Origin of the sequence: Promicromonospora sp. NPDC060204 (assembly GCF_042728455.1) — a bacterium.
Lineage (GTDB): Bacteria > Actinomycetota > Actinomycetes > Actinomycetales > Cellulomonadaceae > Promicromonospora.
Window position 1 is genome coordinate 1 of the sequence record NZ_JBHWZO010000012.1, and the last position, 46654, is coordinate 46654.

Annotated in this window: 40 protein-coding genes and 1 pseudogene; 18 read left to right on the forward strand and 23 right to left on the reverse strand. The window is 73.2% G+C overall.

Annotation, left to right across the window (positions count from 1 at the left end; genetic code table 11):
• Positions 1–25: 25 nt before the first annotated feature.
• Together ACFWEJ_RS03060 and ACFWEJ_RS03065 are read right to left on the reverse strand one after the other, a co-directional pair.
• The gene (locus tag ACFWEJ_RS03060) at positions 26–745 is read right to left on the reverse strand and encodes an ABC transporter permease (protein WP_377227733.1); all 720 of its coding nucleotides are present in this window, start codon (positions 743–745) and stop codon (positions 26–28) included.
• 41 nt (positions 746–786) lie between these two features.
• On the reverse strand, positions 787–1683 hold the full coding sequence (locus ACFWEJ_RS03065; RefSeq protein WP_377227734.1) for an ABC transporter ATP-binding protein: 897 nt from the start codon (positions 1681–1683) through the stop codon (positions 787–789).
• 163 nt (positions 1684–1846) lie between these two features.
• On the opposite strand from ACFWEJ_RS03065, the gene ACFWEJ_RS03070 reads away from it, so the two are divergent.
• Positions 1847–3031, forward strand: coding sequence for a sensor histidine kinase (locus ACFWEJ_RS03070; protein WP_377227735.1), 1185 nt, complete (start codon positions 1847–1849; stop codon positions 3029–3031).
• Here the strand turns inward: ACFWEJ_RS03070 and ACFWEJ_RS03075 are convergent.
• From ACFWEJ_RS03075 to ACFWEJ_RS03110, 8 genes are all read right to left on the reverse strand, one after another.
• Entirely contained in the window at positions 3015–4187 is a 1173-nt protein-coding gene (locus ACFWEJ_RS03075; protein WP_377227736.1) for a GDSL-type esterase/lipase family protein, read from the reverse strand. The genes ACFWEJ_RS03070 and ACFWEJ_RS03075 overlap by 17 nt on opposite strands.
• 14 nt (positions 4188–4201) lie before the next feature.
• On the reverse strand, positions 4202–4771 hold the full coding sequence (locus ACFWEJ_RS03080; RefSeq protein WP_377227737.1) for a TetR/AcrR family transcriptional regulator: 570 nt from the start codon (positions 4769–4771) through the stop codon (positions 4202–4204).
• Between the two features lie 30 nt (positions 4772–4801).
• The gene (locus ACFWEJ_RS03085; RefSeq protein ID WP_377227738.1) at positions 4802–5848 is read right to left on the reverse strand and encodes a DUF418 domain-containing protein; all 1047 of its coding nucleotides are present in this window, start codon (positions 5846–5848) and stop codon (positions 4802–4804) included.
• Positions 5849–6051: 203 nt separating this feature from the next.
• Entirely contained in the window at positions 6052–7200 is a 1149-nt protein-coding gene (locus tag ACFWEJ_RS03090) for an HAD family hydrolase (RefSeq protein WP_377227739.1), read from the reverse strand.
• A gap of 62 nt (positions 7201–7262) precedes the next feature.
• Positions 7263–8114, reverse strand: coding sequence for a helix-turn-helix domain-containing protein (locus tag ACFWEJ_RS03095; RefSeq protein ID WP_377227740.1), 852 nt, complete (start codon positions 8112–8114; stop codon positions 7263–7265).
• Complete coding sequence (locus tag ACFWEJ_RS03100) at positions 8093–8620, reverse strand: DUF6879 family protein (RefSeq protein ID WP_377227741.1); 528 nt, start codon at positions 8618–8620, stop codon at positions 8093–8095. The genes ACFWEJ_RS03095 and ACFWEJ_RS03100 overlap by 22 nt, the downstream gene beginning before the upstream one ends.
• Positions 8601–8912 (reverse strand): hypothetical protein, encoded by a 312-nt coding sequence (locus tag ACFWEJ_RS03105; protein ID WP_377227742.1) that lies wholly within the window; start codon positions 8910–8912, stop codon positions 8601–8603. Before ACFWEJ_RS03105 ends, ACFWEJ_RS03100 begins: the two co-directional genes overlap by 20 nt.
• Before the next feature lie 24 nt (positions 8913–8936).
• A complete protein-coding gene (locus ACFWEJ_RS03110; RefSeq protein ID WP_377227743.1) occupies positions 8937–9407 on the reverse strand; it encodes a macro domain-containing protein in 471 nt (156 codons plus the stop codon).
• A gap of 240 nt (positions 9408–9647) precedes the next feature.
• On the opposite strand from ACFWEJ_RS03110, the gene ACFWEJ_RS03115 reads away from it, so the two are divergent.
• Positions 9648–10856 carry a TerC family protein gene (locus ACFWEJ_RS03115; protein ID WP_377227744.1) on the forward strand — a complete coding sequence of 403 codons (1209 nt, stop codon included), beginning with the start codon at positions 9648–9650 and terminating at the stop codon, positions 10854–10856.
• On the opposite strand, the gene ACFWEJ_RS03120 is transcribed toward ACFWEJ_RS03115, so the two are convergent.
• Complete coding sequence (locus tag ACFWEJ_RS03120; RefSeq protein ID WP_377227772.1) at positions 10853–11665, reverse strand: formate/nitrite transporter family protein; 813 nt, start codon at positions 11663–11665, stop codon at positions 10853–10855. The genes ACFWEJ_RS03115 and ACFWEJ_RS03120 overlap by 4 nt on opposite strands.
• Positions 11666–11691: 26 nt before the next feature.
• Positions 11692–12144 carry a cyanase gene (gene cynS / locus ACFWEJ_RS03125; protein ID WP_377227745.1) on the reverse strand — a complete coding sequence of 151 codons (453 nt, stop codon included), beginning with the start codon at positions 12142–12144 and terminating at the stop codon, positions 11692–11694.
• Positions 12145–12468: 324 nt separating this feature from the next.
• Here cynS and ACFWEJ_RS03130 point away from each other — a divergent pair, with 324 nt between their 5' ends.
• Complete coding sequence (locus ACFWEJ_RS03130) at positions 12469–13137, forward strand: helix-turn-helix domain-containing protein (RefSeq protein WP_377227746.1); 669 nt, start codon at positions 12469–12471, stop codon at positions 13135–13137.
• On the opposite strand, the gene ACFWEJ_RS03135 is transcribed toward ACFWEJ_RS03130, so the two are convergent.
• The 8 genes from ACFWEJ_RS03135 to ACFWEJ_RS03170 are packed head-to-tail and all read right to left on the reverse strand — an operon-like array spanning position 13134 to position 24583.
• Positions 13134–15185, reverse strand: a complete 2052-nt coding sequence (locus tag ACFWEJ_RS03135) for an FAD/NAD(P)-binding protein (RefSeq protein WP_377227747.1) — start codon at positions 15183–15185, stop codon at positions 13134–13136. The two genes, ACFWEJ_RS03130 and ACFWEJ_RS03135, sit on opposite strands and share 4 nt — an antisense overlap.
• On the reverse strand, positions 15182–17173 hold the full coding sequence (locus ACFWEJ_RS03140) for a hydantoinase B/oxoprolinase family protein (RefSeq protein WP_377227748.1): 1992 nt from the start codon (positions 17171–17173) through the stop codon (positions 15182–15184). Before ACFWEJ_RS03140 ends, ACFWEJ_RS03135 begins: the two co-directional genes overlap by 4 nt.
• A gap of 3 nt (positions 17174–17176) precedes the next feature.
• Positions 17177–19318 (reverse strand): hydantoinase/oxoprolinase family protein, encoded by a 2142-nt coding sequence (locus tag ACFWEJ_RS03145; RefSeq protein ID WP_377227749.1) that lies wholly within the window; start codon positions 19316–19318, stop codon positions 17177–17179.
• A gap of 3 nt (positions 19319–19321) precedes the next feature.
• Complete coding sequence (locus tag ACFWEJ_RS03150; protein ID WP_377227750.1) at positions 19322–20146, reverse strand: ABC transporter permease; 825 nt, start codon at positions 20144–20146, stop codon at positions 19322–19324.
• A complete protein-coding gene (locus ACFWEJ_RS03155) occupies positions 20139–21014 on the reverse strand; it encodes an ABC transporter permease (protein WP_377227751.1) in 876 nt (291 codons plus the stop codon). Before ACFWEJ_RS03155 ends, ACFWEJ_RS03150 begins: the two co-directional genes overlap by 8 nt.
• A 1-nt stretch (position 21015) precedes the next feature.
• Positions 21016–22050 carry an ABC transporter ATP-binding protein gene (locus tag ACFWEJ_RS03160; protein ID WP_377227752.1) on the reverse strand — a complete coding sequence of 345 codons (1035 nt, stop codon included), beginning with the start codon at positions 22048–22050 and terminating at the stop codon, positions 21016–21018.
• Positions 22050–23174, reverse strand: coding sequence for a PotD/PotF family extracellular solute-binding protein (locus ACFWEJ_RS03165; RefSeq protein WP_377227753.1), 1125 nt, complete (start codon positions 23172–23174; stop codon positions 22050–22052). Before ACFWEJ_RS03165 ends, ACFWEJ_RS03160 begins: the two co-directional genes overlap by 1 nt.
• Complete coding sequence (locus ACFWEJ_RS03170; protein ID WP_377227754.1) at positions 23171–24583, reverse strand: amidase; 1413 nt, start codon at positions 24581–24583, stop codon at positions 23171–23173. The genes ACFWEJ_RS03165 and ACFWEJ_RS03170 overlap by 4 nt, the downstream gene beginning before the upstream one ends.
• A gap of 191 nt (positions 24584–24774) precedes the next feature.
• Here ACFWEJ_RS03170 and ACFWEJ_RS03175 point away from each other — a divergent pair, with 191 nt between their 5' ends.
• The 9 genes from ACFWEJ_RS03175 to ACFWEJ_RS03215 all read left to right on the forward strand — a co-directional run bounded on the left by ACFWEJ_RS03175 (position 24775) and on the right by ACFWEJ_RS03215 (position 35179).
• Positions 24775–26169, forward strand: coding sequence for an aminotransferase class I/II-fold pyridoxal phosphate-dependent enzyme (locus ACFWEJ_RS03175; protein WP_377227755.1), 1395 nt, complete (start codon positions 24775–24777; stop codon positions 26167–26169).
• Positions 26170–26246: 77 nt separating this feature from the next.
• Positions 26247–27047 carry a DeoR/GlpR family DNA-binding transcription regulator gene (locus ACFWEJ_RS03180; protein ID WP_377227756.1) on the forward strand — a complete coding sequence of 267 codons (801 nt, stop codon included), beginning with the start codon at positions 26247–26249 and terminating at the stop codon, positions 27045–27047.
• 295 nt (positions 27048–27342) lie between these two features.
• Positions 27343–28716 carry an ABC transporter substrate-binding protein gene (locus ACFWEJ_RS03185; protein ID WP_377227757.1) on the forward strand — a complete coding sequence of 458 codons (1374 nt, stop codon included), beginning with the start codon at positions 27343–27345 and terminating at the stop codon, positions 28714–28716.
• Between the two features lie 10 nt (positions 28717–28726).
• Complete coding sequence (locus ACFWEJ_RS03190; protein ID WP_377227758.1) at positions 28727–29671, forward strand: carbohydrate ABC transporter permease; 945 nt, start codon at positions 28727–28729, stop codon at positions 29669–29671.
• On the forward strand, positions 29668–30486 hold the full coding sequence (locus ACFWEJ_RS03195; protein WP_377227759.1) for a carbohydrate ABC transporter permease: 819 nt from the start codon (positions 29668–29670) through the stop codon (positions 30484–30486). Before ACFWEJ_RS03190 ends, ACFWEJ_RS03195 begins: the two co-directional genes overlap by 4 nt.
• Positions 30483–31991: a mannitol dehydrogenase family protein gene (locus tag ACFWEJ_RS03200; RefSeq protein WP_377227760.1), complete on the forward strand. Its 1509-nt coding sequence runs from the start codon at positions 30483–30485 to the stop codon at positions 31989–31991. Before ACFWEJ_RS03195 ends, ACFWEJ_RS03200 begins: the two co-directional genes overlap by 4 nt.
• 40 nt (positions 31992–32031) lie before the next feature.
• Positions 32032–33489, forward strand: a complete 1458-nt coding sequence (locus ACFWEJ_RS03205; RefSeq protein WP_377227761.1) for a serine hydrolase domain-containing protein — start codon at positions 32032–32034, stop codon at positions 33487–33489.
• Positions 33486–34526, forward strand: coding sequence for a sensor histidine kinase (locus tag ACFWEJ_RS03210; protein ID WP_377227762.1), 1041 nt, complete (start codon positions 33486–33488; stop codon positions 34524–34526). Before ACFWEJ_RS03205 ends, ACFWEJ_RS03210 begins: the two co-directional genes overlap by 4 nt.
• On the forward strand, positions 34523–35179 hold the full coding sequence (locus ACFWEJ_RS03215) for a response regulator (protein WP_377227763.1): 657 nt from the start codon (positions 34523–34525) through the stop codon (positions 35177–35179). The genes ACFWEJ_RS03210 and ACFWEJ_RS03215 overlap by 4 nt, the downstream gene beginning before the upstream one ends.
• A 25-nt stretch (positions 35180–35204) precedes the next feature.
• Here the strand turns inward: ACFWEJ_RS03215 and ACFWEJ_RS03220 are convergent, their stop codons facing one another.
• A complete protein-coding gene (locus ACFWEJ_RS03220; RefSeq protein WP_377227764.1) occupies positions 35205–35384 on the reverse strand; it encodes a CsbD family protein in 180 nt (59 codons plus the stop codon).
• 185 nt (positions 35385–35569) lie between these two features.
• Here ACFWEJ_RS03220 and ACFWEJ_RS03225 point away from each other — a divergent pair, with 185 nt between their 5' ends.
• Together ACFWEJ_RS03225 and ACFWEJ_RS03230 are read left to right on the forward strand one after the other, a co-directional pair.
• Complete coding sequence (locus tag ACFWEJ_RS03225; protein ID WP_377227765.1) at positions 35570–35989, forward strand: DUF4383 domain-containing protein; 420 nt, start codon at positions 35570–35572, stop codon at positions 35987–35989.
• A 106-nt stretch (positions 35990–36095) separates the two neighbouring features.
• Positions 36096–36650: a DUF2127 domain-containing protein gene (locus ACFWEJ_RS03230; protein ID WP_377227766.1), complete on the forward strand. Its 555-nt coding sequence runs from the start codon at positions 36096–36098 to the stop codon at positions 36648–36650.
• A gap of 3 nt (positions 36651–36653) precedes the next feature.
• Here the strand turns inward: ACFWEJ_RS03230 and ACFWEJ_RS03235 are convergent, their stop codons facing one another.
• A complete protein-coding gene (locus tag ACFWEJ_RS03235) occupies positions 36654–37238 on the reverse strand; it encodes a TetR/AcrR family transcriptional regulator (protein WP_377227767.1) in 585 nt (194 codons plus the stop codon).
• Positions 37239–37364: 126 nt separating this feature from the next.
• Between ACFWEJ_RS03235 and ACFWEJ_RS03240 the strand changes: the two genes are divergently transcribed.
• From ACFWEJ_RS03240 to ACFWEJ_RS03250, 3 genes are all read left to right on the forward strand, one after another.
• Positions 37365–39212, forward strand: coding sequence for a flavin-containing monooxygenase (locus tag ACFWEJ_RS03240; protein ID WP_377227768.1), 1848 nt, complete (start codon positions 37365–37367; stop codon positions 39210–39212).
• Positions 39213–39254: 42 nt separating this feature from the next.
• Complete coding sequence (locus ACFWEJ_RS03245; RefSeq protein WP_377227769.1) at positions 39255–42125, forward strand: hypothetical protein; 2871 nt, start codon at positions 39255–39257, stop codon at positions 42123–42125.
• Between the two features lie 63 nt (positions 42126–42188).
• Positions 42189–45035 carry a cation-translocating P-type ATPase gene (locus ACFWEJ_RS03250; protein ID WP_377227770.1) on the forward strand — a complete coding sequence of 949 codons (2847 nt, stop codon included), beginning with the start codon at positions 42189–42191 and terminating at the stop codon, positions 45033–45035.
• Positions 45036–45077: 42 nt separating this feature from the next.
• Here the strand turns inward: ACFWEJ_RS03250 and ACFWEJ_RS03255 are convergent, their stop codons facing one another.
• Complete coding sequence (locus ACFWEJ_RS03255) at positions 45078–45404, reverse strand: hypothetical protein (protein WP_377227771.1); 327 nt, start codon at positions 45402–45404, stop codon at positions 45078–45080.
• 572 nt (positions 45405–45976) lie between these two features.
• Between ACFWEJ_RS03255 and ACFWEJ_RS03260 the strand changes: the two are divergent.
• Positions 45977–46654 (forward strand): annotated as a pseudogene (locus ACFWEJ_RS03260) (hypothetical protein); the annotation flags it as partial.

A 46654-nucleotide genomic window follows, 5' to 3' on the forward strand; every position in this document is an offset into this window, starting at 1 on the left:
GCGCCGTCGTGCGCGGGACCGCGGCTCAGCGCCGCGGCTCCCAGCGGAACATGCGCAGGGCGAGCGTGACCGCCACGACCACCCAGGCGAGCGTGGGCGCGAGCAGCAGCAGCGAGTCGCCGAGCGGCACGCCGCCGTTCCAGGCGTTGACGATCAGCTCCGTGGCCGCGCCGCCGGGCAGCAGCCGCTTGAGCAGCGTGAGGTCCTCCGTGCCGGTGATCCCCACCCAGCTCGTCACGGCCACGACCCCGAGGCTCAGGGGCAGCGAGGTGACCTGGGCGTGCTCGGGGGAGTTCGTGATCCCCGCGGTGGCCAGCCCCAGGGCGAGCATCATGACGAACGTCGCGACGACGGCCAGCACCAGGAGCGGCACGTCGGCGGGCCCGCCGCTCAGCCCGGCGAACACCGCGAGGATCACGCCCACCTGGACGGCGGACAGGACGCTGATCGGCAGCACCAGGCCGGTCAGGATGGAGCCGTCGCTCGCGGCGGTGGACCGCAGGCGCTTGAGGAAGAGGTCCTGACGACGGGCGGCCAGGGTGGTCACCGTGGTGGCGTAGAGGCTGAACGCGGCGATGGTGAAGACGATCACGGCGCCGATGTAGCCGAGGCTGCCGATCTGCTCGAACGTCTCCCGGAACCGGATGAAGAAGACGCTGGCCGCAACGGGCATGATCAGGCTGGTGATCAGCACGGCCCGGTTGCGGAGGATCTGGGTCAGCTCGCTGCGCGCGATGGAGAGCATGGTCGTTTCCGTTTCTCGGATCTCGAAGTCGGGGCTCGGGGTCAGGCGGGGACGGGGGTGGCCTCGATGGCGCGGAACACGTCGTCGAGCCGGGTCGGCGCGGCGGACAGGCCGACCAGCTCGACGGAGTGTGCGTGGGCCCAGTCGAGGAGCAGCTTGAGGTCCTGCTGCAGGTCGAACGTCTCGATCTGGTAGGACCCGTCGGCCAGTGGCGCGGCCTGCAGCAGGGGCGCGGGCGCACCCGGCGGCAGCGAGAACTGGATGGCCGCCGGCAGGGTGCGGGTCAGCTCGGCCACGGTGCCCTGGTGGCGGAACGCGCCGTCGTGCATCAGGCCGATGCGGTCGGCGCGCTGCTGCGCCTCCTCCAGGTAGTGGGTCGTGAGCACCACGGTGGACCCGTCCTCGCGGAGCTGCTCGACGGCGTCCCACAGCGCGTCGCGCGACTGGATGTCCAGCCCGGTCGTGGGCTCGTCCAGGAAGACCAGCTCGGGCCGCCCGTACACCGCGGTGGCGAAGTCGAGCCGCCGCTTCTCGCCGCCGGAGAGCTGCGAGACCCGGGTGTCGGCCTTGCGGGTCATGTCGACGACGCCCAGCACCCGCTCCGCCGAGTCGGTCCGGCCGCTCAGCTTCCCGATGAGGCGGACCGTCTCGGCGACGGTGAGGTCGGGGGAGAACCCGCTCTCCTGGAGCATGATCCCCATCCGGGGCCGCACCGCGCGGCGGTCGGCGGGGTCCTTGCCGAGCACGCGCACCGTGCCCGACGTCGCCCGGCGGTGCCCCTCGACGACCTCCAGGGTCGAGGTCTTGCCCGCGCCGTTGGTGCCCAGCAGCGCGTACAGCTCGCCCTGCTCCACCTGGAACGAGAGGTCCTTGACCGCGTGGAAGTCCCCGTAGGTGACGTTCAGTCGGTCGATGTCGATGGCGGGGGTTGTCGTCATGCCCTCCAGCACACCCGCTGCGGGCGTCCCGGACCAGTGTGCTGACGTCAGGTCCGCGCCATGACATCCCGGGGCGGAACGTATGACGCAGCGTCACTGCTGCGCCCGCGCGCGGCGACCATACTGGGAGGGGTCCCCTGCCGATCGACGAGAAGACCCACCCATGAACGCCGGATCTGCTCGCCCGGGGCGCGGCCCGTTCCCCGCGGCCCCCTGGTCGCCCTCCGCCACCCGGCTCTCGCGGCGGCGGTTCCGCACGCTCAACCTGTCGATGATGTTGCCGCTACTCGTGGCCGTCGGCGTGTTCATGCTGGTGCGCCAGGCGCAGACCCTCCTGGACGTCGTCGTCCTGGGGCTCGGCATCGTCGCGGTGGTGGTGGCCTTCGAGCGCTGGACGGTCGGCGAGATCACCCGGGTCGCGCTGCCGTGCCTCCTGGTGGCCGCCGCCGTCTGGCCCTACGGGGTGCTGGCGATGGACGGCGACCCGCAGGCGGCGTACTACTCGCTCGCCGTCATCGGCGGCATGAGCGTCGCCCAGCTCCCGCGCCACCGCGCCGCGGCGGCGGTCGGGATCGCCGCCTACGTGGCGGCGGTCGGCGCGCTGGGTCTGGCCCGCGCCGCCGACCCCGGGGTGGACGAGCTGCTCGGGAACGTCGTCATCCCGACCGGGATCACCGTGGTGCTGATCGGCCTGATGTTCCCCAACAAGGGGTTCTACGACGTCATGGCGGAGCTGGAGGAGGCGCGCGAGCGCGACGCGGAGCTCGCGGTGGTGCGCGAGCGGATGCGGTTCGCGAGCGACCTGCACGACATCCAGGGGCACACCCTGCACGTGGTCAAGCTGAAGATCGCGCTGGCCCAGAAGCTGCTGCACAGCGACACCGCGCGCGTGGAGCAGGAGCTGGCCGAGATGTACACCCTGGTGGGCGACACGATCGCGCAGACCAAGGAGCTGGCCTACGGGCAGCGCAAGCTCAACCTGTCCGCGGAGCTCGAGAACGCCCGCAACCTCCTGGAGGCGGCGGGCATGCGTGTGCGCGTGGACCGCCGGGCAGAGGCCGGCGCCGGGGCGACCGACCTCCTGGCGCAGGTGCTCCGGGAGACGACGACGAACATCCTGCGGCACTCGCGGGCCACGCTGGTCCGCATCGAGCTCACCGGGCACGGCCTCACCGTGGTCAACGACGGCGTCGCCGACGACACGCTCCCCGAGCTGCGCGGGCTCGCCACCCTCAGGCGCCGCGTGGCGGACGACGGCGGCGAGCTCACCGTGCGGATCGAGGACGGCCGGTTCGTGACGGCGGCTGTCTTCCCGGCGCCGGCGCCGGCCGCTACGCCCGCGCCGTGACGCCGGCGGGCCGCCCGAACGGGCCCGCCTGAGCGAACACGTGGTCGGCGAACCGCTCGCCGATCAGCCGGTGCGTGGCGGTGTCGGGGTGCAGCGCGTCCGGCAGGGGGTGCACGACGGCGTCGTCCGCCCCGTACAGCGCGGTGCCGTCGAGGTAGTGCAGGTTCGGGTCGTCCGCGCGGCGCTCGACGACCGAGGCCAGCGCGTCGCGGATGACGCGGAGGGTGAGCTTGCCCTGCTGCGCCTCCTCGGGGCGGCCCGTGGCGAGGAAGCGCACCTGGTCGGTGCCGAGGGTGGCCGGGTCGACGGCGCCCGGGCCGGGGGTGTCCTCGTGGATGCCGCAGAAGATGGGCGAGGCCAGCAGGAGCGGCGTGGTCGGGTGCCCGTCCCGGATCGTGTCGAGGAACCCATGGACGGCCGGGACGAAGGTGCGCAGCCGCATCCCGTCGAGGTTGACGACGTTGATGCCGAGCTTGACGCTGATCAGGTCGGCGGGCGCGTCCCGGATCGTGCGCGCGACGAACGGGTCCACGAGTGCGTTGCCCCCGAACCCGAGGTTGCGCAGCTCGACGTCCCCGCGGAGCGCCGCGACGGCGGGCCAGATCTGGGTGGGCGTGCTCGCGTTGGAACCGTGGCTGATGGAGCTGCCGTGGTGCAGCCACACCCGGCGGTCCGGCTCCACCGGGATGACGGGCTCGTCGGTGCGCAGGCCGACCAGCTCGACCGACTCGTTGTGCGGCAGCCAGAGCTCGACGAGCTTGTTGCCAGCGGGCAGGCCGTCGAACATCGTGGTGTGCGAGGGGCCGGGCCGGAACTCGGTGGCACCGGTCTGCAGGTCGGACTCGATCACGTCGCCGTCGGCGAGCGGGCTGCTCGCCACGACGGCGCCGTCGACCACGAGGTCGACGCTGCCGCGCGGGCGGTCCGCGCCACGGTAGGCGAGCCGCGAGGGGTGGGTCTCCAGGGCGACGGTGCGCGCCGTCGTCGTGAAGACCACGCGGACGCCGGAGGGCTGGGCCTCCATCATCAGCAGGTGCGGGTCGGGGAACTGCGTGCGGGCCCACTGCGGGAGCCGGTGCGGACGCAGGCCGCGGGTCGTGGTCTCGACCTCGGCCGCGCCGTGGACGAGGGAGGGGGTCAGGGGTGTGCTGAGCATGGGATGTTCCTTGTTCACTCGGCGGGCCAGGCCCGCAGGAGGGTGTCGAGCGCGACGATGGTCCGGCGCCACGACACCTCGGGGTCGGGCGCGCTGTGGTCGAAGCTGCCGATGCGCTCCAGGGCGAGGTAGCCGTTGATCGTGCTGCCGAGCAGCCGCGTCACGTGCACGCGCTCGCCGGCCGGGATGTCGTAGCCGCGCAGGACGGCGTCGGTGAGGGCGACGATCGACCGGGCGGCGTCGGAGGCGACCACCGGGGGCCCCGCCCGGCGCTGGAGCGCCTGCCACCGGCCCGGCGACTGCCGGGCGAACGCGCGATGTGCCTCGGCCAGGCCCTCCAGCGCGGGGAGCCCGGAACGGCCCGCGACCGCCTCGGCGACCCGGGCGGACAGGTCCGCCAGGGCGACGGCGCTGACGCCGTCGAGGAGCGCCGCATGGTCCCGGACGTGCGAGTACAGGCTGGGCGTGCGGACGCCGAGGCGGCGGGCGACCGCCGAGAGCGTGACTGCCTCCAACCCGCTCTCGTCGGCCAGCGCCGCCGCCTCGGCGATCACCGAGGCGGACGTCAGGGGTGTGCGGGTCATGGACCCAGCCTACACCCTTTAGGTATTTGCCTACTGACCTTCGGTCGCGGCGACCCGACGCCGCATGCTCGCGGGCCGGAGCCAGGTCGCGGTGCGCCACAGCCATTCGACGGGCCCGTAGACGAAGTGCCGGAGCCAGAGCCGGCTGAGCAGGGACTGCGCCACGATCAGCACCAGGGCCAGGACCACCACGGGCGCCGCGCTGGTCATGTGGCCGAAGTCCACGACCAGCGCGGTCAGCGCCACCACGATCGCCGCGCCCACGTAGTTGGTCAGCGCCATCCGGCCCAGCGGCTCGAAGAACGCGGCGATGGCCCGGCGCGCCGGGGTGCGCCAGAGCAGCGCCAGGCCGGTGGTGTACAGCACGGCCATGACCAGGCCGGCCACGGAGCCCGCCGTCGAGAAGCGGGGGTCGCCGCCGGGCGTGCTGAGCTGCCAGTACAGAGCCGGTCCGGTCAGCACGGCGGCCGCGGCGAACACGATCGCGACCACGCGGCCGGACGACTCCAGCGCCTTGGGCAGGCCGTAGGCGGCGGCGCCCGCGCCGAGCAGGATGACTCCCGGGACGGAGGCCAGCCCGCCGCCGAACATCGCGTAGGCCACGGCCGTGAGCGCTGCGCCGCCGGCCAGGGTGACCCAGCGCGGGGCGAACGCCACGACGGGCAGCACCAGCAGTCCGACGACGCCGTACTCGATCAGCACGTTGCCCGGGTAGGCGATCATCAGCAGCCCGCCGATGACCGACAGCGCCAGGAGCCGGCGCACCAGCACGAGCACCGGCCGCTCGGCACGCGCCCGCGCGCCGTCGAGCACGATCCACAGGCTCATGCCGAACAGGAACATGAAGATCGGCACGAACCGGGTCTGCACCGTGAGGTAGAGCGCGTCGAGCACCGGGTCCTGGACCGGGGCGCCGCCCTCCATCACACGGGCCATGCCGAGCCGGGTGATGTCCACGGCGTTGACCAGCAGGATCCCGAGCACGGCGAAGCCGCGCAGCGAGTCGATGAACCGCCAGCGGGGGCGGGCGGTGCCGGTCGGGGTCGGGGCCGCGAGGGCCGTGTCGGGTGCGCTCATGACGGCCATCCAAACAAGTGCAGGGTGGCGGCGTCGTCCGACCCCGAGACGATCTTCTGCGTGGGGGACTCGGGGTGAACCCTGGGTGCCGGCGGCGCTCTGACCAGGGTGGTCGGGCGATCTATCTGCCAGGTGGTCACCGCACGGGAGCCGGTGCGGCGTCGGCTATCGACCGCAACGCTTCTCTGATCGAGCGGAGCGGGTCAGGCGTAGGTCAGTGGGAGTTCGAACTGGGCCGGTCTGGCCCCGGGCCTGAGTGCGGTCGTGCGCCAGTGGGCACGTCGCCGTCCCTCCTCGCCGCGCGGGTAGGTGAGGCCGGCTTCGCGAGCGGCGCGTTCGACGTCGCGCATGGTAGAGGCTCTGCCGGCTGGAATCGGCGCGTGCCGAACCCATCGACCCGCCCGGAGCGTGTGGACCTCACACCCAGCGAGGTCGGGACTGGACCCGTGCCAGACCCGGACCACGACGGGGCCCGGCGCACGTTCGGCGGCGGTGTGGGCGGCTGCGGCGAGCTGTGCCCCTAACTGTGACAAGCCAGGCCGGCGTGCGGGGACTGGGACCAGTGACAGGAGGATCGGGAGTGCCCCGTTGTCTGCGATCGTCCCTGTGGTCTCGTCGGCTGCCTCACGCACAGCGTCAGGTGCGTGCCCCATGGCGACGCCACGTGCCGCCCAGCCCAACATGTTGATGTCGTTGAGGCCGTCCCCGACCGCAACGGTGTGCTCAGGTGCGACTCCGAGCAGACGACGGATCTGTTCCAGTGCTGTGGCCTTGCTTGTTCTGGGCGCCGTGACGTCGAGCCAGCTGTGGCCCGCTGGCGTCACGGTGATTTCGAGGTGACGGAGCGCATCCGCGTGGTCGGCGACCTGGTTGGCGTGGAGCGCAACTCGCGAAGCCTGTCCTGCCACGAGATCTTCGAGCGGCGTCAGTTTCTGCGGTCCGTTGAGCAGCCCAGGTCCGAACTCGTGGTTCACGCGCCAGCCCCAGCCAACGTCCTCGACTGCGACATCTATGCCAGGCGACAGCCGGTTCGCCTGGTGGATTACCAGGCCCGGGCTGAAGGTGCGAGCCTCCTCCACCACGTATCCCGAAGGCGTGTCCCGGTCGAGACGTACTGTCAGAGCTCCGTTGGAACAGACCGCCGATCCCTCGGCGAGGCCCAGCCTCCGGGCGGCAGCGAGCAGCCCGACAAGTGACCTTCCGGTTGCCAGCACGACGTGATGTCCACTGGCGCGCACCAGCTCCAAGGCTTGGACCGTCTCGGGCGGCACCCTGTCGTCCCGGCCGATCAGCGTGCCGTCGATGTCGAGCGCGATCAGATGCGTTGCCGTTCCCGCCGGTGGCTTTTTCATTGTCGGACCTCCCCAGGTGCGCTTGCTCTGGGAATGATCCTGAGGCCGTTCTCGGGTCGGTACTAGTCGCTTTCCCGTTGCCGCACAAGGTCGTCTCGAACGCCTTCGAGGAAGGGCTTCAATGCCTCGCCAGAGATGCCTTGTTCGGCGAAACCGTCGAACTTGTCGAGGTAGAGGGCGACGTCCCGAGGGTCGGTCACCACGACCTTCGCGTGCACCGTCTCCACGCTCACGGAGCGGTCATCGCGGACCACGAAAGCGTGGTTAGGAATGTCCCGCTGAGCGCCGGCCAGCGGCACGACCCGCAGGTCGATGTTCGGCAGCCGAGTCAGAGAAATCAGTCGGTCCAGCTGCCCGGCCATGACCGCCGTCGGTACGATCAGCCACCGCAGGACCGGTTCGGTGATGACGAAGCGCAGGGTCTTGTTCTCGTCGTAGAGGACTTCCTGGCGCTCGAGCCGTGCGCTCATGGTGCGTCGCACCGTCTCCTGGGTGAGGTCGTCGTGCCGAGACAGGATCGCCCGCATGTATTCCGGCGTCTGCAGCAGACCCGGCACGAGTGCGGGCTGGAACACCCGAAGCAGATCCATGTCGGCCTCGACGGCTTGCAGCTGCTTCTGTGCCTTGTGCAGACCGGCGCGTTGGATCAGGCGCCAGGCCGTGGCCTCGGTTGCCACCGCACGAGCGGCCTCCATGTACTCCGCCTTGACCGCGTCGGACACACCGATGGAGCTCAGGATTCGGTCGACGTCGTCGGCACTGGGGGAGAGCTTGCCTGTCTCGATCTTGCTCAGCTTGCTCGCGGACATGACAGAGCTGCGGGCCACGAACTTTGCCTCCGTGCCAGAGGCCTGCCGTAGGGCCCGCAGCGCTGCGCCCAGCTCGGAACGATTCACTTGCCGTACGTCGCCCACCAGTCTGCGAACGGCACCGCGTGCGCCAAGGCTGTCTCCCGGTAGGCGACGTACTCCGGGCCGTGGTCGTCCGGCAGCACATCGGCACCGACGAACTTGCCGTCGCTGTAGTTGAACCGGGCCGGCGTGGTCGAATCGAAGAGCCAGAAGTCGCCGACATGTTCAGGCAGCGGCGTCGGCTGGTCAGTGACGTCGAGGATGAAGAACTCTTCGCCTGCCGCGGCATTGGTGACGTAGCCCCAGCCGAGCTCGAAGCGCAGGTAAGGCGTCAGCGGCCGGCGAAGAACATGCACGCGGTACATGCGCCGTCCCGCGTCGGCGTGGGTGCGCACCTCGTCGAGCCAGTCCAGGTTGTAGTCGGCGGGCTTGTCCTGGCCGTCGAGGAACAACCGGTAGGCGTCGACATTGCCGGACCGGCTGTAGTCGTCGAGAGTCTCCAGCCGGAAGGCTTCGCGCTGAAACTGATCGAACAGGTCTCCCAGGGTCTTAGGCGCCAAACCGGTCACCAAATGCCTTCCGGATCAGGTCCAAAGGGATCTCCACCAGGGTCTCGTGCGCCGGAATCGTCAGACCATGGTCAGCCGGCGTCTCACCCTGCACCAGGATCGTGCCCCGGTCGGTCTCGTAGATCGTCGGGCAGTCGTTCTTGTCGCACGTGCTTGCGAGCGTCGTCACCTTCATGGCGGTTCCCCCTTGGCCGGCCTGCTGTCGCGTTCGATTGTTGGGTGCCTGTGCCGACCGGGCAAGAGGGTTGAGTTTCCACAACGGGAAAGCGTCGTACCAGGGTCGGTAGGTCACGACTCGGGCGTAGCGCGAATGGCCTCACGACGCCTCCGCCGGGCGTACCTCCGGGACGTAGAGGCGCACCTCGACGTCCGTCAGCCCGCCGAGGGCCGTCTCGATCCGGGGACGGACCTCGGTCCAGTCCAGCCCACCGTGGCCCGCACCCAGAGGCGGGACCGCGATAGACCGGATCTCGAGCTCCTGGATCACGCGGACGAGATCGACGAGGCCGTCCTCGATGTACGAGAGCTGGGAACCCGATCGCCAGTGCTTCTTCGTCGGGAAGTTCACGACGTACCTGGGACCGATCGGCGCACCCGTCGGCCAGACGTGCATCTGTCCGACGGCGACCTCGCCGGCCTTGCACGCCAGGGCGTAGGCGTCGTACATCTCGGGGTAGGTGCGGCGGAACTGCAGCGCGATGCCCTTGCCCATCACACCCACGGTGTTCACGGCGTTCACCAGGGCGTCGACGTCCGCTTCGAGCAGGTCGCCGTGTACTTCGGTCATCGGTGTCTGCGTCACGCCCCAGGAGTACCACCCGTGTCTGACACGGACGTCGGCTCCGGTGATCGGGCGCCGCGTTGTCGTCGCTCGGCCCGACGTCGAAAAGATCCATGCGTTCGACGAGAACCGACCCGCCCCGACTAGTAACCTCTAAGACCTCGCCTCGTCCGGACACCCGCCACCTCGTTGCCCGAACCGTCGCGGGCAGCGAGCGGCTCTGTCCCTCGACCGAAAGCAGGCCGCATGGATGTCTCGCCGCTCGTCTGGACGCTCACGGTCGCAGGGATCGTGCTGCTGCTCCTCTTCGACTACTTCTTCCACGTGCGCAAGGCGCACGTCCCCGGGCTGAGAGAGGCCGCGATCTGGTCCTCGATCTACGTGGGGATCGCGCTGCTCTTCGGGGTGGGCGTGCTGGTGCTGGGCGGGGTCGCCGCGGGGTCGGAGTACTTCTCCGGCTACATCACGGAGAAGGCGCTGTCGGTCGACAACCTGTTCGTCTTCCTCATCGTCATGACGAGCTTCCGCGTGCCGCGGGAGGACCAGCAGAAGGTGCTGCTGTTCGGCATCACGTTCTCGCTGGCCGCACGCACCGGGTTCATCTTCCTCGGCGCGGCCCTGATCAACTCGTTCGCGTGGGTGTTCTACATCTTCGGCCTCATCCTGCTGGTCACCGCCGGCAACATGCTCAAGCCGGAGAGCTCGGAGTCGCGGCACGAGGAGAACATCGCGGTGCGGGTGGCCCGCAGGCTGTTCCACACGAGCCCGGACTACGACGGCGACAAGCTGTTCACGATCCACGACGGCAAGCGGGCGCTGACCCCGATGCTGCTGGTCATGGTGGCGATCGGCGGCACCGACCTGCTGTTCGCGCTCGACTCGATCCCCGCGATCTTCGGCCTGACGCAGGACGTGTACATCGTGTTCACCGCCACCGCGTTCTCGCTGCTGGGCCTGCGCCAGCTCTACTTCCTGCTGGACGGCCTGCTCGACCGGCTGATCTACCTCTCGTACGGGCTGGCCATCATCCTCGCCTTCATCGGGGTCAAGCTTGTGCTCCACGCGCTGCACGAGAACAACGTGCCGTTCATCAACGGCGGCGAGCCGGTACCGGTCTTCGAGATCAGCACTGGCCTGTCCCTCGCGGTGATCCTCGGAGTGATCACGGTGACCGTGGTGGCGTCGCTGTGGAGCAAGGCCGGGCGGGCGCAGACGGCGATCGCCAACGCCCGCCGGCACGCGACGGAATACCTGGACCTCGGCTACACGGCCGACCACGCCGAGCGCATCCGGGTCTACGCGGCGCTCTGCGAGGAGGAGACGACGATCAAGAACCTCGGCGAGAAGTACCGGCAGAAGGCCCGCGACGAGAGCGAGCTGATGGACCTCCTGCACCGGGCGCACGCCGAGCACGACGAGTCGGTCCGCCGGGCCGTCCGGGACGGGACGGCCTAGCGCAACGCTCTTTCCGGGGCCGTCCTGAGGTGCGTGCGATAGATCACGACCCCGACGAACATCAGTCCTCCGACGAGATTTCCGAGCACTGTCGGCAGCTCGTTCCAGATCAGGTAGTCGGCGATCGTGAAATTGCCGCCGAGCATGAGCCCGATCGGGAAGAGGAACATATTGACGACGGAATGCTCGAAACCCATGTAGAAGAACACCATGATCGGCATCCACATCGCGATGACCTTGCCCGCGAGGCTGTCGGACATCATGGCGCCGACGACGCCGGTCGAGACCATCCAGTTGCAGAGGATTCCGCGCACGAAAAGGGTGAGCATGCCGGCCGCTCCGTGCTCCGCATACCCCACGGTCCGGCCCTCACCGATCACACCGATCGCCTGGCCGACCTCGCTCGGCGGGCTGGAGAAGCCATAGGTGAAGACGATGGCCATGAGCAGGGCGGTCGTCAGCGCCCCGGCGAAGTTCCCCAGGAAGACGAGCCCCCAGTTGCGGAGCACCGCCGCGCCCGTCACGCCGGGGCGCTTGTCCAGCCACGCGAGCGGGACGAGCGTGAACACCCCGGTCAGCAGGTCGTAGCCGAGCAGGTACAGCATGCAGAAGCCGACCGGGAAGAGGACGGCCCCCACGAGCGGCTGGCCGGTCTGCACGCTGACGGTGACGGCGAAGGCGGCGGCCAGGGCGAGGATCGCGCCCGCCATGTAGCTGCGGATGAGGGTGTCGCGGGTGGACATCAACGCCTTGGCCTGGCCGGCGTCGACCATCCGGATCGCGAAGTCCTTGGGGGCAACGTAAGACATGAGGGGGCTCCGTATCGAGGGCTCGGTCACCACTGGTACTTCAGGAACTTGCCGTCGATGATGACGCGCACGCGGTCGCCGTCCGGGTCCTCCCGGCGGGAGATCTCGACGTTGCAGTTGATCGCGCTCATGATCCCGTCGCCGAACTCCTCGTGGATGGCTTCCTTGAGGGCCGGGCCGTAGACGTCCAGCAGCTCGTAGAAGCGGTAGATCGTCGGGTCCGCGCGGAGGCTGTCGCCGTTCAGGCGGTACGGCTGCTCCTGGAGGGCGGCGACGGTGTCCTCGTCAAGGCCGAGCAGCCGGCCGACCGCCTCGGCGACGTCGGCGGGGACAGGGTGTGAACCCAGGAGCGCGGCGATGGTCCACAGCAGGGGGCGGTCGATCTCTTCGGCGACCTGTGCCCAGGTCGTTCCCGACCGGCGCAGGGAGGTGCGGACGTCCTGCGTCGCGGCCTCACGCGTGCTGTTCCATGTCGTCATCTGATCTCCGGTCGGAAAGAGGCGGTCGGGTACCGCCCGTGTGCCTTCATCTCACCGAACCGGCATCCGCACTCCCAGGCCGTTTGCGAACGGTTATGCGCAGAAAGCGCAGCCGCAACGTCCTTTTACGAGCGTGAAACGTCTGCGCAACGGCTGCGGGATCGCCCCGCGCGTACCGTCCCCGGGAGAACGGAGGAACCGATGGCCGCACTGGCGCAATACCCGACGAGACCCACCGCGGAGCATGCCGCGGAATGGCTGCTGCTCGCGGATGTGGTCAGTGAGGCTCCCGTTCCGTTATGGGTCATCGGACCCGAAGGATCCGTGGTCGTCGCGAACAGGGCAGCGGTCTCTTTCCTCGGCTACCGGAACGAGCTCGATCTCGTGGGCGGTCCCAGTCATGAGCTGCTCCACCGCAACCGGCTCGACGGGACCGCTTATCCACCCGACGAGTGTCCGATCATCTGCGCGCAGGGACTGGAGCACCAGGGCCAGGAATGGTTCGTGACGCGTGCGGGGGACCCACGCCCGGTGCACTGGTCGACGAGAAGGCTCCACGACACGGGCGCGACGGTCCTGAGCTTCACGCCCACCGCTCCCGACGCCGTGCGGCACAGGGCTGAGGAGCGGCTGCGTGACTCGGCGCCGGCCTCCGCCCGCCCCCGGTCGCGGGCAGTGCTGCGCGACGGGTTGTACGCGATCATCCACGAACGGTTCGCGGACCCCATGTTCTCCGTGACCGACCTGGCCGCCGAGGCGCACGTCTCGGTGCGATCGCTGCAGGCCCTGTTCGCCGACGTCGGGCGATCACCCGCGTCCGAGGTGCGGCGGATCCGTCTCGAGTTCGCGCACGGCATGCTGGAACGGGGGCACGGCGTGCAGACGGCGTGCCAGCGCTCCGGGTTCCTCGACCCGGGGTCCTTCGGACGGGCCTTCCGTCGACGCTTCGGCTACGCCCCGAGCCAGGTGCGTCCGACGGCGGCGAGCGGCTAGAGCTGGTCCGACGGGCCGGCCTCGGGCACGACGACGCCGAGGATCCGCGCCGCCGCGACGTCCGCCCCCGCGAGCAGCGGGGACGGCACGCCCGGGCTCGCGCCGATCGCGGAGCCGCGTTGCACGGCCTCGGCGGGGATACCGAGCACGACGACCCGGTCGTCGGCGGCGCCCGCGGCGTCCACGAGCGCGCAGCCGTCCCGGGTCACGTCGAGGCTCTCCGACGGGACGGTCCCGCCCGCGGCCGTCGGCAGGGGGTGCCGGCGCGCCCGGCCGGAGTCGAGCAGGGCGCGCAGCAGCGGGTCGTCGGTCGGGCTCACGGCGCCCCGGTGCATCCGGGTCTCGATCAGCGCCCGGGTGCGGACGGCGTCGCGCACCCGGCTGCGGGCGACGAACGCGTCGTCCTCGACCTCGATGCGGGTGTCCTCGCCGAGCAGCTCCACGACGCCGGCCCGGACGAGCGCGAGGAGCTGGGCCGTCCTCCGTGGGGGAGGGCCCGAGGCGAGCGCCAGGCCGAGCGGGATCAGCACGCCCTCGCCGAATGCCTCCAGGGACGCGCCGTCGAAGACGCCCGCCCGCGTGAGCCGGGCGACCTCGCCGCGCAGCGTCTCCATGGCCTGGTTGACGCGGGCGCGCGGGGAGGTGAGCGGGGACGACACCGACTCCTGCTCGTTGCGGACCCAGCCCTCGACCCACGCGTGCCACGCCGACGGGTCGACGAGCGGCGGCCGGTCCGCGCGCGCCGGGTCGACGGCGTCCGCGGGGTCGACGACGACGGCGGCTGCTGCGCGCACCGGGTCGGCGGACTGCTCCAGGAGTTCCGCGAGGCCGCCCGGCGTCAGGCTCGGGCGCAGGGCGGACGGGCGGTGCTCGGCCAGCGCCGTCAGGTGGGCGAGCACCAGCTCGGCGGACAGCAGCGGCCAGACGTCGCGCGCCAGGTCGAGCACGGGCCGCCCGCCCGCGCGGGCCGCCAGGGCGGCGAAGCGCTCGCGCGTCGCGATCCGCGCCACGTAGGGCGTGGGCAGCCCGTCGGCGAGCGCGCCCTTGCCCCGGTACGGCAGTCCGCGCCGCGATCCCGCGAGCAGGTGCGGCTCGTTGCCGCTCGGCACGTAGCGCAGGGCGTCGCCGGCGTGGGGACCGTCGGCGCCGCCGTCGTCGCACGGCCTGCCGGAGGCATCGGTCGGCGCACCGGTACCGGCGTCGACGAACCGGCCGCCGCGTCCCACGGTCAGCAGCGCGAGCACGTCGAAGAAGTTCGCGCCGAGCCCCGCGACCAGCACGTCCTCGCCGGCGGGCACGGCGGCCCAGTCGCGCTCGGCGGGCATGCCGGGTTCGACGTAGACCAGGCCATGCGCGCGGGCGGCGTCGGCGAACCGCTCGGTGCGAGCGGAGCGCCGGGCCTGGATCATGCCCTGCGCGAGCACGACGACGGGGGTGGTCAGGATCGTCGGTTCGACGACGGCGCTCGCGGCGGCCGGGCGAGCGGAGGCGCTCGCGGCGGCCGGTTCCGCGAGCACCACCTCCCGCAGGCCGGACCCGGCCGCGCGCACGTCCACGACCGTGCCGTGCACCGGTACCACCTCGATGCTCCCGCGCCGCGCGGCCTCGTCGAGCTGGCCCAGGTAGTAGACGCCCTGGAGCCGCCGGGTCGGGTACGAACCGGGGCCGAGCCCGCGCGCCTCGTCCCAGGCCCAGGTGTCCGGACGGGATTCGGTGTCCGACGCCGCAGCGCGCGCCCAGTCGACGAGGTCTGGCCCGGCGACGACGGGCCCGGTCATCGGCGTCGAGGCGTCGGCGTGCACCGTGGTGCGCGCCGCCCACGTGTTGTTCAGCAGCAGCGGCGACTGGTCGGTACGCCAGGTCGCCCCGGCGCCGACCTCCACCCGGTCGACGACGGCGATCCGCAGCACGGGCAGCGTCCCGTCGGGCGCCGCGCCCCAGGGCGCGTCCGGCCGACGCCGGGCGGCGAGCCGGGCGACGACGGCGACGGCCCGCGGTCCGCCGCCGACGATCACGGCGTCGAACGGCACCGCGTGTGCATCGCTCACGCTGCGCCGGTCACGTCCGCCACGGCATCCGCGAACTGACGCTCCGCGGCGACGAGCGCCTCCTCGGACGCGGCCACGCCGGGGAAGCGCTCGGGCAGCCCGGCCAGCATGCCCCCGAGGATCTCCCGGCGCCGCGCCGCGCGCGTGGTCGTCGGCAGCGTGCGCAGGTAGACGTCGAGGCGGTCGGCGAGCGCGGACGGGAAGACCCGTTCCCAGCGCTCGCGCTCGGGACCGAGGGAGTGCGCCGCACCGGCCGCCGAAACGGAACGCCCCGTCCGTTCCGCCGCGGTCGCGGCCGCGTCCAGCACGCCGTCGCGCACCACGACCCCGTACGCCTCCAGCGCAGCACCAGGACTGACGAGCCCCGCCGCCACATCGGCAAGCACGGCCGCCTCGTCCCGCTCCAGCGGGTCGCCGTAGCCGCCGGCGCCGGAGGTGCGCAGCACCACGCGGTCGCCGGCGCGCAGCGGGTGCACGTCGACGACCGACAGCCGCCGCTCGTCGGCGCGGCCCTCGTTGACCACGAGCTCGGTCAGCGCGCCCGGCCGGCCGCCCGCGAAGCCCCAGGGCCGGAAGCGCAGCCGCTCCAGCCCGCGAGCCAGCAGCCCGCCGTCGGTCAGCGCCTCGAACTCCAGCTCCAGTCCGGAGCCGCCGCGCCACCGTCCGGCGCCGCCGGAGTCGGCGCGCAGGGCGTAGCGCAGCACGCGCACGCTCACGTTTGCCTCGACGGTCTCGACCGGGTTGTTGGACAGGTTGGAGATGCCGGAGTCGCGCCCGTCCGCGCCGTCGGCGCCGTGCCGCGCCCCGGTGCCGCCGACCATCGGCTCGACGACGTCCACGCGGGACCCGTCGGCCGCCGCGAAGACGACGGGTACGACCAGCCCGCTGGACGCCGCGGGCAGCACCTCGGGGGCGGCCTGGACCAGCGCTCCGGACACGACGTCGTTCACGCGCGACGTCGTAGCGTGCCGCACGCCGGTCGCCGCGGTGCCGGTCGCGTTGAGCAGCGTGCCCTCCGGCGCGGTGAAGCCGATGACGTCCATCAGCCCGCCGTTGAGCGGCACGGCCGGGTCGAGCGTGCCGACGATCGCGAACAGCCGCGTGACCACCCACGAGTGCGCGCGCCCGAACGTCACCATGTTCAGCGCGGCCTCGACCTGCGGGTCGGTGCCGGTCAGGTCGAGGTGCACGGCGCCGTCGTCGACCGTGGCGGTGACCACGACGCGCAGCGGCACGCCGCTGACGCCGTCGTTGTCGAGGTAGTCCTCGAAACGGTAGGTGCCGTCGGCGAGCGCGCGCAGCGCGCTGCGGGCGCGGGCCGCGCTCTGCTCGCGGGCGAAGGCGCCGACGTCGGCGAACCCGGCCGGGCCGAGGTCGGCGGTGAGCTCGCCGACCCGCCGCCGTCCGGTGTCCAGCGCGGCGAGCATCGCGTGCAGGTCGCCCCGGTTGGCCTCGGGCGTGCGGGAGTTGGCCGCCAGGATCGCCTCGACCTCGGGCACCACGGTCCCGGCGCGCACGTACCGCAGGGGCGGGATCCGCAGCCCCTCGGCGAACACGGAGTCGTTGAGCACGCTCACGGAGGAGGGCACGCGCCCGCCGACGTCGGACACGTGCACGAACGCCCAGCCGTACCCGACCAGCTCGTCGCCGTCGAAGAGCGGCGCGATCGCGTGCACGTCGGGCAGGTGCGTCGAGAGGCCGCCGGAGAGGTACGGGTCGTTGGTCAGCACCACGTCGCCGGGCGCCAGCGGCCCGCTCGCGGTCGCGGCCTCGATCGCGGGGGTCAGGTCGAGCCCCACGAAGCCGGAGACGCCGACGTCCTGCGGGTAGGCGACGAACCGGCCCGACAGGTCGGCCACGGCGCACGCGAAGTCGGCGGCGTCGCGCACGTACAGGCTGCGGCTCGCGCGTCGCAGGGTCAGGCACATCTCCTCGACCGCGGCCTGCAGCCGCGTGTGGGCGACGTCCTTCTCGACCGTCGTCAGCACGGCTCAGCCCTCCTCGTTCTTGATACCGGTCTCGGCACTGGAGCCGGCAAAGTCCCGCACCAGGTGCAGGTTCCCGCCGTCGTCGCTCGTCGCGGTCCACCCGGCGGGCACGAGCACCGTCGTGTCCGCCTTCTCGATCACAGCGGGGCCGGTCACCGACGCCTCGCCGTCCGACCCGAGCGTGTGCACGCTCGCCGGACGCGGCGTTCCGTTGTACCGCACGTCCCGCGCGCCGGTCTTCACGAACGCCGCGCCCCCGTGCCCGGACCGCACCTCGCCGAGGCGCACGCTGACGCTCGCCCGCAGCGTCTCGGCGCGCACCGTCGCGGTCGGGTCCGCGAACCCGTGGACCCGCTCGTGCTGCTCGGCGAAGCGGCGCAGCATCGGCCCGATCTCCAGGCGCAGCGGCTCCGTCGCGCCCGCCTCGGTGGGCCGCTCCGCGAGCACCACCTCCAGCGTGGTCGGCTGGCCCGCGTACCGCAGGTCGGCGCTCAGCGTCACGGTCCCCGCCGCGGCGACGTCCTGCGTGCGCAGCCAGTCCAGCACCTCGCGCTCCAGCCCGGCCGACGCCGCCGTCAGCGCGTCGAGGTTCTCCGGCACGACGGCGGTGCGCACCGTGCGCGCGACGTCGCGCCGGATCGGGGCGATCGCCGCGCCCAGCGCGCAGAAGGTCCCGGCCGCGGCCGGGACGAGCACGCGGCGGACGCCGACTTCGTCGGCCAGCAGCGCGGCATGCGTGCCGCCGGCCCCGCCGAAGGCGACGAACGTGTACCGCTCGGGCACCTCGCCGTGCGCGGCCAGCACGGTCCGCAGGCGTGCGGCCATGCCGACCGACGCGACACGCAGCGCGGCGTCGGTGACGCCGTCGGCACCGGCATCCTCCGCAAGCTCGTCCGCGACCCGCGCCAGCGCCGCCGTCGCGAGGTCCGCGCGCAGTGGGAACGTGCCGCCCAGGAACGTAGCCGGGTCGATGACGCCGGCGTGCACGTAGGCGTCGGTCAGCGCGGGCTGGGTGCCGCCCGCGCCGTACGCGGCAGGGCCGGGCACGGCGCCGACGCTCGCCGGGCCGACGCGCAGCACCGCCCGGGCGCCCGACCGGTCGGCGCTGATCACGGACCCGCCGCCCGCGCCGATCGCGGACACCTCGACCACGGGCGTCATCAGGGGGTGCGGTCCGACGGTGGCGGTCGTGGTGAGCACGGGGCGGCCGCCGCGCAGCACGCCGATGTCGCTGCTGGTGCCGCCCATGTCCACGGTGACCATGTCCGTGCCGGGCCACGCGGTCGCCGCGGCGGACACTCCGCCGGCCGGCCCCGAGAGCACCGTCTGCACGGGACGCCGGATCGCGTCCTCGATGGAGACCGAGCCGCCGTTCGACGTGGTGATGTAGACCCGGGCGTCGACCTGCAGGCGGCGCAGGCGCTCGCGCAGCGCGGTGAAGTAGCCGGTCATCAGCGGCGTGATCTGGACGTCCAGGAGCGCGAGCGTGGTGCGCTCGTACTCGCCGGCCTCGGGCCACACCGCGGCAGCCGACGTCACCGGGACGTCCAGGGCGGCGGCCAGCCGGTCGGCCAGGAGCTGCTCGGCCTCGCGGGCCGCGTACCCGCCCACCAGGCTCACGGCCACGACCTCGGGCGCGACGGCGGTCAGCCGCTCCACGAGCCGGTCCAGCTCGGCGTCGTCCACCCCGGTGCCGACGGCGGCGCCGTCCGCGGCGAACCGGTGCGCCACCTCCAGGACGTGCTCGCGCGGCACGACTGGGCGCGCGGGGGTCGCGTGCAGGTCGAACGAGCGCGGCATCCGCGCGCGGGCGATCTGCAGCACGTCCCGGTGCCCCGCGCTTGTCACGAGCGCCGCCCGGGCCACGCGGCCCTGCAGGATCGCGTTCAGGCCGATCGTGGTGCCGTGGGCCACCGCCGCGACGTCGTCGACGGCGATCCCGCGCGCCAGGAGCTGGGCCAGCCCCGTCTCGACGCCCTCGGAGGGGTCGTGCGGGGTGCTCGGCACCTTGTGCGTGATCGCGTCGGCGAGCGACCACGAGGCGCCGTCGCCGGGGACGGCGACCAGGTCGGTGAACGTGCCGCCGACGTCGATACCGATGCGCCAGCGACGGCGTCCTGCGGGGACAGCCACGGGGGATGACATGGGCTAGAGGAACCTCGATACGTGGACGGTGCGGTCGAGCACGGCGATGGTCGCCACGCTGACCAGCAGCAGGAGCGTGGAGACGGCCGCGACGGTGGGTTCGAGCTGGACCTGCACCGCGGAGTAGATGCGCACGGGCACGGTGGCCTCGCCGGCGCCCGCCACCAGCACGGACACCGCGACCTCGCCGAGCGAGATGACGGCGCCGAGGAACGCCCCGGCGACGATCCCCGGCCGCATGAGCGGCACGGTCACGGTCAGGAAGGTGCGCAGCGGCGACGCCCCGAGCGACCGCGCGGCGCGGGGCAGCGCGGGGTCCAGCGCCGCGGCGCTGACCGCGACGACCCGCACGCAGAACGGGAAGGTCACCACCAGGTGCGCGAGCCACAGGCCCTGCGCCGAGCCGACCATGCCGGTGCGCTGGAGCTGGTAGAGGAGCGCCAGGCCGACCATCACGCCGGGCACCGCCATGGGGGACAGGAACAGCAGGCCGAGCGCGCGCCGGCCGGGGAAGTTCCCGGCGCCGACGGCGTACCCGCCGAGGGTGCCCAGCACCACGACGACCGGCACGACGAGCAGCACGAGCAGCAACGAGTAGCCGAGCGAGTCGAGCCACTGCGCGGAGCCGAACACCTCGGCGTACCAGCGCAGGCTCAGGCCGGACGGCGGGAACCGGAAGTTGTTCCCGGCGTTGAACGAGCTCAGCGCGACGACGGCGAGCGGGAGCAGCAGGAAGGCGCAGACGAGCACCACGGGCACGAGCGTCAGCGCGCGGCGGGCGCGGGCCCGGCCGGCGCCGGTGACGCGAACGACACGACGGTCAGGCACGACGCCCCCTCTCGGCGAACCGGCCCAGCAGGCCGATCAGGCCGCAGACCGCGAGCGTGACGGCCAGGAGCACGAAGCTCAGGGCGGCGGCGCGCGGCTGGTCGAAGGCGACCATGGCCTCGGTCTGGATCCGGAGCCCGGCCAGGGACTGGTTGGCCCCGCCCACGAGCAGCGGCGTCACGTACACGCCCATGCTCAGGGAGAAGACGATGACCGTCGCCGCCACGACGCCCGGGGTGGCCAGCGGCAGCACCACGGAGCGGAACGTGCGCAGCGCGGACGCGCCCAGGTCGGCCGACGCCTGCAGCAGCCGGTTGTCGATCGCGCCGAGCGAGGCGGACAGGGCCAGCACCGCGAACGGCAGGAGCACGTGCACGACGGCGAGGAACACCGTCCACGGCGAGCGCAGCAGCGGCAGGGACTCGTCGATCAGCCCGAGGGCCTGGAGCGTGACGTTGACGGGGCCCTCGCCGGACATGACCACGCGCCAGCCGAAGGACCGCACGACCTCGCTGGTCAGCAGCGGGGACAGCGTGATGACGAAGACCAGGGACTTGCCCACGCCCGACGTCGACCGCGCGAGGTACCAGGCGAGCGGGAACGCCAGGACGAGGCACGTGACGCTGACCCGGACGGCGAGCCAGAGGCTCTCGACCACCGAACCCCACAGGTAGGGCGTGCCGAAGACCTCGGCGTACTGCGCGCCGGTGAACCCGGGCAGCACGTTGTTCATCTGGTCGGTGGGCCGCAGGCTCAGCAGGAGCAGCCCGACCAGCGGCAGCAGGAACGCGACCACGACGAACGCCGTGGGCACGATCGCGGCGACGTGACCGCGCAGGTCGCGGGAGCGGGAGCGGGTGGCCGGCACGTCAGGCCGCCCCGAGCGGCAGGAGGGCGTCGTCGGACCACGTGAGCCCGACGCTCTCGTCCTCGGCGAAGCGGCGTCCGCCGTCCGCGGGGCTCGCGAGCAGCTCGGTGCCGTCCGTGGTGCGCACGCGGTACTCGTACCGCTCGCCGGCGAAGCCCACCGAGAGCACGGTCGCCGCGGCGGCGTCCCCGCCCGGCTCGACGACCCGCACGTGCTCGGGCCGCAGCGCGACGGTCGCGCCCGCGGAGCCGAGCCGGACCGGCCGTCCCAGCACCGTGGGCCCGCCGTCGCCGTCCGCCACCGGCAGGAGGTTCGCGGCGCCGACGAAGTCCGCGGCGAACCGGGTGCGCGGGGTGCGGTACAGCTCCTCGGGGGTGCCGAGCTGCTCCAGGTCGCCGTGCGCGAGCAGCGCGACCCGGTCGGACAGCGCGAGCGCCTCCGCCTGGTCGTGCGTGACGAACACGGTGGTGGTGCCGACCTCGCGCTGCAGCTCGCGCAGCTCGTGGCGCATCTGGCGGCGCAGCTTGGCGTCGAGGTTGGACAGCGGCTCGTCGAGCAGCAGCACCCGCGGCCGCGTGACCAGCGCGCGGGCGATGGCGACGCGCTGCTGCTGGCCGCCGGAGAGCTGCTGCGGGTAACGGTCCGCGTAGTCGACCAGGTCGACCAGCCGCAGGGCGTCGCGCACGCGCTCGGCCCGCTCGTCGCGGGGCACGCGCCGCGTGCGCAGCCCGTACTCCAGGTTGCGCCGCACCGTCATGTGCGGGAACAGGGCGTAGCTCTGGAACACCAGCCCCGTCTCGCGGCGGTTGGGCGCCACGTGCGTGACGTCCTGCCCGTCGATCGCGACGGTCCCGCTGGTCGGCGCGACGAACCCCGCGAGCACGGACAGGAGCGTCGACTTGCCGCAGCCCGACGGGCCGAGGACCGAGAGGAACTCGCCCGCCTCGATCGTCAGCTCGTCGAGCTCCAGCACGGGCGGCCCGCCGTAGCCGACGCTGAGCCCGCGGATCTCCACGCGGCCCTGGGTCGCAGTCATCAGCCGAAGATCTCCTGCCAGCGCGCCTGCAGGTCCGGGAGCTGCGGGGTGATGGCCTCGTAGTCGACCCAGACGAAGTCGTCGTACGCGCCCTTGCCGCTGGTGATCTGCTCGTCGAACTGCGCGGGGTACTCGTTCTGGTCGTTGGAGGCGGCGTACCAGGTGCCCTCCGAGAAGACGGGCTGGTACTCGCTGGAGGCCACGTAGTTCAGGAACGTGTACGCGAGCTCCTCCTCCTGCGTGCCCTGCGTGACGAACAGGGAGGTCAGGGCGCCCACGGAGCCCGAGGCGGGGTAGGCGAAGCCGATGGGCTCGCCCGCGTTCTGCTGCACGAACGCGCGGCCGTCCCAGTGCGCCGCGACCCAGGCGTCGCCGTTCGAGAGCGCGGTCTCGACGCTCGTGCCGTCGGCGGGGAAGGTGGAGGCGCAGTCCTTGAGGGTCTCGAGCTGCTCGAACGCGGCGTCGACGTCGTCGGGGTTCGTGATGCTGCCCCCGGCCTCGTTGATCAGGCCCGCGACGAACTCGACGCCCGTGTTGAACGTCAGCGGCGAGACGGCCACGTGCCCGCAGTAGGCCGGGTCGAGCAGGTCGGACCAGTCCGTCGGCGGCTCGTCGACCTTGTCGGTGCGGTAGGCGATGCCGGTGGAGCCCACGGTCAGCGGGACGCCGTACTGGGTGCCGCCCACGTTGCTCTGCTCGGCGAGCACGGTGTTGAGCTGGTCGAACTGCTCGATCCGGGCGGTGTCGAGCTCGGCGACGACGCCCGCCGACACCGCGCTCGGGATGACGTTGGGCGTGAACGCGACGACGTCGTACGCGGGCGTGCCGCCCTTGGTGGAGCGCAGCGCGGTGAGCCAGTCGGCGGGGCCGCCGGGGACGAGCTCGACGGTCGCGCCGGTCTCCTCCTCGAACGGCTCGACGAACGCCTTGGCGAACGACTCGCCCCAGGACCCGGCGTACACCGCGACCTTGAGGGTGCGGCCCGACAGGTCGCCGTCCGCGGCGTCGCCGCCCGCGTCGTCCGCGGAGCAGGCGGCCAGCGAGCCGGTCAGGGCCAGGGCCGTGGTCACGGCGAGGGTGCGGGTCAGGGGCCGGGCGGTCCGGCGCGTGGAGCGGGAGGTCATCGTGTTCTCGTTCCTTCGTGGTGGTGGGGCGGCAGGCGGCGGTCCCAGGCGTAGTGCCCTTCCAGGACGGCGCCGAGCCGGAGCAGGAGGGCCTCGCCGCCCTGCGGTGCGACGAGCTGCGTGCCGAGCGGCAGGCCGTCGTCGTCCAGGTGGGTGGGGAGGGTGAGGGCGGGGGTGCCGAGCACGCTCGGCACGGTGGTGAACGCGAGCGTGCGCTCGTAGACGACGGAGTCGCGCGACGGCGCCTGCCGGGTCAGCTCGTCCAGGACGACGCCGGTCTCGGGCACGCGGGTCGCGGTCGTGGGGGTGAGGATGACGTCGGCGGCGCCGAACAGGGCCTCGGTGACCGTGCGGGCCAGGGCGCGCATCCGGACGGCGCCGCGCACGTAGTCGGCCGCGCCGAGGGTGTCGGCCCGGTCCATCACGCGGTGGATGTACGGCTGGAGCCGCTCGGGGTGGTCCAGCGGCGTCTGCCGCAGCCAGGCCGGGATGACGACGCCCGGGTACAGGTCCATGAGCTCGGCGCCCTCTTCCGGGGCGTCGAGCGCGACGACCGTGTGCCCGTGGCTGCGGAGCACGGCGGCGACGTCCTCGACCGCGGCGACGCACGCGGCGTCGACCTGGATGCGCGGGTCGAACGAGCGGGTGAGCAGGCCGACCCGCAGCGGGCCGGGCGCGTGGTCGAGCAGGGCGAGGTAGTCCGGGGCGGCGGGGCCGCGCGACCACGCCAACGGGTCGGGCGCGGCCAGGTGCGTGACGACGGCGGCGGTGTCGGCCACGGTGCGCGTGACGACGCCCTCGGTGGCGCCGCCCTCCCAGCCCTGGACGCGCTGGGGGAGCAGGCCGCGGCCGGGCTTGAGGCCGACCAGGCCGCAGAACGCGGCCGGGACCCGCAGGGAGCCGCCGCCGTCGCTCGCGAGCGCGACGGGCACGATGCCGGCGGCCACGGCCGCCGCGGAACCGCCGCTGGACCCGCCCGGCGAGCGGGTCAGGTCCCACGGGTTGTGCGTGACGCCGGAGCGCGGGCTCTCGCAGGAGGTGGTCATGGCGAGCTCCGGCGTGGCCGCGCGCCCGAGCTGGACGAAGCCGGCCGCGAACGCCGCGGCGGGCAGCAGGTCGGTCGACGGCGCGGGCGTCTCGTCGATCGCGAGGGAGCCGCGGGTCCACGGCTGGCCCTCGACCGCGAACGTGTCCTTGACCGTGATCGGCACGCCGGCGAAGGGCGGCAGGTCCGCGCCGGCGGCCCGCGCGCGGTCGACGGCGTCCGCGTCCGCGAGCGTCGCGGCGTCGTCGCGCCACACGAGGGACCGCACGGCCGGGTCGACGGCGTCCGCCCGCGCGAGGGCATGCTCCGCGACGGAGCGCGCGCTCTCGCGACCGGAGCGGATCCGGTCGGCCGTGTCCACCACACCCATATGTGATGGAAGATTCATGATCACGGGTAGACGTTAACCACGGCGGGCCGATCGCTCCAAGCCGATCCCCGTGCCGTCCGCCTGGTGAGACAATGGCTGCGCGCGGATGGAAGGTGGTCGCGCGACCCTGCGCTCGCCTGATATACATCTGGATGATAAGTTCCGGAACAGACTGACGAGGGGCGATGACGACCACAGGACCCGACGCCGCGAGTGCCACCCCGGGCACGCCGTCCGACCTGATCGCCTCGGTGCGCGGGCTGTCCGGCCCGGCGCTCGCCGAGCAGCTCACCGCGTGGATCGAGCAGGGCGTGCTCGCACCGGGCACCCGGCTGCCCACGATCGAGGAGGTCGCCACGGCCTCCGGCCTCGGCCGCTCGACCATCGCGGGCACCTGGTCGCTCCTGGTCGACCGCGGCCTGGTCACCACCCGGCGCCGCGGCGGCACCATCGTGGCCGGCCCCGCCAGCGCGCCCCTGTGGCCCCGCGCGGGGGAGCCGCCCGTGTTCGACGGCTGGTCCTCGGTGGACCTCTCGTCCGCGCACCCCACGACCGACCGGCTGCCCGACCTGCTGGAGGCCTTCGCGCACAGCCTGCGCGAACCCCAGACCAACTCGCTGCGCCGTGAGGCGATCACGCCCGCGCTGCTCGACGCCGTGCGCCAGGACTGGCCGTTCGACGCCGCCGAGTGGGTGACCGTCAGCGGAGCCGGCGAGGCCACGCTGCTCACCGCCGAAGCGGCCACCGCGCCGGGCGGGCTGATCGCCGTCCAGGAGCCCGCGGTCTCCGGCACCATCGGCAACCTGCGCTCCGTCGGCTTCGACGTCGTCGGCGTCGCCTCCGACGCCTCCGGCCCGCTCCCCGACGCGCTGGAGCGCGCCCTGGCCGCCGGCGCGCGCACCTTCGTCTACCAGCCGGGCGGGGAGTTCACGCTGGAGGGCGCCGTCACCGCGCCGCGGCTCGCCGAGCTCGCCGACGTGCTCACGCAGCACGCCCCGGACGCCTGGGTCCTGGAGGAGGACGTGCTCGGCCCGCTGGCCCCGGTGCGGCCGCTCAGCCTCGGCGAGCTGCTGCCCGGTCGGGTCGTGCGGATCACGTCCTTCTGCCGCGCCTTCGGGCTCGACCTGCGCACCACCGTCGTCGGCGGGGCGCGCGACGTGGTGCTCGGCGTGCGCCGCCTGCGCAGCCACGGCATCCTCGCCCAGAGCCGCATCCTGCAGAACGCGCTCGCGTACCTCCTGGCCAACCCCGGCGTCGGCAGCCTCGTGACGGACTCCGGCCGCTGGTACGCGGACCGGGGCCGGGACCTGACCCGGGCGCTCGCCGCGCGCGACGTGCGCACCGCGACACCCCCGGGCGGCCTCGTCGTGTGGCTGCGCGCCGAGAACGAGGACGAGGCCCTGGTCGAGCTCGGGGCGCGCGGGATGGTGCTCACGCCGTCGTCGCGCACGTTCGCCACGCCGCCCCGCCCCGCCTGGCTCCGCGTCGCCACGCCCCAGATCCCGGCCGACCCGCAGCGGGTCGAGGAGCTGGCCGAGGCGCTCGCGGGCGCCGCGCGGGGTGCGCTGCTGGCGGGCTGACCTGCGACCGGGGGTTCCGAGATGTCGCGGCAAGCGGCAGAATCGGGGGCCCAGGAGCCCGACGACGGGAGCAGGCGATGGCGCTCGACGCGTCCGGTGCGGTGCCGGCGAGCGCCGTCCGGCAGGCCGCGCGGTCCGCGGAGCTGCTCGCCCTGGTGCGGCGGCGCGGCCGCATCGAGGTGAGCGAGTCGGCCCGGATGCTGTCCGTCTCGCAGGAGACCGTGCGCCGTGAGCTGCGCAAGCTGGAGGCGCAGGGCCTGGTGCGGCGCAGCTACGGGCTCGCCTTCCCGGTCGAGACCAGCTCGTTCGAGACGGCGCTGTCCCAGCGCCGGGAGAGCTTCCCGGAGGAGAAGGCGCGGATCGCCGCCGAGGTGGCGCGGCGCCTGGGGGAGGCGCGGACGATCTTCGTCGACGAGGGGTTCCAGCCGCTGCTCGCGGCGCGCGCCCTGCCGACCGACCGTGAGCTCACGCTGGTCACGGCGTCCCTGCCGGTCGCGACGGAGCTGTCGGCCCGGCCCAACGTGCAGGTGATCATCATCGGCGGGCGGGTGCGGGGCAAGACCCTGGGCGTGGTCGACGGCGCCGCCGTGGACATGCTGCGCACCTTCCGCCTCGACCTCGGGCTGATCGGCGCGAACGGGGTGACCGTCGAGGACGGCCTGACGACGCCCGACCCGGCGGTCGCGAGCGTCAAGGCCGCCGCGATCGAGGTGAGCCGGCGCCGGATCTTCATCGGGGCGCACCACAAGTTCGGCGTGACCAGCTTCGTGCGGTTCGCCGGCCTGGACGACTTCGAGGCGATGATCACCGGCACGCAGCTCGGCGCGGCGCGGGCGCGCGCGTTCCACGCGGCCGGGGCGGAGATCGTCCAGGTCTGAGCGGGTGACCGGTCGACCCCTCGGGACCAGCAGTTCGTGCCCGGTGCGGGATGCGTTTTCCCCGGCGACGGCGCGGTGTAGAACCGGGCAGAACGGACCCCGGCGTCGGCCCTGGCGCCCCGCGTGAGCCGCGCCCGCCCCCGCCGTCGGGCCCCCGGACCCCACCGCGCTGTGCGATACCACAGTCTCGCTGACCGTTTGGGTTTCACCCTCGTTGACCCGGTATGCGGCCCGGCCCACGATGTGCGGCACCACGACACCTCACGACGACGTGACCAGAAGGGTCGAAGCAATGATGCTCACGAGAACTGCGCGCCGCCAGGCCGCGCCCGCCGGCCTCGCGACCGCGGCGCTCGCGCTGGCGCTGACCGCCTGCGCCGGTGCGGGAGGCGGCGGGAACGGCGACGCCGCCGGACAGGACGGCGGTCCGGTCGAGCTCACGCTCGCGACCGTCAACAACCCGCAGATGAAGGACATGGAGGAGCTGAAGTCCGCCTTCGAGGAGGAGCACCCGGACATCACGGTGAACTTCATCCAGATGGAGGAGAACGACCTACGCGACGCCGTCACCAAGGACGTCGCGACCGACGGCGGGCAGTACGACATCGTCACCGTCGGCTCCTACGAGGTGCCGATCTGGGCGCAGAACGGCTGGCTCACCGACCTCACGGGCGACCTCGAGTCCGACGCGGACTACGACGTCGACGACCTGTTCGAGCCGGTCAAGGACGCGCTCACCGTCGACGACTCCCTGTACGCCGTCCCGTTCTACGGCGAGTCCTCGATGCTCATGTACAACAAGGAGCTGCTCGACGCGGCGGGCGTGACGATGCCCGAGCACCCGACGTGGCAGGAGGTCGCGGACATCGCCCGCGAGGTCGACTCCGACGACGTCGACGGCATCTGCCTGCGCGGCAAGCCCGGCTGGGGCGAGGTCTTCGCGCCGCTGACGACGGTGGTGAACACGTTCGGCGGGAGCTGGTTCGACGCCGACTGGAACGCGCAGGTGGACCAGCCCGAGTTCGCCGAAGCCGTCCAGTTCTACGTGGACCTCGTCGAGGACGCGGGGGAGGCCGACCCCGTCTCCACCGGGTTCACCGAGTGCCTGAACAACGTGAGCCAGGGCCGGTCCGCGATGTGGGTGGACGCGACGGTCGCGGCCGGCCTGCTGGAGGACCCGGAGTCGTCGCAGGTCGCGGGCAAGATGGGCTACGCCCACGCGCCCGTGGTCGAGACCGAGGAGTCGGGCTGGCTGTGGTCGTGGAACCTCGCGATCCCCGAGACCACGCAGAACCGGGACGCGGCGCTCGAGTTCGTGAAGTGGGCGACGAGCAAGGAGTACCACCAGCTCGTCGGCACGGAGCTCGGCTGGAGCCGGGTGCCCCCGGGCGCGCGGAACTCGACGTACGAGATCCCGGAGTACGAGGAGGCCGCGGCGTCGTTCGCGCCCATCACGCGGGACATCATGCTCGCCGTGAACCCGGAGCAGCCGGGCGTGGCGCCGCAGTCGTGGACCGGCATCCAGTACGTCACCATCCCGGAGTTCCAGGACCTCGGCAACCAGGTCTCGCAGGACCTGGCCGACGTCTTCGCGGGCCGCAGTGAGCTCGCCCCCGTGCTGGACCGCGCCCAGGACCTCGCCCAAGAGGCGGGCGACGCCCAGAAGTAGGAGGGCCCCCATGACCGTTCTGATGTCCGCCCCGACGCGCCGTCGGGCCCCGCGGGCGACGCCCACGGGGGAGCAGGGCCGCCGACGCCGGCTGGCCGTCTCGCGCGCCCTGCTCTGGCCCGCGCTGGCGACCTCGATCGTCCTGACCCAGATCCCGTTCGTGCTGACGATCTACTACTCGCTGCAGCGCTGGAACATGCTGCGGCCCGGCGACCGCGGGTTCACGGGCCTCGACAACTACGTGACCGTGCTGCGCGACGGCTCGTTCCTGTCGTCGCTCGGCGCGACCGTCGCCGTCACCGGCACCTCCGTGGTGGCCTCGACCCTGCTCGGCATGCTGTTCGCCGTGCTGCTGGACCGGAACTTCGTGGGACGCGGCGTGGCCCGCACCCTGATGATCACGCCGTTCCTCGTGATGCCCGCCGCCGCGGCCCTGGTGTGGAAGTGGTCCATCCTGGACGCCGCCACCGGCATGGCCAATTGGGGCCTCGGCCTGGTCGGCCTGCCGCCCGTGGCCTGGAACACCGAGCTGCCGATGCTCACGATCATCCTGGTGCTGACCTGGCAGTACACGCCGTTCGCCATGCTGATCCTGCTGGCCGGGCTCCAGGCGCAGGACCGCGACGTCCTGGAGGCCGCCGCCGTCGACGGCGCCGGGGCGCTGCGCACGTTCGGCTCGATCACGCTGCCGCACCTGCGCCAGTACGTCGAGATCGCGGTGCTGCTGGCCTCGATCATGCTGCTCCAGGTCTTCGACCCGATCGCGATCATGACCCGCGGCACGGGCGGCACCAAGACGCTGTCCTACCTGCTCTACGAGCGGGCGTTCGTCGGCCTGGAGGTCGGCGAGGCCGCCGCGTACGGCGTGATGACCGTGCTCGTCACGATCGTCGTCGCCTCCGTCGCGCTGCGCACCCTCTTCAAGGTCTTCTCCACGGAAGGGATCGACCGATGACCTCCTCGCGCCTTCGAGGGGCCCTGATCACCGCGGTCACCTGGGTGCTCGTGCTGATGTTCTTCTTCCCCGTGGCGTGGATGGTGTTCACGGCCTTCAAGCCCGAGCACCAGGCCGCCACCGTGCCGCCCACGTTCGCCCCCGACCTCACGCTCGACCAGTTCGACGCCGTCTTCGCGCGCGACATGCTGCCGTACCTGATCAACTCGCTCAGCGCGAGCGTCGGGTCCACGCTGCTGGTCCTCGTGCTGGCCGTCCCGGCCGCCTACGCGCTGAGCATCCGCCCGGTCGCCAACGTGCGCGACGCCCTGTTCTTCTTCATCTCCACCCGGTTCATGCCCGTGGCGGCCTCGATCATCCCGGTCTACCTGCTGCTCCAGTCTGTGGGCGGGCTCGACAACATCACCTGGCTGACCATCCTCTACGTGGGCGTCAACCTGCCCATCGCGGTGTGGATGATGCGGTCGTTCCTCGCCGAGGTGCCGCGCGAGGTCATCGAGGCCGCGCAGCTCGACGGCGCCCGGCTGGGCACCGAGATCTTCCGCGTGGTGCTGCCCATCGTGCTGCCCGGCGTCGCCGCCGCGGGCCTGATCTGCTTCATCTTCGCGTGGAACGAGTTCTTCCTCGCGAACCTCCTCACGGCCCAGGTGGCGCGCCCCACCCCGCCGTTCCTGACGAGCTTCGTGGACGGCCGCGGCCAGTTCCTCGCCGTCCTGTCCGCGGCGGCGACCGTCGCCATCGTGCCCGTGGTGCTGGCCGGCTGGGTCGCGCAGAAGCAGCTCGTCCGCGGCCTGGCGATGGGAGCGATCAAGTGACGCTGGACCTCGCCGTCCCGCTGCCCGACGCCGGACCCGGCGCCGCCGCGCCCGCCGTCAGCCTGCCGCCCTACGACCGCACCGGCGTCCGCGTCGGGATCGTGCACCTCGGCGTCGGTGGCTTCCACCGCGCGCACCAGGCGCTCGCGGTCGACGAGCTGCTGCGCCGCGGCGAGGCCCGCGACTGGGGCATCTGCGGCGTCGGCCTGCTGCCCGGCGACGCCGCGATGCGCGACGCGCTCCAGGCGCAGGACGGCCTGTACACGCTGGTGACCAAGCACCCGGACGGGCACCTTGACGCGCGGGTGGTCGGCAGCATCGTGGAGTACCTGTTCGCGCCGGACGACCCGGAGGCCGTGCTGGAGCGCATGGCCCACCCCGACACCCGCATCGTGTCGCTGACCATCACCGAGGGCGGCTACGGGTTCGACCAGGTCACGGGCGAGTTCGACACGACGGCGCCCGCCGTCGTCGCCGACGCCCGGCCAGGGGCCGTGCCGGCCACCGTGTTCGGCTACGTGGTGGAGGCCCTGGCCCGACGGCGGGCGCGCGGCCTGCCGCCGTTCACCGTGATGTCCTGCGACAACGTGCAGGGCAACGGCGAGAAGGCCCGGACCGTCTTCGCCGCCTTCGCGGCCCTGCGCGACCCGGACCTCGGCCGGTGGGTGCACGACGAGGTCGCGTTCCCCAGCTCGATGGTGGACCGCATCACGCCCGTGACCACGGACGCGGACCGGGCCCTGGTCGCCGAGCGGCTCGGCGTCGCGGACCGCTGGCCCGTGGTGGCCGAGCCGTTCTTCCAGTGGGTGCTGGAGGACGACTTCCCGCTGGGCCGGCCGCCGCTGGAGCACGCGGGCGTGCAGCTCGTGGCCGACGTCGAGCCGTACGAGCTGATGAAGCTCCGCCTGCTCAACGCGAGCCACCAGGCCATCGCCTACTTCGGGTGGCTCAGCGGCTACCGGTACGCGCACGAGGCGATGGCGGACCCCGCCCTGGCGCGGTTCGTGCGCGACTTCATGGACCGCGAGGCGACGCCGACACTGCGGCCGGTCCCCGGCGTCGACCTCGACGAGTACAAGACCTCGCTGGTGGAGCGGTTCGGCAACCCGGAGGTGCGGGACACGCTCGCCCGGCTGTGCGCCGAGACCTCCGACCGCATCCCGAAGTGGCTGGTGCCGATCGTGCGCGAGCAGCTCGGCACCGGCGGCGAGATCGTGCGGTCGGCGGCGATCGTCGCGAGCTGGGCCCGGTACGCCGAGGGGACCGACGAGCAGGGCGCGCCCATCGACGTCGTCGACCGGCTCGCGGACCGGCTCGTGCCGCTCGCCCGCTCGCAGCGGGGCGACGCCGTGGCGTTCCTGCGCAGCCCGGACCTGTTCGGGTCGCTCGTGACCGAGCCGCGCTTCGTCGCGGCCTACCTCGACGCGCTCGGCTCGCTGCACCAGGCGGGGGCGCGCGCGACGCTGGCGGCCCTGACTTTCGTCAGGGGTGGTCCGGACACCTGACAGATGTGCCCGGGGCCCGCCGCTCCCTAGCGTGCCGGACATGGAACGCACACCCCTGACCAGGCATCTCGCGGCGGCGCTGCTGACGCTGGGCATCGCGACGGCCGGCATCGCGCCGGCCACCGCGGCGCCGCCGCCCGCCGCGCCCACCCCCGAGGCGATCGACACCTACCTCGCCGACCTCACTGAGGCCTCGGGGGTGCCCGGCCTGTCCGCCGTGGTGACGCACGACGACCAGGTGGTCCATGCCGCCGGGTACGGGCACGACGCGAACGGGTCCCCGGTCACCGCCGACACGCCCATGCGGATCGCGTCGGTCACCAAGTCCTTCACCGCGACGGCCGTCGTGATCCTGGCCGAGGACGGGAAGATCGACCTCGACGGATCGGTCACAGACCAGCTCCCGGAGCTGCGGATGGCCGACCCGCGGGTCGACGACATCACCGTCCGCCAGCTCCTGGACCAGACCTCCGGGCTCGCCGACACCAGCGTCGACGTCGCCGACCTGGCCGAGGCGACGTCCCGCACCGACTACGTCGCCCGCCTGCACGACGACGCCCTCGCCGCGGACCCGGGCACCACCTACGCCTACTGCAACGTCAACTTCGACGTCGCCGCCCGCCTCGTGGAGGTGGCCTCCGGCCAGGACTTCGGCGACTTCCTGGCCGAGCGAGTGTTCGGGCCGCTCGGCATGACCGGCAGCGCCACCCGCGACGACGTCGTCCGGCCCGCCGACGGGTACAACTCCCTGTTCGGCTGGTGGGTCCCGCGCCCCGAGCCCCGGTGGTTCGACGACACCGGCAGCGCCGGCGTCATCACCAGCGCCGCAGACCTGGGACCTTGGCTGATCAGCCAGACGGGGCACGGCCGTCAGCTCGTCTCCGCCGCCGGCCTGGACGCGATGCACACGCCCTCCGACGTCGGCGACTACGGCCTCGGGTGGCACACCGAGGACGACGGGACCCGCTGGCACTCCGGCTTCGTCATGACGTACCGGGCCGTCGAGTGGATCGACCCGGCGACCGGGTACGGCGTCGCGGTGCTGACCAACGGCGCGGGGCTCACCGACGTCACGCAGACCGCGCTGGACGGGCTGGTCGCGCTGACCCGGGGCGAGGACCCCGAGCCCCCGGCCGGGTCCCGGACCCTCGACCTCGGGCTCGCGGCCCTGCTGATCGCCTCCGGCGCGCTCGGCGCCGTCGGTATACGACGCGCACCACGCTGGGCCGCGCGCCGCGCGGGCCGGGCCCGGTGGGTCACCGGGCTGCGGCTGGTCTGGCTCGCTCTCCCCGCCGTTGTCCTCGCGCTCCTGCCGGCGCTCGCGTCCTTCCTCACCGGCGGCCGCACCTTCCCGTGGCCCTCCCTGCTCTACTTCGGGCTGCCCGCGGTGCTGATGCTCCTGGTGGCGGCGCTGGCGGGGTTGGGCGTGCTCGGCGCCCGGCTCGGGGTACTGCTCCGGGGACTGCCCCGACTCCGCCCGGTAGGGTCGGCCGCGTGACCGACCACCGCCCCGACCGCCACGAGGTCGTCGGCGGCGTCGGCCTGGCCGCCCTCGCGGCGGTCGCGGTCCTGAACAGCATCGGGGCCGACGCGCTGCCGCTCTGGCGGCAGCTCGTCTTCCCCGCGCTCGCGCCGCTCGCCTACCTGCACGGCCGGCACCTGCGCGCCCGCGGTACCGCCTGGCTGCTGGCCGGCGCGGCGGTCCTGGCGGCGTCGCTCGCGGTCGTGGACGTCGGCACGGCCGCTACCGGGGCCATGCTCTTGGCCGTCTTCGTCGTGGCGCCGTGGCTGGCGGGTCGCAACCGACGCCAGCAGGCGGAGCTCGCCCGGCTCGCGGCCGAGCGGGTGGCCCGGCTCGAGCGCGAGCAGGAGCTCGTCGCGCGGAGCGCCCGGGCCGAGGAACGGGCCCGGATCGCGACCGAGCTGCACGACCTGGTGGGGCACGACCTCGCGCTCATCGCGGTACGAGCCGGGGCGCTGGAGGTGTCCGCGGGTCTGGCCCCCGCCGACCGGCAAGCAGACCGCGCGGCGGTCGCCGGGATCCGGGTCACCGCCATGGAGGCCACCGACCGCCTCCGCGGCGCGCTCGGCGCGCTCCGGGACGGGCCGGCCGGGGACGGGTCGCTCGCCCCGCCGCACGAGACGATCGCGGCGCTCGTCGCGCGGGCGGCGTCGGCCGGGCTGGACGTACGGCTGGACGACGCGCCGGACGCGGCGTCCGGCCTCACGGGGAGCGGCGCGGGGAGCCTGGCGGAGCAGGCCGCGCACCGCGTGGTGCAGGAGGCGCTCACCAATGCCGCCCGGCACGCGCCGGGCGCCGCGGTGACCGTGCGGGTCCGGCGGGACGAGGACGCGGTGCGGGTCGAGGTGACCGACGCCGGGGGACCGGCGGCGCCGGAGCCGGGGCAGGGCGGCAGCGGCCTGCTCGGCCTCGCCGAGCGGGTCCGGCTCCTGGGCGGGACGTTCGGCGCGGGGCCGGCGGGCGACGGCTTCGCCGTGCGCGCCCGCATCCCGGCCGCGCGGGAGGTCGCGTGATCAGGGTCCTGCTGGCCGACGACGACGCCATGCTCCGGGTGGGTGTCGCCGCCATCCTCGGCAGCGACCCCGGCATCGAGGTCGTCGCGGAGGCCGGGGACGGCGCGCAGGCGGTCGACCTCGCCCGGCGGCACCGGCCCGACGTCGTCCTGCTCGACGTCCGCATGCCGACCATGGACGGGCTCGAGGCGGCAGCCGAGCTGCGGCGCGCGGCCCCGGAGGTCGCGGTCGTCGTGCTGACCACGTTCGACGAGGACGACTACGTCGCCCGTGCGCTGGACGAGGGGGCCGCCGGGTTCCTGCTGAAGGCCGCCGACCCGCGCGAGCTGATCATCGCCGTGCGCGCGGTGGCCGGGGGAGCCGCGTACCTCTCGCCGCGCATCGCGCACCGGATGATCACGGGGTTCCGCACGGGGCTCCCCGCCCGGCGGCGAGCGGCGAGCGACCGGGTGGGCGTACTGACCCCGCGCGAGACGGAGGTGCTCGGCCTGGTCGGCCAGGGGCTGGCCAACCAGGCCGTCGCGGCCCGCCTGCACCTCTCCGAGGGCACCGTCAAGGCGCACGTCAGCACGATCCTGGCGCGGCTCGGTGTGCGCAACCGGGTGCAGGCGGCGATCCTCGCGTACGAGGCGGGGCTCGTCGAGCAGGCCTGAGGTCCTGCTCAGCCGCTGGCTCGGCTCAGTCGCTCTTCTTGAAGACGTCCTTGACGTTCTCGCCGGCCTTCTTGAGCGAGGCCTTGGCCTGGTCCGTCCGGCCCTCGGCCTCCAGCTCCTCGTCGTCGGTGGCCTTGCCCGTCGCCTCCTTGACCTTGCCGGTCACGTCCTCGGCAGTGTTCTTGAGCTTGTCGTCGATACCCATGACGTCCTCTCCTTCGTTCGGGGACTCCTGGACCTTCACCCTCACCTCGATTTTGCGCACTCGCCACGGCAACGCTTCCGCCCGTGCGCAGAAGTCGCCGTAAACCCACCCCATCCGGACCTGTCTCGGCTCCGAACCACCCGCGAGAACGTCGAACAGAACGGAGTAACGCCATGACGCAATCCATGTCATCGACACGCACTCGCGGGGTGTCCCAGTGGCTCGCCCTGACGATCGGCGTGGTCTACCTGCTGGTGGGAGCCGTGGGGTTCCTCGTGACGGGGTTCAGCGGGTTCGCCGAGCACGACCACAGCCAGACGCTGCTCGGGTTCGCCATCAACCCGCTGCACAACATCGTGCACCTCCTGATCGGGGTGGTCGGGATCAGCCTGTGGTCCACCATCGGCAAGGCGCGCACGTTCGGCTGGCTGCTCGTGGCCGGGTACGGTGCCGCGTTCGTGTACGGCCTGTTCGCGGTGGGCAACCCCGAGATCAACTTCCTCAACATCAACGCCGCGGACAACGGGCTGCACGCCCTGAGCGTCCTGGCCGGCCTGGCCATCGCGCTCTGGCCGCAGCGCAAGACCGAGGCCGCCGCCTACTAGGCGACGCCCTCGACCGCAGGGGGCTCCGGACGGGCCGGCACACGACTCACCTGTCGTGCGCCGGCCCGTTGGTCTTGCGCGCCCCCGGGTACCAGAGTGGTGAGCCATGGAACCCGTGCGGCGTCGTCTGCTGGTCGAGACGGCCTTCGTGCTGGGCGTGCTGGTCAAGGGCCTGGACGGCCTGGTGGAGCTGGCGGCCGGGACCGCGCTGCTGGTGCTGCACCAGGACCGGATCCTCGCGCTGACCCGGGCCGCCGTCGCGGAGGAGCTGCGGGAGGACCCGCACGACCTCGTGGCGCACGTGCTGCTGAACGAGGCGGCCGGGCTGGACCACGGCGCCGCCCTCGCGGGCGGCTTGTTCCTGCTGCTGCACGGCGTGGTCAAGGTGGTGATCGTCGCCGCGCTGCTGGCGGGGTCCCGCCGGGTGTACCCGTGGGCCGTGGGAGCGCTCAGCGTGCTCCTGGCCGTGCAGATCGTCCAGCTGGTGCTGAGTCCTGGCGTCGGCGTCGTGGCGCTGGTGCTGCTCGACGCCCTGATCCTGGCGCTGACCTGGCACGAGTGGCGCATCATCGGGCGGTCCTTCCACGACGCGTGGCGCAGCGTGGTGCACGGCTGGTTCCCGCGCGCGTCGCCGCCCGCCTCCCCGTCGACGGACGGGTGACCGTCACCCCGCCGTCGGCGGCTCCGTCGTGAACAGGCCCCGGTGCAGGATCGCCCGCGTCGTGCCCAGACGGGCCGGCGCCTGCGCGGCGCCGTCCATGGCCGCAGCAGCCGCGGCCTGCACCGCCATCACCATGGGCAGCGTGAGCAGCACGTCCCCGGTGCCGACGCCGGGGTGCACCCGGCCGCGGGACCGGGCCCGGTCCAGCAGCGGGTCCAGCGCGGCCGCCGTCCGGGCGGCCAGGTCGGCGGTGCCGGGCATCCGGCCGTCCGCGACGACGCGCGCGAGCCACGGGGACTCGAACTGCACGTCGAGCAGGAAGTGGAAGAGCCGCTCGGCGCCGTCGTCGGCGTCGGCCAGGGCGGCCGCCCTGGCCTCGATGTCGGTGACGTTGTGCTCCAGCACCGCCGAGGCGAGTGCCTTCCGGTTCTCGAAGTGGCGGTGCAGCGTGGTGCGGCTGACGCCGGCCTCGGCCGCGATCTCCTCCAGCGGCACGTCCGGGCCGCGCTCGGCGAACACCCGGCGGGCCGCCGCCACGAGCAGGTCGCGGTTGCGCGCGGCGTCGCGACGCGTGGGTTCTACCGCCATGGGCCGAGGGTAACGGCCCGGTCCGTGCGGGATGCCACAGGAGGAGGGGTTGAAAACGTACATGGATGTACGTTTTCATGTGGTCGGCGGGGGACACCCGCCGAACCGCTGACGAGAGGCCCTGCCTTGTCCGATCTGACCAGCACCGATACCAGCGAAGCCACGACCGATGCCGCCACTGCCGCCCTCGGGTTCGACCCGGACGCCCTGCGGGAGAAGTACCGCCACGAGCGGGACCGGCGCGTCCGGCCGGACGGCGCGGCGCAGTACCGGCGCGCCGCGGGGGAGTTCGGCTACTACGCCAAGGACCCGTACACCGAGCGGGTCGAGCGGGAGCCGCTGACCGACCGGGTCGAGGTGCTGGTGGTGGGCGGCGGGTTCGGCGGCCTGCTCACCGGCGCCCGGCTGCGTGAGGCCGGCGTCGAGTCGCTGCGGATGATGGACGAGGCGGGCGACTTCGGCGGCACCTGGTACTGGAACCGCTACCCGGGCATCCACTGCGACATCGAGTCGTACGTGTACCTGCCGCTGCTGGAGGAGACGGGGTACGTGCCGAGGTGGCGGTACGCGCCCGGTGAGGAGATCCGGCAGCACGCCGTGCGGATCGCCGAGCACTACGGGCTGTACCGGGACGCCGCCTTCCACACGCGCGTCACGGAGCTGCGCTGGGACGACGACGCCGACGAGTGGCTGGTGCGCACCGACCGCGGTGACGCCTTCCGGGCCGGGCACGTCGTCGTCTCCTCCGGGACGCTCTCGCAGGCCAAGCTGCCCGGCATCCCGGGCATCGAGGACTTCCGCGGCCACACGTTCCACACCAGCCGCTGGGACTACGGGTACACGGGCGGCACGGCGGACGGCGGCCTGACCGGCCTCGCCGACAAGCGCGTCGCCGTGATCGGCACCGGGGCCACGGGGCTGCAGGCCATCCCGCACGTCGCCCGGGACGCGGCGCACCTGTACGTGCTGCAGCGGACGCCGTCGTCGGTGGATGTACGCGACAACCGGCCCACCGACCCGGAGTGGGCGGCCGGCCTCAAGCCGGGCTGGCAGCGCGAGCGGATGGAGAACTTCCTGGCAATCCTGGCGGGGGAGGACGTCGCGGAGGACCTGACGGGGGACGGCTGGACCGGCACCGCGCGGCTGCAGCGCCAGATGATCACGGGCGCCGTCGACACGACCCTGGACCCGGCCGAGCGCGAGCGGCTCGACGAGCTGGCCGACTTCGTCAAGATGAACCAGATCCGGGCGCGGGTCGACGAGGTGGTCACCGACCCGGCCACCGCCGAGGCGCTCAAGCCCTGGTACCGGTACATGTGCAAGCGGCCGGGCTTCAGCGACCAGTACCTGCAGTCGTTCAACCGGCCGAACGTGACGCTCGTGGACACCGCGGACCACGGCGGCGTGACCCGGATGACCGAGACCGGAGTGGTGGTGGGCGACGACGAGTACGAGGTGGACTGCGTCATCTTCGCCACCGGCTTCGAGGTCGGCGTCTCTGGCGTGGTCTCGGGCACGCTGCCGGTCCACGGTCGCGGCGGCGCCCCGCTGCTGGGCGCCTGGGCGCGCGGCCCGCGCACGCTGCACGGCTTCTACACCCACGGGTTCCCCAACCTGTTCCACCTGGGCGCGGCGCAGAACGCCAACTCGGTGAACTTCGTGCACATCCTGCAGGAGCAGGCCGGGCACATCGCCGCCGTCGTCGCCCGCGCCGCCAAGACCGGGGCGCGGTACGTCGAACCCACGGAAGCGGCGCAGGACGCCTGGGCCGCCACCATCGCCCAGGCGGGCGAGGGGCAGGACAACTCGGCGTTCCTCGCCGAGTGCACGCCCGGGTACTACAACGGCGAGGGCACGCGGAAGGGCGGCGCGCCGACGTCGTACAGCCCGGGGCCGGTCGCCTTCCACCGGGTGCTGGCGCAGTGGCGCGAGGGGGACATGGGCGAGGTGCTGGTCCCGGCGGACCCGCGGTGAGTCGCCGGGCGCGTCAATGGGGCATATCCGTATATTGGGGGCGTGCCTGACGCCGGCTACGACGCGTTCGTCTCCTACAGCCATGACGCGGACGGCGCGGTCGGGCCGGCCTTGCGGGACGGGCTGCACCTGTTCGCGCGGCCGTGGAACCGGCTGCGGGCGCTGCGCGTGTTCTGCGACCGGCGGGCGCTGGACCCGGCCGACGGCCTGTGGAGCACGATCCGGCAGGCGCTGGACACGTCGCGGTTCCTGATCCTCGTGGCGTCGCCCGGGGCGGCCGCGTCCTGGTGGGTCGGGCGCGAGATCGAGCACTGGCGCACCGGGCCGCGGCGTCCGGTCCTCATCGTGCGCACCGGCGGCGAGATCGTCTGGGACGACGCCGCGGGCGACTTCGACTGGGACCGGACTACCGCGCTGCCCCGGGCGCTGCGCGGCTGGTTCGCCGAGGAGCCGCAGTGGGTCGACCTGGAGGTGCCGCCCGGGCGGCTGAGCCTGCGCGACTCGGTCTTCCTGGACGCGGTCGCCACGCTCGCGGCCCCGCTGCACGGCCGGGCCAAGGACGACCTGCTGGGCGAGGACGTGGCCCAGCACCGCAGGGCCCAGGGCTTCCGCAGGGCCATGTGGGCGGGGCTGTCCGTGGTCGCGCTGCTCGCCGTGCTGGCCGCGGCCTGGGCGGCCACGGAACGGACGAGCGCCCTGGAGCAGCGCGACAAGGCCCTCGCCGGGTCCCTCGTCGCCGAGGCGAGCGCCGTGCGGGACACCCAGCCCGGCCTGGCCCGCCAGCTCCTCGCCGCGGCCTACCGGCTCGCCCCCACGCCGCAGGCGCGGTCCGCGGTGGTCTCCGGCGACGAGATCCCCCGGGAGCTCACCACCCAGGCCAGCGCCCTCGCGTACTCCGACGACGGTTCGCTGCTCGTCGTCGCCCGCTCTGGGCAGACCGAGACGCCGCTGTACCCGGAGATCGTCGCGCACGTGTGGCTGTACGACGCGCAGAGCCTGGAGGTCCTGTCGGACTGGTCGATGGAGAGCCGCGACGGCATCCCGGCCGCGCGCTTCGTGACGCCCGGGCTGCTGGTCCTGGGGCACGGGGACGAGATCGTGGTGACCGACGTGACCGACCCGCGCGCGCCGGCCGAGCGGGCCCGGCTCGCTGCGCCGTCGCGCGGCGACGCGTTCGACGTCGCCCCGGACGGCCGCACGCTGGCCGCCGCGTTCGACGACGGGACGGTGCGGCTGTGGGAGTTCGGCGGGGCGGACGGGGCGAACGGGACGGGCGGGGCGGGCGGGGCCGACGCTGGCATTCCGGCCGGTCCCGTGGCCACCTGGCGGCCGTGCACCGCCGAGGAGGGGGCGCACCAGGTCGGCTTCGCCGGCTCGGGCGACCTGCTCGCGGTCGGGTGCAGCCTCGGCCCGGACGCCACGGCGGCCGTCTGGGACGTCACCGACCCCGCGGCGGTCGAGCGGGCGGGGGAGCCGGTCGCCCAGGTGCGCACGTTCGACGTCGCCCCGGACGGCCGGCACCTGGTCGCCGAGACGGACGGCACGCTGGTGCGCTGGGAGATCGCGCCGTCCGGCGACCTGCGCGACCCCACCCCGCTGCCGCTCCCGCTGGACTACGAGGGCTACGTCTCGGTCCTCGCGTACGGCGACCACGGGCGGGTCGCCGTCGTCGGGGAGGGCGGGTACGCCCGGGTGTGGGACGTCGCGGACGAGCCCGCGCTGCTCGTGGAGCTCCGCCTGCCGGCCTGGGACGCCATGAACGCGAAGGCCGTCGCCCTCGCGCCCGGGGCGGGCGCGCTGGCGGTCGCGACGCCGGGGTCGGACGCCGGGGCGGACGTCGCCGCCGAGGACGGGACGGTCCGCCTCTGGAACCTGGCCGACCCGCTGGAGCAGCGCGCCCGGGCGTCGGTCCCGGCCGCCCGCGCGGACCTCGACGTCAGCGCGGACGGCCGCACCCTGGCCGGCCTGGTCGACGGGGATCTCTATGTCGCCGACCTGACCGACCCGCTGCGCCCGGAACCCCTCGCCCGCATACCCGTGGACATCGCCGCCGGACCCGACGCCGACACCTTCTTCGGCGACGTCCTGGCTCGGCTCGGCCCGGACGGGAACACCCTGGTGATCGCGAGCGAGGGCGCGCTCGACGTCTTCGACCTCACCGACCGCGCACACTCCCGGCACGTCGCCACGTGGCCGTCCGGCGTCCCCACGGACCTGGCCTTCCGGTCCGACGGCGACCTGCTCGCCGTCGCGCGGTTCGACGGCCCGGTCGCCCTCTACGACCTCACCGCCCCGGACAGCCCCCAGCCCGTCGCCGAGGTGCCGACGGCCGGGTCGTCGCTCGTGTTCCTGCCCGGCCGGCCGGTCCTGGCCGTCGCGGGCACGCTCTCGTCGACCATCGAGCTCTGGGACCTGACCGCGTACGGGACGCCGGTGCAGGTCGCCGTCGACCAGAGCCACACCTACCAGGTCGCCGGGCTCGCCGTGACCGGCGACGGCCTGCTGGCCAGCGTCGCCCGGGACAGCAGCGTGCGCACCTGGCGGGTGGTCGGCGACCAGTTCCTGGCCCGGTCCACGATCACCGACTCGGGCGACGTCAACGACCTGGCCGTCAGCGCGGGCGGCGGGCGGCTGGCCACGCTCGGCCGCGACCGGACCCTGCGCGTCTACCGGCTGGCGGACGACGCCCCGACCCTCGACCTCAGCATCCCCGTCGGGGACACGACCCAGGACCTGGTCGGGTTCGTGGGCGAGGACGTGCTCGCCGTGCGGACCGACCACGGCGCCGTCGACCTCTGGGGCCTCGACGCCGACGCGGCCCTGGAGCGCCTCTGCTCCGGGACCGGGCACCCGATCACCCGGCAGCAGTGGGCGCGGGTGCTGCCCGACCTCGCGTACGAGCCGCCGTGCTGATCGGTCCTGCTGATCGGCCCTGCTGAGCCGCGCGCACGCGGCGCCGTCGAGGCATGATCGACTGTGGCCACCTCGCAGCAGCGCGTCCCGCCGCCGTCCGTCCCGATGCCCGCCCCGGACCCGTCGGTCCGGGAGGCCCACGACGTCGCCGTCGACCTCGGCGTCGACCCCGCCACCGGGCTGACCGCGGCCGAGGCCGCCCGCCGCCTGGCCGCCGACGGCCCCAACGAGCTGCGCTCGCGGCCGCCCGTGCCGCTGTGGCGCAAGGTGCTGGACCAGTTCCAGGACCCGCTCGTGGCGCTGCTGCTCGTCGCGGTGGCCATCTCGCTCGCCGTCTGGTGGGTCGAGGACGCGCACGGCGTGCCCGTCGACGCCGTCGTCATCGCCGCCATCGTGGTGCTCAACGCGGTGCTCGGCCTGGTCCAGGAGAGCAAGGCGGAAAACGCCGTCGCGGCCCTGCGGACCATGACCGAGGCGATGTCCACGGTGCTGCGCGACGGGCGCCGGGTCACCGTGCGGTCGGCCGAGCTGGTGCGCGGTGACGTGCTCGTCCTGGCCGAGGGGGACGCCGTCGGCGCGGACGCCCGCCTGCTGAGCGCGACCGCCCTGCGCGTCCAGGAGTCCTCCCTGACGGGCGAGAGCGAGGCGGTGCTCAAGGACGCCGCGGCGCTCGCGGCCCCGGCGCCGCTGGGCGACCGGTTCGACATGGTCTACAAGGGCACGGCCGTGGCCCAGGGCGTGGGGCGCGCCGTCGTGGTGGCCACCGGCATGAGCACCCAGATGGGCGACATCGCCCGGCTGCTCGACTCGACCGAGGAGGAGGTCACCCCGCTGCAGCGGGAGATCGCGCACGTCAGCCGGGTGCTCGGGCTCACGGTGATCGGCATCGCCGTGGTCGTGATGGTCCTGGCGGCCGTCGTCAACGAGGTGCGCACCCCGGCCGACCTCGTGACCGTGCTGCTGCTCGGCGTCTCGCTCGCCGTGGCCGCCGTGCCCGAGGGCCTGCCCGCGATCCTGTCGGTGGTCCTCGCCGTCGGCGTGCAGGCCATGGCGCGACGCAACGCCGTCGTCAAGAAGCTGCACTCCGCCGAGACGCTCGGCTCGGCGTCCGTCATCGCGTCGGACAAGACCGGCACCCTGACCAAGAACGAGATGACCATCCAGCGGGTGGTCACGGCGTCGGGCGAGGTCACGCTGACCGGCGTCGGCTACCGGCCGGAGGGGGAGGCGAGCGTGCCCGACGGCGACGGCGGGGCCCTGCCCCTGACCGACGAGCGGCTCACTCGCGAGGCCGTCATGGTGCTCGGCGGCGGCTCCCTGGCCAACGACGCGCAGCTCCTCGAGTCCGACGGCGAGTGGACCGTCCAGGGCGACCCCACCGAGGCCGCCTTCCTCGTGGCCGCGCACAAGCTCGCCGGCACCGTGGACCGTGTCGCCGGGTTCGAGCGGCGCGGCGAGGTGCCGTTCACCTCCGAGCGCAAGCTCATGTCCGCGCTCGTGGACCCGCCCGGCGACGGCGCGTGGGCGCTCGTCACCAAGGGCGCGCCCGACGTGCTCCTGCCGCGCTGCACCGACATCCAGGTCGGCGACGAGACGGTCCTGCTCGACGACGACCGGCGGGCCCAGGCGCTCGCCGACGTCGAGCGCCTCTCCCGGCAGGCGTACCGCACGCTCGGCGTCGCCTACCGGCGGGTCCCCGAGGACACGGGGCCCGAGGGGCTGGAGGAGCACGAGTCCGACCTGGTCTACCTGGGCGTGGTCGGCATCATCGACCCGCCCCGGCCCGAGGTCGCCGCCGCGGTGGCCGAGGCCCGCCGGGCCGGCGTCCGCGTCATGATGATCACCGGCGACCACCCGGTCACGGCCACCCGGATCGCGAGCGACCTGGGCATCGTGGAGCCCGGCGCCCGCGCCGTCACCGGCACCGAGCTGGACGCCCTGGACGCCGCCGGGCTGCGCGAGACCACCCGCGGCGTCTCGGTCTACGCGCGCGTGGCCCCGCAGAACAAGCTGCAGATCGTGGACGCGCTCCAGGCCGACGGGCACGTGGTGGCCATGACCGGCGACGGCGTGAACGACGCCCCGGCGCTGAAGACCGCCGACATCGGCGTGGCCATGGGCATCACGGGGACGGAGGTGACCAAGGAGTCGGCCAAGATGATCCTCGGCGACGACAACTTCGCCACGATCGTCGCGGCCGTGCGCCAGGGCCGGATCATCTTCGACAACATCAAGAAGTTCCTGCGCTACCTGCTCTCCTCGAACATGGGCGAGGTGTGCACCGTGCTGCTCGGCGTGGTGCTGGCCGGGGTGGTCGGCCTGGAGGGGGCCGCCGGGGGCGAGGCCGTCGTCGTGCCGCTGCTGGCCACCCAGATCCTGTGGATCAACCTCGTCACCGACTCCGGGCCGGCGCTCGCCATGGGTGTGGACCCGGAGACCGACGACGTGATGGCCCGGCCGCCGCGCGGTCCGAACGAGCGGATCATCGACGCCCGCATGTGGACCGGCGTGCTGAGCATCGGGCTCGTCATGGGCGTGGCCACCCTGCTGACCATCGACATCTTCCTGCCCGGCGGCCTGGTCGAGGGGCGCGACGACCTCACGGTGGCCCGCACCGCCGGGTTCACCACCCTCGTCCTGGCCCAGCTCTTCAACGTGCTCAACTCTCGCTCCGAGACGACGAGTGCCTTCCACCGGATGTTCGTGAACCGCTGGCTCTGGGGCGCGATCGTGCTCGGGGTGCTGCTCCAGGTGGCCGTCGTGGAAGTGCCGTTCCTCCAGGTGGCGTTCGGCACCGCCGGACTGGACCTGGGGCACTGGGCGGTGGCGGTGGGGATGGCGTCGTCGGTGCTGTGGTTCGACGAGCTGCGGAAGCTGGTGTGGCGGTGGCGGCATCCCGCCGGGGGGTGAGGTGGGGTCACGGGGTGGGCTGTGATCACGGGTGGGCCGTGGTCACGGGGTGACGGGGGAGCCGGGTGCGTCGGTGTACTCCACCGGCTTACCGGTCTGGTGCGCGTAGCGGATCTCGCGGCGCGTGGACTCCCCGACGTACCCGCCCGGGTTGACCACGAGGACGCGGTCGGCGAGGTCGATCTTCGCGAGGTGCAGTGCGCCGAGCGCCGTCTTTTGTTCGTCGGTGATCTGGTCGCCGGGGTGCCCGAACTCAGCGGGTGCGACGACGATCGTCCCGGCGAGGGTGAGGTCGCGGTTCACCGCGCTGAACTCCTGGGCGAACCGGGTCGAACCGCACAGGCACACGATCTGCGGGCGGGCTTCCATGGGGCCTCCTGGGGACTGCGCACGGTGAGCGCGGGTGAGGGTGTTCGCCGGCTGGTGACGTGACGGTGATGGTGATGCAACCACAAGGGGCTTCGACATGTCGGGCCCTGTGGGCAGTACGACATCGTGCCGCCGTGCGTCCCTGCCGCAGCCGTGGCGTCCTCCTGGGCCTGGACAGCTTCGCTGCGATCGATCTGTCCCACCGCGGCGAGATGACGAACGTGCTGACCTGGTCTCGTCGAGCGGTGGTTGGCCGCCCGTCGAGACGTGGTCGGCCGGCAGCAGCGCGGGCTCGTCGCTGCGGGGGCATGGTCGTGACGACGTCGGGCTGATCGACCGGCCCTGGGTTACGCGGCGAGCAGAACAACGAGCGGGTGTCAGTGGCTCGGCATAGAGTCGTACAAGCGTTGGGTTGAATAGTAATGATGGTGGCGTTTGTTGTGGGAGGGGGTGACGGTATGGATCAGGAGTCGGTCGACGTCGGGGAGCGGGCACGTGGGACTGCGGTCGCTCGCCGGCCCGGTGAGAAGGGTGCGCGGAGCTGCCCTGCGGCGTGGCAGGTCGATGGCGTCGTGACCACGGTGCCCGTGATGCACGCGGACGATCCTGCGGACGGCAAGATGCCGGACGACGCCTGGCTCGCAGCATTGTTCGCCGAGGGTGACGCCCTGTTCGGCGAACGCGAACCTCGGTTCGCTCCGGACGTCCCTGGGGGTCCGGACTGGTTCGACATGGCGCCCGACGAGGCGTTGTCTCACGGCCCCGTGGCGCTGTGGCCGGTCGAGGTGCTGCGGCAGGCGCTGGCCCGCGAGCCGGGCGCCGAACTGGCGAGGGTCGTCGCGGAGTGCACGGGGCTGGATGCCGCGACGCGCAGCACCGCGGGTGTCGCGTCACGCGGCGTTGCGGGTGTTGCGTCGCGCAGTACCGCGGGTGTCGGGTCGCGCGGCACCGCGGGTGTCGGGTCGCGCGGCGTTGCGGGTGTTGCGTCGCGCAGTACCGCGGGTGTTGCATCGCGCGGCGCCGCGGACGCCGCGCGTGCTGCCGGGCCGGCTGCCGTGGCTGCCGACGGACACGTTGTCGCTGAGGCGGGGTCGGCCCCGTTCGCCGCGTTGTCCGACGATCTGTTGGGGCAACTGGCCGGTGCGTGCGCCCGGCTGCAGTCGTGGGCGGCGGGTGTGCAGGCGCTGGTCGTGGGGGAGAGGGCTGCGCGGGAGGCGAGTCCGTTGGCGCACAACTCGCTGGTCGGGCAG

Bases quoted from the DNA above. Each gene is read 5' to 3' on its own strand.
- ACFWEJ_RS03195 (WP_377227759.1), top strand. From the start codon at position 29,668: ATGACCTCCTCGCGCCTTCGAGGGGCCCTGATCACCGCGGTCACCTGG.
- ACFWEJ_RS03220 (WP_377227764.1), bottom strand. From the start codon at position 35,384: ATGGGTATCGACGACAAGCTCAAGAACACTGCCGAGGACGTGACCGGC.
- ACFWEJ_RS03065 (WP_377227734.1), bottom strand. From the start codon at position 1,683: ATGACGACAACCCCCGCCATCGACATCGACCGACTGAACGTCACCTAC.
- ACFWEJ_RS03115 (WP_377227744.1), top strand. From the start codon at position 9,648: ATGGATGTCTCGCCGCTCGTCTGGACGCTCACGGTCGCAGGGATCGTG.
- ACFWEJ_RS03060 (WP_377227733.1), bottom strand. From the start codon at position 745: ATGCTCTCCATCGCGCGCAGCGAGCTGACCCAGATCCTCCGCAACCGG.
- ACFWEJ_RS03090 (WP_377227739.1), bottom strand. From the start codon at position 7,200: ATGAAAAAGCCACCGGCGGGAACGGCAACGCATCTGATCGCGCTCGAC.
- ACFWEJ_RS03255 (WP_377227771.1), bottom strand. From the start codon at position 45,404: ATGGAAGCCCGCCCGCAGATCGTGTGCCTGTGCGGTTCGACCCGGTTC.
- ACFWEJ_RS03230 (WP_377227766.1), top strand. From the start codon at position 36,096: ATGGAACCCGTGCGGCGTCGTCTGCTGGTCGAGACGGCCTTCGTGCTG.
- ACFWEJ_RS03180 (WP_377227756.1), top strand. From the start codon at position 26,247: ATGGCGCTCGACGCGTCCGGTGCGGTGCCGGCGAGCGCCGTCCGGCAG.
- ACFWEJ_RS03235 (WP_377227767.1), bottom strand. From the start codon at position 37,238: ATGGCGGTAGAACCCACGCGTCGCGACGCCGCGCGCAACCGCGACCTG.
- ACFWEJ_RS03120 (WP_377227772.1), bottom strand. From the start codon at position 11,665: ATGTCTTACGTTGCCCCCAAGGACTTCGCGATCCGGATGGTCGACGCC.
- ACFWEJ_RS03160 (WP_377227752.1), bottom strand. From the start codon at position 22,050: ATGACTGCGACCCAGGGCCGCGTGGAGATCCGCGGGCTCAGCGTCGGC.
- ACFWEJ_RS03080 (WP_377227737.1), bottom strand. From the start codon at position 4,771: ATGACCCGCACACCCCTGACGTCCGCCTCGGTGATCGCCGAGGCGGCG.
- ACFWEJ_RS03185 (WP_377227757.1), top strand. From the start codon at position 27,343: ATGCTCACGAGAACTGCGCGCCGCCAGGCCGCGCCCGCCGGCCTCGCG.
- ACFWEJ_RS03085 (WP_377227738.1), bottom strand. From the start codon at position 5,848: ATGAGCGCACCCGACACGGCCCTCGCGGCCCCGACCCCGACCGGCACC.
- ACFWEJ_RS03190 (WP_377227758.1), top strand. From the start codon at position 28,727: ATGACCGTTCTGATGTCCGCCCCGACGCGCCGTCGGGCCCCGCGGGCG.
- ACFWEJ_RS03145 (WP_377227749.1), bottom strand. From the start codon at position 19,318: ATGTCATCCCCCGTGGCTGTCCCCGCAGGACGCCGTCGCTGGCGCATC.
- ACFWEJ_RS03165 (WP_377227753.1), bottom strand. From the start codon at position 23,174: ATGACCTCCCGCTCCACGCGCCGGACCGCCCGGCCCCTGACCCGCACC.
- ACFWEJ_RS03205 (WP_377227761.1), top strand. From the start codon at position 32,032: ATGGAACGCACACCCCTGACCAGGCATCTCGCGGCGGCGCTGCTGACG.
- ACFWEJ_RS03225 (WP_377227765.1), top strand. From the start codon at position 35,570: ATGTCATCGACACGCACTCGCGGGGTGTCCCAGTGGCTCGCCCTGACG.
- ACFWEJ_RS03075 (WP_377227736.1), bottom strand. From the start codon at position 4,187: ATGCTCAGCACACCCCTGACCCCCTCCCTCGTCCACGGCGCGGCCGAG.
- ACFWEJ_RS03070 (WP_377227735.1), top strand. From the start codon at position 1,847: ATGAACGCCGGATCTGCTCGCCCGGGGCGCGGCCCGTTCCCCGCGGCC.
- ACFWEJ_RS03110 (WP_377227743.1), bottom strand. From the start codon at position 9,407: ATGACCGAAGTACACGGCGACCTGCTCGAAGCGGACGTCGACGCCCTG.
- ACFWEJ_RS03175 (WP_377227755.1), top strand. From the start codon at position 24,775: ATGACGACCACAGGACCCGACGCCGCGAGTGCCACCCCGGGCACGCCG.
- cynS (WP_377227745.1), bottom strand. From the start codon at position 12,144: ATGACGACATGGAACAGCACGCGTGAGGCCGCGACGCAGGACGTCCGC.